The following is a 56,079-nucleotide window of genomic DNA, read 5'->3' on the forward strand; positions in this document are numbered from 1 at the left end:
GTCTGATCGTGGGGGGAGGCGGGGCCGTCGTCGGCCGGATGTGGAGTCACGGTGGGACCATTCTGCCGTCCCCCGCATCCGGACGCGCCCGGTGGGACCGGCCGCCATGCGGGTGTCACCCTCGTCGTGTTGGATGGCGACATGACTGACCTCAACAGCAAGCCCGAGTTCGACGCCCCGGAGGGCCCCGCCCCCACCGAGCTCGTCATCACCGACATCGTCGAGGGCGACGGCGCGGAGGCCCAGCCCGGATCGACCGTCAAGGTGCACTACGCGGGCGTCGAGTACGACTCCGGCGAGGAGTTCGACAGCTCCTGGAACCGCGGCGAGCCGATCGACTTCCCGCTCGCGGCGCTCGTCCGCGGCTGGCAAGAGGGCATCCCCGGCATGAAGGTCGGCGGCCGTCGCAAGCTCGTCGTGCCGCCGGAGCTCGCCTACGGGCCGGCCGGTGGCGGGCACTTCCTGTCCGGCAAGACCCTGATCTTCGTCATCGACCTCCTCGGCGTGCGCTGATGCCGACCGCGGTCCCCACCGTCGAGCTCAACGACGGCACCGCCTTCCCGCGCCTCGGGCTCGGGACGTACGGGCTGAACGGCGACGAGGGCGTGGCGGCGGTCCGTGCCGGCATCGACGCGGGCTACCGGCTCCTCGACACGGCGCTCAACTACGGCAACGAGGACGCCGTCGGCCGTGCCGTGCGCGAGTGCGGTCTCCCGCGTGAGGACCTCGTCGTCACCTCGAAGCTGCCCGGGCGACACCACGGGTACGACGAGGCCCACCGATCGATCGAGGAGACCCTCGGCAACCTCGGGCTGGACTCGGTCGACCTGTACCTCATCCACTGGCCGAACCCGTCCGTCGACAAGTTCGTCGACACCTGGAAGGCCTTCGTCGACCTCCGGGACAGCGGCGTCGTCCGCTCCATCGGCGTCTCGAACTTCACCGAGGAGCACCTGCAGCGCATCGTCGACGCGACCGGTGTGGCCCCCGCGGTCAACCAGGTCGAGCTGCACCCGTACTTCCCCCAGGGCGCCCTCCGCGCGGTGCACGAGCGCCTCGGGATCGTGACCGAGAGCTGGAGCCCGCTCGCCAAGCAGAGCGAGCTCCTGACCGAACGCGTCGTCACGGACGCCGCGGCGGCGCACGGGGTCACCCCGGGGCAGGTCGTGCTGCGGTGGCACGTGCAGCTCGGCGCCGTGCCGGTGCCGAAGTCGGGCGACCCTGGACGGCAGCGCGAGAACATCGACGTGTTCGCGTTCGAGCTCACCGACGACGAGATGACGGCGATCTCCGGGCTCGAGCGTGGCCGGCTCTGGGGCGGCGACCCCGACTCGCACGAGGAGATGTGAGCCCGCGACGGGGCCGGTCGGACCGGCCCCGTCGCACCTCCACGTCGACACCTCCCACCACGGCGCGCGCGGGGCTACACTTGTCACCCCCGTCCCGAAGGGTGTTGCGTGACCGAGGAGTCAGAAGTCGACCGCGAACGTCAGTACGTCGACGGCCTGTTCGCACGGCTCGACGAGTTGTCCGCGGACGCCGCCCGGCGGCTGGCCGAGACCCGTCGTGAGTCCGTCGGTGGGAACCACCAGAGCCGCAGCGAACGCGACGCCTTCGCCCGCCTCTACGAGGACACCCTCGCGACGCTCGAGCGCGTCGGGGACCGGCTCGTGTTCGGCCGCCTCGAGGTCGCGGACCCGGAGCAGGACGAGAGCGCCTTCCGCTACATCGGCCGCGTCGGGCTCCGGGACGCCGAGCACCGGCCGCTGCTGCTCGACTGGCGCGTCCCCGGCGCCAGCGCGTTCTACCAGGCGACGGCGGCCCACCCGATGGGCATGCGCGCGCGTCGGCACCTGACGCTGGCCGGTCGCGAGGTCGTCGGCGTCGAGGACGAGGTGTTCGACGCGACGCTCTACGACAGCGAGCGCACCCACCTGCAGGGTGAGGGCGCGCTGCTGGCCGCCGTGAGCGCGGACCGCACGGGCCGGATGACCGACATCGTCGCGACGATCCAGGGCGAGCAGGACCGCATCATCCGGTCCGCCATCGAGGGCGTGCTCGTCGTGCAGGGTGGCCCCGGCACCGGCAAGACCGCCGTCGCACTCCACCGGGCGGCCTACCTGCTGTACTCGCACCGCGAGCGTCTCCGCGGCTCCGGCGTGCTCGTCGTCGGTCCGTCGCCGGCCTTCCTGACGTACATCGAGCAGGTCCTCCCGTCGCTCGGCGAGACGGGCGTCGTCATGGCGTCCCTCGGGTCCCTGTACCCGGGCGTCGACACCGATCGGCACGACGGCGCGCGGGCCGCCGCGGTCAAGGGGTCGGCCGAGATGGCCGACCTGCTCCGCCGCGCGGTGCGGTCGCGGCAGATCGTGCCGACCGAGACCGTCACGGTCGACATCGAGGGCGAGCGTCTCGTGGTCCCGCCGTCGCTCATCGCCGCGGCGATGCGGAAGGCCCAGGAGCGGGGCAAGCCGCACAACGTCGCGCGGGTGACCTTCAACAAGGCGGCACTCGATGCCCTCACCGGTCTGCTCGCCGAGCAGCTGCGCGAGCGCGGGACCACGGTGGACGAGGCCGACGAGAAGGTCCTCCGCGAGGACGTCCGTTCGTCGTACGACGTGCGGGTGCTGCTGAACGGCGCGTGGATGCCGCTCCCGGCCGAGAAGTTCGTCGAGGACCTCTACGCGCGCCCGAACTGGCTCGCCTCGCTGACCCCGCACTGGTCCGCTGACCGGCGGGCGTTGCTCCGACGCTCGCGCGGTGCCGGGTTCACGGTCGAGGACGTCCCGCTGCTCGACGAGGCCGCGGAGCTCCTCGGCCCGTTCGACCCCTCGGGCGGCGGCGCCCGGCGGCAAGCGAAGGCGGCCCGACAGCGCGACGTCGAGAACGCCCGCATCGCCATCGAGAACATGGGCGTCGAGGGCATCGTGACGGCGGAGCAGGTCGCGGGGTCCTTCGCCGAGGGCGGTGACCCGCGCACCACCGCGGAGCGTGCAGCGGAGGACCGCGAGTGGACCTACGGCCACATCGTGGTGGACGAGGCCCAGGATCTCTCGCCGATGCAGTGGCGGGTGCTCGCACGGCGGAACCCGTTGCGGTCCTTCACGATCGTCGGGGACATGGCGCAGGGGTCCTCGCCCGCCGCCGCGCGGAGCTGGGACGACGTGCTCGGTGCCCTCGCCCGCCGTCGTCGAGGCCGGGCTCCCCGCGTGCCGCTCGACCACCGGATCGAGTACCTCACCGTCAACTACCGCACGCCGCGGCAGATCGTCGAAGCCGCCGGTCGGTTCGCTGAGGACGCCGGGCTCGCCGTCACCGCCACCCGTGCCGTCCGTGACGGTGATCCGGTCGAGCACGTCGCGGTGTCCCGCGCCGGCCTCGTCGACGCGGTCGTCGAGCAGGTCCGGGCCGAGCGGCGTCGGATCGGCACGGGCACCATGGGCGTCATCGCGCCCGACGACGCGATCGCGGTGATCCGCGAGCGGTTGGCGGCGACCACGGACGACCTCCGTTCACTCGAGGCGCCACGGCCCGGCGCGGTCACCGTCCTCACCGGTGCCGAGGCCAAGGGGCTCGAGTTCGACGGCGTGGTGCTCGTCGACCCGGACGGTGTCGGCGCCGACGCTGCCCGCGCGGCCGCCGCCGTGTACGTCGCCATGACGCGGCCGACCCGGCGGCTCGTCGTGCTCGACGTCATCGCGACCGACGAGGACGCCGGTGCGGCGGAGGCGGGGGACGTCGCGGCCTGATCTCGCCGGCGGTCAGTCCCGTTTCCGGTGCTCCACGAGGTCGAGCGCGTACTGCTGCCACCACTGTCCGGCGGCCGGTCCACCGTTGCACGTGCCGTCGCTCAGCCCGGGGGTCTTCACCCACAGCAGGGCGTCGAGTCGGGTGGAGCCGGCGGTGACGTGCGGGGTCTGCCCGAGCCCGGCGCCCGGCGGGTTGCACCAGGTGCCGAGCCACCCCCGGCCGTTGCGGGACACGTCGATGACGAAGTGCGGATCGCCCCCGATGCGGTCCGCGAGCCGGTCGGCGTACGCGCGCTCCTGGTCGACGCGGTAGAAGTTCGACACGTTGGTCGAGAAGCCCTGGGCCTCGTCGACGCCGGCCTCGCGGAGGCGCCGCGCCATGGTGTCCACGGGAACGCGGTCCTCGTTGCCGCCGTCGAGGTACACCGTGAGCCCGGCGTCGACGAGGGTGTGCACGGCCTGCCGGATCACCGGGATGCGGCTCGTCCCGATGCGGGGGCAGTTCGAGATCTGGGCGAGGGAGTCCGGTTCGACGAGCACGACGGCGTGCGATCCCCGCATGGCGTCGGCCACGTGCCGCACCCAGGGGCCGTAGGCGGCCGTGCTGAGGCCGCCCTTCGAGTACCCGCCGCAGTCGCGGTCCGGCACGGCGTAGAGCACGAACGTCGGGGTCGCCTGGTGCGTCTGCGCGCTCTCGAGCACCGCGCGGACCGTGCGCACGGTGTCGGCGGTCGACCCCGCGCCCGTGAGCCACGTGGCGATCGGCTGGTCCGCGATCACCGAGAGCGCGTTCGCCGTCGCGACGTCGCCGCGGGTGCGAGCGGCGGACTCGGACCGGGCGGGGTGGTTCACGCTCGTGGGCTGCACGGCGAGTCCGCCGGGGAAGGCCTCGGCCGCGGTCCTGCGGGTCGCGACGACGCGCGTCGGCGTGGGGGTGGCATCGGGGGTCGACATGGAGCCTCCGTTCCGGTCGGCGTGGGGCAGGACGACCGTCAACGCGAGCACGAGCAGCAGCGCCAGCCCCACGGCGACCGCGCCGAGGACCGCCCACTGGCGGCGCCCCGACCGGTGGTGGCCGGCCGGCGGGCGGGGGTCAGGCCGCTCCGTGGGCATGGCGGTCCTCCTCGTCCTCACGGGTCGGTCGGACCAGCCTCGCATCACCGGCCCCGCGGCGGCCACTCGCCGGTCCGCTGTGTGCGATCTGCCAGGCACGGCGCGGTCGGTGTCCAGCCAGGGCACAGGGGTGCGGCAGGCTGCTGCCCCAGACTGTGCGGATGTTCCGGAGACTGCTGCTGCTCGTCGTCACCGCCGGCTACGCCTGGGTGGTGTGGCGGATGACGCTGACACCTCAGCTGTTCTCCCGCTCCGGCAGCGATGCGGTCGCCCTCGTCCTCCGGCTGGCCCAGCAGCACGCGGCGACGGCGTGGGTCACCTACGACCGCGCGGAGTTCCTGGCGAACATCGCGATGTTCGTCCCGGTCGGTGCGATCGCGGCGATGTGGCTGCCCCGGCGGGCGTGGTTCCTCGCGGGCATGCTCGCCGTCGGACTGTCGGTGGGCATCGAGTGGACGCAGCACGTCGCCCTGCCGGGCCGCGTCGCCGATCCGCGCGACGTCCTCTCGAACGGGCTCGGGGGGTTCCTCGGCGCCACGCTCATCGGGTTGGCCCGGTCGGCGGTGCCCGAACGCCGCCGCCGGCGCCCGCGCATGGTCTGACGGCCGCGCGTCGCGCGACCGGTCGACCCCGGTCCTCCCGTCCGTCCCCTGGCCCGGCCGTCCGGGGGGCACCCCTTCTGGAGCTGGCACCGGCCGGCCGGGTCCGACACCCTGGGTGGTGGGCCGTGCAGGACGGCCCGACAGGAGGACCACCGCGTGCCCACCCACGACGTCCCGGGGGCGGTACGACTCGACGACCTCACGGACCGGGTCCCGGGGCAGACGCTCATGGCGGCCTGCCTCGCCGAGCAGGCGGCCGCGCCACCGCGGGGTCCTCTCGCACGCGTCGTCGGCGCGCGCGTGCTCACCGACGCGGCGCGGTCCTGGTACGTCGGCGTGGTGGGGGAGCGCGTGACCGCGCGGCTCCTCGAGGGGCTCGGACCGGAGCACGTCGTACTGCACTCCATCCCGGTGACGGACTCGGGCACGGACATCGACCACCTCGTCGTCGGACCCATGGGTGTCGTCACGGTGCACACGAAGCACCACCGCGACGCCCGCGTGTGGGTCGGCGGCGACACCGTGCTCGTCGCGGGTCAGCGCCGGCCGTACGTGCACGCGGCGCGGAGCGATCGGACGCGCGTGCTGCGTGCCCTGGCGGCGCTCACGCTCCCCGTCGCACCGGTGACGAGTCTCGTCGCGGTGGTGCACGCCGCCCGGGTGCAGGTCCGACGCGCGCCGGAGGACGTCCGCGTCGTCGACGCCCGTCACCTCGTCCGGACGCTCCGCCGGCTCCCGACGGTCCTCGGTCAGGACGCGGTGTGGGCGCTCGCCGGGGCCGTGACCTCCACCGAGACGTGGGGCGTGCGGCCCGAGGGTGAGCCCGCCGACGTCGTGGCACGGTTCGCAGCGCTCGGACGGGAGGTGCGGGTCGCCCGCGCTGCGCGTCTCGCGTGGGCGGGTGCCGCGTGTGCGGGCGTCGCGGCCGGCCTCGTCGCGGTCGTCGCGGCCGTCCCCGGCCTCGTCGGGGCACTGTTCAGCTGACTCCGGGGCACGGGTGGGGCTCGTCGGGGTCGTCCGGCGACGGGCCGGTGGGGTATCATCGTCAGGTTGCCGTCGAACGGCCGCGGACACAGAGCGCCCACACATCCGGTGTGGTGCACCGCGCAGCAACAGGAAGGGGATCACCCATGGCACTCGAATCGAACGTCAAGAAGGCGATCATCGAAGAGTACGCGACCCACCCGGGCGACACGGGATCCCCCGAGGTCCAGGTGGCCGTGCTCACGCAGCGCATCAAGGACCTCACCGAGCACCTCAAGGAGCACAAGCACGACCACCACTCGCGTCGTGGTCTGCTGCTCCTCGTCGGGCAGCGTCGTCGTCTCCTCGGCTACCTCGCCGACGTCGACATCAACCGCTACCGCTCGCTCATCGAGCGCCTCGGCCTGCGTCGCTAGTCACTGCTCTGTCGGTCACTGCGGTCGACGATCGAAGTGCCTCCGCCAGGCGGGGGATCCGGTCTTGACCGAACGCCCCGTCCCTCCCACCGGAGGGGCGGGGCGTTCTGCGTTCCCGTCGGGTGCGGTGGTCTCCCCGCGCGTTCGCACGGAGCGGGAATAGCGTGCACGGCACCGTCGTTCGGCTACCATGTACATGCAAACGCATCGAAAGAGGAGCGCATCGTGCAGTTCGGCATCTTCACCGTGGGTGACGTCACCACCGACCCGACGACCGGCAGGACGCCGACCGAGGCCGAGCGGATCCAGGCGGTCCTGACCATCGCGCAGAAGGCGGAGGAGGTCGGCCTCGACGTCTTCGCCACGGGCGAGCACCACAACCCGCCGTTCGTGCCGTCCTCGCCGACCACCATGCTCGGCTACCTCGCCGCGAAGACCGAGCGGCTGGTCCTCAGTACGAGCACGACACTCATCACGACGAACGACCCGGTGAAGATCGCCGAGGACTTCGCGATGCTCCAGCACGTGTCCGGCGGCCGCACCGACCTCATCCTCGGCCGCGGGAACACCGGGCCCGTCTACCCGTGGTTCGGGCAGGACATCCGACAGGGCGTCAACCTCGCCATCGAGCACTACGCACTCCTCCGCCGCCTCTGGACCGAGGACGTCGTCGACTGGCAGGGCCACTTCCGCACGCCGCTGCAGGGTTTCACCGCGACGCCGCGCCCACTCGACGGCGTCGCCCCGTTCGTCTGGCACGGATCGATCCGCACCCCCGAGATCGCCGAGCAGGCGGCCTACTACGGCGACGGGTTCTTCGCGAACCACATCTTCTGGCCCGCGAGCCACACCGCGAACATGGTCCGGCTCTACCGTGAGCGGTTCGAGCACCACGGACACGGGCCGGCCGCGAACGCGATCGTCGGGCTCGGCGGCCAGGTGTTCATGCGGAAGAACTCGCAGGACGCCGTCGCGGAGTTCCGCCCGTACTTCGACAACGCGCCGGTCTACGGCCACGGCCCGAGCCTCGAGGACTTCACGCGGCAGACGCCGCTCACGGTCGGCAGCCCGCAGGAGGTCATCGACCGGACGCTCGGCTTCCGCGAGTACGTCGGCGACTACCAGCGCCAGCTGTTCCTCATGGACCACGCGGGGCTGCCGCTCACGACCGTGCTCGAGCAGCTCGACATCCTCGGCGAGGAGGTCGTGCCCGTGCTCCGGAAGGAGTTCGAGGCCCGCCGTGCCCCGGGCGTCCCCGACGCCCCGACCCACGCCTCGCTCGTCGCGGCCGCGCAGTCGGCCGCCGTCGCCAGCGACGTCGCGGAGGTGCGCGCATGACCACCATCGCCGTCGTCTCCGCGGGGCTGTCCGAACCGTCGTCGTCGCGCCTCCTGGCCGACCGGCTGGCGGATGCCGCCGTGACCGCCCTCGGTGACCCTGACGGGGTGCCGGGAGGCGCGACGCGCGTCGTGCACGTCGACCTGCGCCCGCTCGCGCACGAGATCACCGACGCGATGCTGACGCGCTTCACACCGCCCGCGCTCGGCGCGGCGGTCGCCGAGGTCGTCGAGGCGGACGCCGTCGTGTTCGTCGCGCCGGTGTTCACCGCGGGCATGAGCGGGCTCGCGAAGTCGTTCCTCGACGTCCTCGAGACGGACGCACTCGTCGACATGCCCGTGCTGCTCGGTGCGACCGGTGGCTCCCCGCGGCACTCGCTCACGGTCGAGCACGGGTTCCGACCGGTCTTCAGCTATCTGCGCGCCGCCGTGGCGCCGACCGCGGTGTTCGCGGCCACCGAGGACTGGGGCGACGCCGAGGGCGTGGCGGCACTCGACGGTCGGATCCGCCGGGCGGGGGCCGACCTCGCCCACCTGGTCCGGACCTCCCGGCGTCGTGTCCCCGCGACGGAGCCCGACGTCGTCGACTTCGGGAGTCTGCTCGAGGGCCTCGGTCAGTAGGGGGCACGCGGAGGGAGAGAGCCGCTCAGTACCAGTGCGGGTTCTCGCTCATCTCGTGGTTCCAGGCGGCGCAGGGGCTGCCGTACGCGTCCTTGATGTACGCCAGGCCCCAGTTGATCTGGGTGTCCTGGTTCGTCCGCCAGTCCGCGCCCGCCGTGGCCATCTTCGACGCGGGCAGGGCCTGCGGGATGCCGTAGGCGCCGCTCGAGACGTTGAGGGCGTTCGCCCGCCAGCCCGACTCCTGCGTCCACAGTGACACGAGGCATGAGAACTGGTCGGAACCCCAGCCGTAGGCACCGATCGCGCCTCGCGCGTACGCCTGCGCGCCTGCGGGGTCCGCGCCGACGCCGGACGGATCCGGGTATGACGTCGTGGGCGCGGCCGCCGCGACGGCGGACGTGGCGCGTTGGGCGGCCGCGCGCTCCGCAGCGAGCTGCGCGGCCCGCTTCTGGGCCGCGACCTGGGCGGCCACGGCCTGGCCGATCGCGTACTGCCGCTCGACCTTCGCCGTCGTGTCCTTGAGGGTGGCGAGCTGCGCGTACAGCTCGTCGCTGTGCTGCTGCGTGCTCGACACCGCGGCGTTCGCCGCTGCCTCCGCGGCGTCCGCCGCCGTCGACTTGGTCTCCGCGGCGTCGGCGAGGCGCTGGCGCTCCGCCTCGGCCCGCTGCGCCTGGTCGTGGAGGGACGTGGCCGTGTTCGCCGCCACGCTCGCGTCGCTCATCACACCGGCCCACGTGTCCGACAACTGGTCGAGGGTGCCGAGTTGGTACAGGAGGTCCTGGGGCTTCTTGGAACCGACGATGCGGCTCGTGATCGTGTCGCTGTCGCCCGAGCGGTAGAGGTGCGCGGCGAGCTGCCCCGCCCGGTCCTTGGCGCGCGCCGCGGTCTCGGCGGCGGCCGCTGCCCTGGCGGTCAGGTCGTCGGCCGTCTGGGTCGCCGCCCGGAGGTCGGACTCGGCCGCGGCCGCCTGGGCCGACGCGGTGAGCGCGGCGGCGGACTTCTGCGCGGCCACCGACTGGAGGCCCTTGAGCGCGTCCTGCACCTTCGCGACCTCGGCCTGCGTGGCCGCCTGGTTGCCCTTCGCCGCCTGGACGTCCGCCCACGACGGGTAGGTCGTGGCCTGGGCCGGGAGGGCTCCGACGACCGGCGCGACGAACGCGCACACGGTCAGGGTGAGGCCCGTCACGAGCAGCCGACGGCGCGCACGTCCGGGCGCGGCGGCACGCGTGGGGGAGGAGTGACGCATGGGCCCAGGCTAACGACCCACCGCGTGTTCGCCGCGAGCCATGCCGGAGCGGCGGACCCGGATGCTAGGCTCGAGACCGTCGGTGACGTATCCGTCATCGATCTGGAACCAACCGGAGCAGGCCGGCACGAAGCTGGTCATCGGTGGTGACCTACGGGACCGTCCCCCACGCGGGGCGAGCGGCGCCGTGGATTTCTACTGCTGGCCAGGCATGCGTCCCGCTGTCGTGTGGGCGCACGTGCACACCGTGCCCTCGACCCCCGGCCCTGCTGCACACACACCATGCGGCGTCGACCACGACGCCGACACCACCACGCACGCTCGACGAGCGTGCGTGGCCGTCACGCACACGAGGAGGCACCCCTTTGGAGGGTCCCGAGATCAAGTTCGCCGAGGCAGTGATCGACAACGGTCGCTTCGGTACCCGTACCGTCCGGTTCGAGACCGGTCGTCTCGCGCAGCAGGCGCAGGGCGCCGTCGCCGCGTACCTGGACGACGAGACCATGCTGCTGAGCGCCACGAGCGCCGGCAAGCACCCGCGGGAGGGCTTCGACTTCTTCCCGCTCACCGTCGACGTCGAGGAGCGCTCCTACGCCGCCGGCAAGATCCCCGGCTCGTTCTTCCGCCGCGAGGGCCGACCGTCGACCGAGGCCATCCTGGTCTGCCGGCTCATCGACCGCCCGCTCCGTCCGTCGTTCGTCGACGGGCTCCGCAACGAGGTCCAGATCGTCATCACGGTCCTGAGCATCGCGCCGGACGAGTTCTACGACGCCCTCGCGATCAACGCGGCGTCGGCCTCCACGCAGATCTCCGGTCTGCCGTTCTCCGGCCCGATCGCCGGTGTGCGCCTCGCGCTCATCGACGGCCAGTGGGTCGCGTTCCCGAAGCACTCGCAGCTCGAGCAGGCCGTGTTCGACCTGACCGTCGCCGGCCGGGTCGTCACCGACGAGGCCGGCAACGAGGACGTCGCGATCATGATGGTCGAGGCGGAGGCCACCGAGAACAGCTGGGGCCTCATCCAGGGTGGCGCCGTCAAGCCGGACGAGTCCGTCGTGGCGCAGGGCCTCGAGGCCGCCAAGCCGTTCCTCAAGGTCCTCGTCGAGGCCCAGGCGAAGATGGCCGCGCAGTCCGCCAAGGAGATCCAGGACTACCCGGTGTTCCCGGCGTACTCCGACGAGGTCTACGCGGCGGTCGAGGGGCTCGCCCTCGACGAGCTCAAGGGCGTGTACCAGATCGCCGGCAAGCTCGAGCGCCAGGACGCCGACGATGCCCTCAAGGCGCGCGTCAAGGAGGCCGTCGCGGCCCAGGTCGAGGCCGGCACCCTGCCCGCCGAGGCCAACGGTCAGGTCTCCGCCGCCTACAAGTCGGTGACGAAGAAGGTCGTGCGCGGCCGGATCCTCACCGAGCAGGTCCGCATGGACGGCCGCGGCCTCGCCGACATCCGTCCGCTCGACGCCGAGGTCGCGGTCATCCCGCGCGTCCACGGTTCGGCGATCTTCCAGCGCGGCGAGACCCAGATCCTCGGGGTCACGACGCTGAACATGCTCAAGATGGAGCAGCAGATCGACTCCCTGAGCCCGGTCACGAAGAAGCGCTACCTGCACCACTACAACTTCCCGCCCTACTCGACCGGTGAGACCGGCCGCGTCGGTTCGCCGAAGCGTCGCGAGATCGGACACGGCTTCCTCGCCGAGCGGGCCCTCGTGCCGGTCCTGCCGAGCCGCGAGGAGTTCCCCTACGCCATCCGTCAGGTGTCCGAGGCCCTCGGGTCGAACGGCTCCACCTCGATGGGCTCCGTGTGCGCCTCGACCCTGTCGCTCCTCAACGCCGGTGTGCCGCTGCGCGCGCCGGTCGCGGGCATCGCGATGGGCCTCGTCTCCGACACCGTCGACGGTCAGACCCGCTACGCGGCCCTGACCGACATCCTCGGTGCCGAGGACGCCCTCGGCGACATGGACTTCAAGGTCGCCGGCACGAGCGAGTTCGTCACCGCGATCCAGCTCGACACGAAGCTCGACGGCATCCCGTCGTCGGTCCTCGACGCCGCCCTGAAGCAGGCCAAGGAGGCCCGTTCGGCGATCCTCGGTGTCCTCACCGAGGCGATCGACGCCCCCGACGAGATGGCCGACACCGCGCCGCGCGTCATCAGCGTCCAGATCCCGGTCGACAAGATCGGCGAGCTGATCGGCCCGAAGGGCAAGACGATCAACGGGATCCAGGACGAGACCGGCGCCGACATCTCGATCGAGGACGACGGCACGGTCTACATCGGTGCGGTCGACGGTCCCTCGGCCGAGGCCGCCCGCGCCCAGGTCAACGCGATCGCGAACCCGACCAACCCGGAGATCGGGGACCAGTTCCTCGGAACGGTCGTCAAGATCGCCACGTTCGGTGCGTTCGTCTCGCTCCTCCCGGGCCGAGACGGACTCCTCCACGTGTCCGAGGTCCGCAAGCTCGCCGGTGGCAAGCGCGTCGAGAACGTCGAGGACGTCCTCGGGGTCGGCCAGAAGGTCCTCGTCGAGGTCACGAAGGTCGACGACCGCGGCAAGCTGTCGCTCGCGCCCGTGATCGCCGAGGAGGCCGACACGGCGACCGAGTCCGCGGACGCCGAGGGCGCCGCGGTCTGACGCTCGCGCTCGACGGAACGGCCGTCGGTCCCCACGGGGGCCGGCGGCCGTTCCGCGTCTGCGGTCCGGCCGCCGTCCTCTGGCCGCCGTCCTCCGGCCGCCGTCCTCTGGCCGCCGTCCTCCGGCCGCCGTCCTCCGGCCGCCGTCCGGACACCGCGAGATCGCAGACGTTGCCGCTCCGCCCCGCGGCAGAGCGGCAACGACTGCGATCTCGGCGGGAGAGGCGCCGGGCGGCCGGGCGGCACGGCGGCCGGGCGGCACGGCGGCCGGGCGGCACGGCGGCCGGGCGGCACGGCGGCCGGGCGGCCGGGCGGCAGGTCAGGCGGCGGGCGCGTCGGTGCCGAGCACGCGGCTCGCCACGCGGCCCAGAGCCGCGCATGCCGCGATCGTGTCCCCGGCGTACGACCCCACCATCGCGCCGTCGCGCGCGAGCATGAGTTCGTCGGCGCCGTCGCCCGGGAGCGGGTGGCCGGCCTGCTGCAGGAGCTCGGCGAGCTGATCGGTGTACCAGTCGCGGTGGGCCGACACGACCTCACGGACGGGGTGCCGGGGGTCGTGGTACTCCGCCGCGGCGTTGAGGAACGCGCAGCCCCGGAAGTCGGGGTCGTTGGTGGTGTCCACGACGGTGTCAACCCAGGTACCCACCGCAGTCCGTGCGTCGGGTGCCTCGGCGATGATGGTGTCCATCGCCTGCTTGACCTGCTCGTGCCGGCTCCGCACGTAGGCGAGGATCAGGTTGTCCTTCGAGCCGTAGTGCTTGTAGAAGGTCGCCTTCGTCACGCTCGCCTCGGCGATGAGCCGGTCGACGCCGACGCCACGGATGCCCTCTTCGTAGAAGAGCCGGGCCGCCGTCTCGAGGATCCGGAGCTTCGCGCCGCCGGTCGGACGCGCGCTGCTGGTCCGGGGAGCTTCGCTCGACCCGGGTGTCGTCGGTCCCGGGAGACGCTGGACGGTCGGTTGGGGGGAATCGACCGTCACAGCGTGGCTCCTCGGGGCAACGTCGGCTGTCGCGACACCGCGGGGGGACGTGTGTCGCACCAGGACCCGGTTGTCCGGTAGCCGCCGGACCGGCATCGAGGGGGGCGGTGCCGTTCCGGTGCCGTCACTGTAGCACGAGGAGGACAGACAGACGAGTCCGTATGTCCGCATCGTGTGTACCCCGTTCCCGGGTCATCCGCGGGCTGTCCACAAGCGCAGGCCGTTCCTGAGTCACGTCCGTGGAGACTCAGTAGGCTCGACGCGATGAACCGCCCCGTGCCGTTGCCGCTCGAAGCGCCGGAGACCGCCTTCCCCACCGCAGGGGGCACCCTCGTCCGGCGTTCGGTCCTCGCCTCGGGCGTCCGTGTGCTCACCGAGGCCGTCCCGTCTGCGCGGTCGACGAGCATCGGGTACTGGGTGGGGGTCGGTTCGCGCGACGAGCAACCCGGCCAGTACGGCTCGACCCACTTCCTCGAGCACCTGCTCTTCAAGGGCACACGCGAACGCAGCGCGTTGGACATCGCCGTGGCGTTCGACTCGGTCGGCGGCGAGCACAACGCGGCGACCGCCAAGGAGTACACCTGCTACTACGCCCGCGTCCGGGATCTCGACGTCCCGATGGCCGTGGCCGTGATCGGCGACATGGTGACGAACTCGGTCCTCGACCCGGAGGCCTTCGACGTGGAGCGCGGGGTGATCCTCGAGGAGCTCGCGATGGCTGCCGACGACCCGGCCGACCTCGCGGGCGAGGCCTTCTTCGCCGCCGCCTTCGCCGGCCACGCGCTCGGGCGTCCGATCGGTGGCACGCCGGACAGCATCCGTGCGGTCGAGCGCGACGAGGTCTTGGACCACTACCGGCAGCACTACATGCCGAGCGGCATCGTGGTCACGGCCGCGGGCGCGGTCGACCACGACCAGCTCGTCGAACTCGTCGCGGCGGCCTTCGGGGACGTCCCGCCGGCCACCCCGAACCCCCGTCGCTCGGCCGAGGTCCCGGCGGACGGCGTCGAGCCCCGCCTGGAACTCATCCGTCGTCCCACCGAACAGGTCAGCCTCATCCGGGGTTCGCACGGGCTCGACCTCCGCGACGACCGCCGCCCGGTGCTCAGCGTGCTCAACGCGGTGCTCGGTGGCGGCATGTCCTCGCGCCTGTTCCAAGAGGTCCGCGAGCGCCGCGGTCTGGCGTACGCCGTGTCCTCGTTCGCCCCGGCGTACCTCGACAACGGCGCGTTCGGGGTCTACGCCGGTTGTGCGCCCGACAACGTCGGGGCGCTGCTCGGCATCGTCGACGACGAGTTCCGCAAGATGACGGACAGCGGGATCTCAGCCGACGAGCTCGCGCGTGCGAAGGGCCAGATCGAGGGCGCGCTGACGCTGTCGCTCGAGGACACGGACGCGCGTATGACGCGGCTCGGCCGCTCCGAGCTCGGGGTGGGGGAGTTCACGGACCTCGCGACGGCCCTCGAGCGCGTCGATCGCGTGAGCACCGACGACGTCCTCGACCTCGCGCGCGACCTGTTGACCCGCCCCGTGGTCACGAGCGTGGTCGGCGCCGTCGATCGCGCCGACCTCGAGGGCGCTCCCGGCGCGGACGACGTCTGACCGGTCCGGCATGTCGCACTACCTCTACCTCGTCCGGCACGGGGAACACCAGGACGCCGAGCACGGCCTGCGCGACGGCAAGCTCTCCGAGCGTGGCAAGCGGCAGGCGACGCTCATCGCGGACCGTCTCGGCGGGATCCCGTTCGACTCCGTCTGCCACTCGCCGCTCGAAGCGCCGGCCGAGACCGCCAGGATCATGCGTGAACGGCTCCCGGCGATCGTGCCCGAGGCCTCGACGCTCCTGTTCGACTGCGTGCCCTCGGGCCCGACGTCCGAGATGCCGCACGCCTACCGGAGCTTCTTCGGCGGCGTGACGGAAGAGGAGATCGCGGCCGGCCAGGCCCAGATGGGTGACGCCGTCGCCGAGTGGTTCACGCCCTCCATCGAGGACCGCCACGACCTCCTCATCACCCACAACGCGGTGATCGCCTGGTTCGTGCGCGAGGTGTTCCAGGCGCCGGACTGGCGCTGGATGGGGACGAGCGTCGCCCACACCGCGCTCACCATCGTCCGCGTCCGGTCGGCGAAGCCGCCGGAGCTGGTGACCCTGAACGACACGGCGCACCTGCCCGTCGAACTGCGGACGGGCCTCCCGGTCCCGCAACCGCTCTGACGGTCAGCCGACCCGCCGCCGGTACCAGGCGGTCGCGTTCGGGTTGTCGTTGTACGGCGCGATCCGCTCGTACCCGCGGCCGCGGTACATGGCGCCGGCGGCGACGAGACTGTCGTTCGTGTCGAGGACGACGCTCGTGGCGCCGAGGTCGACGGCAGCGCGCTCGAGCGCGTCCATGATCGCGGTCGCGACCCCCGCCCCTCGCGCGGCGGGCTCGACGAACACGTGTTTGACCTCGAACCGGACGTCCTCGTCGTCGTCGTCGATGCGCCGGAGGCCGCCGCAGCCGACGGCGTCCTCGCCGTCGTGTGCGACCACGAAGGTGCCGTGCGGCGGGACGAACTCGCGCGGGTCGGTCCGCTTGCGTCGGTACGACCCCTGCGCGACGGGGAACGTCGCGGCCCGCTCGTCGAGGTAGTGGTCGAGCAGGACGTCGACCTCGGGCAGATCGGCGGGGACGGCGCGCACGGAGACCACCTCCCGATCCTACGGGCGGACCGGGGGATGGTTGGATGGGCCCATGAGCATCCCCGTCGCCGTGGTCGGTGCATCCGGTCGCCTCGGTCGCCTCGTCGTCTCGGTCGTGGAGGCGCTCGACGGGTTCGACCTCGTCGCCTCGCTCGGGTCGGGGGACCACGTGGAGGACGCCGGTCCGGACGTCTTCGCCGGCGCTCGCGTCGTGGTCGACGTCACGGTGCCGGCGCGGAGCCCGGCGATCGTCGACGCCGCGCTCGCGAGCGGTGCCAACGTCCTCGTCGGCACCTCGGGGTGGTCCGCGGACCGGCTCGCGCACCTCCGCGCCGTGCTCGGGGACCGGCCGGAGCAGGGGGCGATGGTGGTCCCGAACTTCTCGATCGGCTCCGTGCTCGCGACGCACCTCGCGACGATCGCGGCGCCTTGGTTCGACGCGGTCGAGATCGTCGAGGCCCACCACGCGGCGAAGGTCGACTCGCCGTCGGGGACGGCCGTCCGGACCGCGGAACGCATCGCCGAGGCCCGACGCGACGTGGGGCCGGTCGCGGCGCCGCACGTGGACCAGCGCGCGCGGGGACAGCAGGTGGCGAGCGTGCCGGTGCACAGCCTCCGGCTACCGGGCGTCCGGGCCCAGCAGGACGTCGTGCTCAGCGGCGTCGGCGAGACCCTGACGATCCGGCACGACACGACGGACGACGTCGCCTACACGCCGGGTGTCCGCGCCGCGCTCCGTGCCGTGCCCTCCCTCCGGGGGCTGACGGTCGGGCTCGACAGCGTCCTCGGCATCGCCTGACGTGCGCTCGCGCTTCGCCGGCGTCGCGCTCATCGCCGCGCTCCTCGTCCTGTACCTCGTGCTCGTCGGTCAGCGCGCGGTGGCGTTCATCGCGACCGGGCTCGGCATCGGTGTCGGGATCGGGGTCGCGTTGCTCGTCGTGGCCGCGATCGGCGCCGTGCTCCTCGTGCTCGAGCTGCGGTTCGGCTTCCGCGTCACGCGGCTCGCCACCCGACTCGAGCGTGAGGGCGGCGCCCCCGACGACGTCGTCCCGCTCCGGCCGTCGGGCCGCCCGGACCGCGCGGCGGCCGACGCGCTGTTCGCGCGCTACCGCGACGCCGTCCAGGCGGCGCCCGAGGACTGGCGGGCGTGGTTCCGCCTCGGAGTCCTGTACGACGCCGCGGGCGACCGGCGACGCGCTCGCGACGCGATGCGCACGGCACTCCGGCTGTCGGCCGGTCACTGACCTGCCGGCCCGCGGCGTGCCGTCCGCGGCCCGCGGCCGGGTGTCAGCCGAGCAGCGCGTCGACCGCCTGCTCCACCGTCTCGTGCCGGAACGTGTAGCCGTCGGCCTGGAGCACCGCCGGGACGAGCAGCTGGCTCGCGAGCAGGAGTTCGTCCGCGGCGTCGCGGAGCGCCAGGCGCAGGACCGTCTCGGGCACCGTGAGCGCGTACGGTCGGTGCAGGTCCTGCGCGACGCGCCGGAGGACGTGGTCGGCGAGCGCCGGTGTGGGGCCGGCGAGGTTCACCGGCCCGGCGACCTCGGACGAGCAGAGGTGCACGATCGCGGCGACCTCGTCCTCGAGCGAGATCCAGGGCCAGTACTGGCCGCCGGTACCGAGCCGCGATCCGAGTCCGAGTCGGGTGAGGGGCAGCACGGGGGCGAGCGCGCCGCCGTCCGGCCCGAGCACGAGCCCGGTGCGGAGCAGGACCGTCCGGGTCGTGGAGGGCGCCTCGGAGGCCGCGGCCTCCCACGCGGTGCAGACCTCCGCGAGGAACCCCGCGCCGGGGTCGGCGGACTCGATGAGCCGGTCGGCGGGGCGGTCGCCGTAGTACCCGGACGCGGAGCCGCTGAGGAAGGCGTGGGGCGGCGTCGCCGCGCGCTGCATCGCGGTGACGAGGGTCCGGGTCGCGTCGAGGCGCGAGGACCGGACGGCGCGTCGTCGCGCGGCCGTCCACGGCAGCCGGGCGATGCTCGCGCCCGCCAGGTTCACCACGACGTCGGCACCGTCGACGACCGCGGGGTCGAGGTCGGCGACGCCGGGCTGCCACCGGAACTCGTACGGCGACGTCGGCTCGCGACGCACGAGCGTCGTCACGTGGTGCCCCGCGGCGCGCAGGGCGGCCACGAGCGGCGTGCCGATGAAGCCGGACGCGCCGGCCACGAGCACGGAGAGCGGGGCGTCCGCCATGGGTCCTCCTTCGACCGCCCCACCGTACCGACGACGACCGACGCACGACCGGGAGGGCCGACGCGCCCCCGCCGGATCGGGTCACGCCCGCCCGCCGGTCGCCCTGCCGCCGCTGGCTCGCCCTACCGCCGGTCGCCCTGCCGCCGCTGGCTCGCCCTACCGCCGGTCGCCCTGCCGCCGCTCGCGGAGGACGGTGGTCGCCCGTAGGCTCGGAGCCATGACCGACACCGCGTCGCCGACCTCCGTCAAGCAGCCCGACCCGTCCGTCGCCACCCCGTACGAGGACCTGCTCCGGAAGGTGCTGGACGAGGGCGTGCCGAAGGGCGATCGCACCGGCACCGGCACGCGGAGCCTGTTCGGCGCGCAGCTGCGGTTCGACCTCGCGCAGGGGTTCCCCCTGGTCACGACCAAGCGCGTCCACTTCAAGTCCGTCGCGTACGAGCTGCTGTGGTTCCTCCGCGGCGAGTCGAACGTGCGGTGGTTGCAGGAGCACGGTGTGCGGATCTGGAACGAGTGGGCCGACGCGGACGGCGAGCTCGGTCCCGTGTACGGCGTGCAGTGGCGCTCGTGGCCCACGCCTTCGGGCGACCACGTCGACCAGATCGCCGAGGTCATCGGGCAGATCCGGACGAACCCGGATTCGCGTCGGCTCATCGTGTCGGCGTGGAACGTCGCCGACATCCCGTCGATGGCCCTCGCGCCGTGCCACGCGTTCTTCCAGTTCCACGTCGTCGACGGCAAGCTCTCGTGCCAGCTGTACCAGCGGAGCGCGGACATGTTCCTCGGTGTCCCGTTCAACATCGCCAGCTACGCGCTCCTGACGCACATGGTGGCCGCGCAGGCCGGGCTCGAGGTCGGCGACTTCGTGTGGACCGGCGGCGACTGCCACATCTACGACAACCACGTCGAGCAGGTACGCGAGCAGCTCGCGCGGACCGCGTACGCGCCGCCGCAGCTCCGGATCGCCCCGCGCGACGGCATCGACGCCTACGAGTACGAGGACTTCGAGCTCGTCGACTACGCGCACCACCCGACGATCCGCGGCGCGGTCGCCGTCTGATGCCCCGGGGCGAGGTCGGTCTCATCTGGGCGCGCTCGCGCGACGGTGTGATCGGTGCCGACGGGGACATCCCCTGGCACCTCCCGGAGGACCAGGCCGAGTTCCGCCGGGTGACGAACGGGGCGACCGTGGTCATGGGACGGCGCACGTGGGACTCGCTCCCGCCGCGGTTCCGGCCACTGCCCGGGCGCCGCAACGTCGTGCTGACCCGCGACCGGTCGTGGTCGGCGGACGGCGCCGAGGTCGTCCACGACGTCGACACCGCCCTCACGGTGGCCGCGGACGGGCCCACGTGGGTGATCGGCGGCGCGCAGGTGTACGAGGCGGCGCTGTCCAGAGCGGACCGCGTCCTCGAGACCGTGATCGACCTCGACGTCGACGGGGACACCACGGCACCCGAGCTCGGACCCGATTGGCACACGGTCGCCGCCACGCCCTCGGCGACGGAGTGGCTGACGTCGCGGACGGGTCTGCGCTACCGCTTCGTCGAGTCGCGCCGTCGTGCCTGAGCCGGTCCGAGCCTCCCGACCGCTGGTCCCGGTGGATGAGCGCTGCCGGTACGCTGGTTCGCGTGTCCTCGCGTGAGAATCCCTTCGGTCAGGTCCTCGTCGCGCTCGTGACGCCGTTCACCGCCGACGGCGAGGTGGACTGGCCGGGCGTCGAACGGCACATCGACGACTGCATCACGGCGGGTGCCGACGGCATCGTCGTGACCGGCACCACGGGCGAGACCTCGACGCTCACGGACCCCGAGAAGCTCCGGCTCGTCGAGGTCGGCAAGTCGGTCGCGGCGGGCCGCGCGAAGATCATCACGGGTGGTGGCTCGAACGAGACCGCGCACGCGATGCAGCTGTACAAGCAGAGCGAGCGCGCCGGCGCGGACGGCGTCATGATCGTCACGCCCTACTACAACAAGCCGACCCAGGCCGGCGTCCTGACGCATTTCCGGATGATCGCGGACGCCACCGACCTGCCGGTGATCCTCTACGACATCCCGGGCCGGACCGGCGTCCCGATCATGTACGACACGATCGTCCGTGCCTCGAAGCACCCGAACATCGTCGCGGTGAAGGACGCCAAGGGCTCCTTCAGCGAGGTCAGCCGGGTGCTCAACAACACCGACCTCATGTACTTCTCGGGCGACGACGCCAACGTGCTGCCGCACCTGGCGATCGGGGCGACCGGTCTGATCGGGGTGACGGCGAACATCGCGGCGGCACCGTACCGCACGATCGTCGACGCGGTGAACCGGGGCGACCTCGCGGCGGCGACGGCCGAGCACCAGCGGCTCGAGCCCCTGGTCCGTGCCGTCATGACGCACGTGCCCGGCACCGTCGCGGCGAAGTACATCCTGCACGGCCTCGGCCGGATCGCGAGCCCGCGGGTGCGCCTGCCGCTCGTCGGCCCGGAGGAGTCCGAGGCCGCCGTCATCGAGGCCGAACTCGAGTTCGTGCGCGACATCCCCGGCGCCGACTTCTCCAACTTCCGCCCGGACCGCAACGCGGCGGCCGGCGGCGCGCTGCCCAAGGTGCCAGGCACCACCCGTTGACCACCCGCGGCGCACCCGGTGCGCCGCCCACACCCGTCAGGACCAGATGCCCACGAAGACCTCCGAGCCGCAGCCGCTCGAACCCGGCACCCTCCGCGTGATCCCCGTCGGGGGACTCGGCGAGATCGGCCGCAACATGACCGTGTACGAGTTCGACGGCAAGCTGCTCGTCGTCGACGCCGGCGTGCTGTTCCCCGAGGAGCACCAGCCCGGCGTGGACTTGATCCTGCCGGACTTCACCCCGATCCGCGATCGTCTCGACGACGTCCTCGGCGTGGTCCTGACGCACGGGCACGAGGACCACATCGGCGCCGTGCCGTACCTGCTCAAGCTCCGGCAGGACATCCCGCTCATCGGGTCCACCCTGACGCTCGCGCTCGTCGAGGCAAAGCTCAAGGAGCACCGGATCAAGCCGTACACGCTGACGGTGCGCGAGGACCAGGTCGAGCAGCTCGGCCCGTTCCACCTCGAGTTCGTGGCCGTGAACCACTCCATCCCGGACGCGCTCGCCGTCGCCATCACCACTCCGGCGGGCCGTGTGCTCCACACCGGGGACTTCAAGATGGACCAGCTCCCGCTCGACGACCGCATCACGGACCTGCGCGCGTTCGCCCGACTCGGCGAAGCCGGGGTCGATCTGTTCCTGCCGGACTCCACGAACGCGGACGTCCCGGGGTTCACCGCGCCCGAGCGTGACATCGGGCCGGTGCTCGAGAGCGTCATCGCCCGCGCACGCCGCCGCGTCGTCGTGGCGAGCTTCTCGAGCCACGTCCACCGCGTGCAGCAGGTGCTCGACGCCGCCGCGGCGAACAACCGCCGGGTGGCGTTCATGGGCCGGTCGATGGTCCGGAACATGACGATCGCGGCCGAGCTCGGGTACCTCCGGGTGCCGGACGACGTCCTCATCGACGCCAAGAAGGCCAAGGACCTGCCGGACGACCGCATCGTCTACATGTCGACGGGGTCCCAGGGCGAGCCGATGGCCGTGCTCGCGCGCATGGCGAACCTCGAGCACCAGATCGAGATCGGCGAGGGGGACACCGTCATCCTCGCGTCGAGCCTCATCCCCGGCAACGAGAACGCCGTCTACCGGGTGATCGACGGGCTGACGAAGCTCGGCGCCAAGGTCGTCCACAAGGGCAACGCGAAGGTGCACGTGTCGGGCCACGCCTCCGCGGGCGAGCTCCTGTACTGCTACAACATCCTGCGGCCGCGGAACGTCATGCCCGTGCACGGTGAGCACCGCCACCTGTACGCGAGCGCCGACCTGGCGATCCAGACGGGGGTCCCGCCGCGCAACGTGATCCTCGGCGAGGACGGCACCGTCGTCGACCTCAAGGACGGCGTGGTCCGCGTGGCCGGGCAACTCGACCTCGGCTACGTCTACGTGGACGGGTCGACCGTCGGCGAGATCACGGACGCGGACCTCAAGGACCGGCGTGTGCTGGCGGAAGAGGGCTTCATCTCGATCTTCTGCGCCGTCGACTTCACCACCGGCCACTGCATCGTCGGCCCGGAGATCCAGTCGCGCGGGTTCGCCGAGGACGACTCCGTGTTCGACGAGGTCCGGCCGCAGATCGTCCGGGCGCTCGCCGACACGGCGGCGAACGGCGCGGGTGACCAGCACGCGTTCACGCAGGCCGTCCGTCGCACGGTGGGGCGCTGGGTGAACACGAAGCACCGGCGGCGACCGATGATCGTGCCGGTGGTCATCGAGGCGTAGGCGCGGCGGCACGAGGCAGCGGCACGAGCCACAGCAGCACGAGGGCGGGGTCCGACGGACCCCGCCCTCGTCGTCGTCCGAATCCGTTGACAGACTTCGTTACTTTGGGATAGAAAGTCCGCACGGGCTCCCGCAGAGCAGCGGGAGCGGTTCGGCTATCTCAAAGGAGAGACCATGCACGACACCGACACGCGCGCCGCTGCTGAGGCGATCGGCCGGGGCATCAGCAGGCGCACCCTGTTCCGCTACGGCGGCGCCGGCGTCGCGAGCGTCGCCCTCGCGGAACTGCTGGCGGCCTGCTCCTCGGGGTCCTCCGCCTCGTCGAGCGGCACGACGACCGTCCGCATGTGGAGCTGGTACACGGGCCAGCGGGACGTGTTCCCCAAGGTGATCGCCGCGTTCGAGAAGAAGCACCCGAACATCAAGATCCAGAACCGGATCTTCGGGACGCCGGACCAGTACCTCCCGGCGCTCACCGCGGCCGTCTCGGGTGGTGACGTGCCCGAGATCTTCGCCCCGCACGTCCGCGCCATCACCTACGGCGAACAGGGGATCTCGGCGGACCTGCGCAAGGAGCTCGGGTCCGGCTTCTTCAAGGACTTCTTCTCGTCGAACAACCAGGAGTACACGAAGAACGGCAAGCAGTACGCACTCGGGTTCATGGCGCAGACGTTCGGCCTGTTCTACGACCCGGACATGCTGAGCGCCGCGGGTGTGGACGGGGAGCCGGAGACCTGGGACGACCTCATCGCCGCCGCCGCGAAGATCGACGCCACGGGCAAGTCCACCGTCGCGTTCAGCGCGAACCCGACGACGAGCGCGCTCGACTTCTTCCTCCCGCTCATCACCCAGGTGACCGACGACCCGACGTACTACCTCAAGCTCGACCAGCTCGAGAAGGGCTACGCGTACACGAACAAGCCCGTGCTCGAGGCGCTCCAGCTCAACGACCGGATCGTCAAGGCGGGCGTGTTCCAGAAGGGCACGACGGGCACGTCGGGCGACCAGGCGACCCAGCTGTTCTACACGGGGGGTGCGGCCATGCTGTTCGCCGGGTCCTGGATCCCGCAGTCACTCGCGCAGGACGCCCCCAAGGCGTTCCTCGACAAGTACAAGATCATGCGGACCCCGGCGATCAAGAGCGGGGCCCGACACTGGACCGCCGACCAGGCCGGAGCCGGTTGGGCGGTGTCCGCGACGAGCAAGGCCAAGGACGCCGCGATCGAGTTCCTCAAGTTCATGTACGAGCCGGCCCAGTACTCGCAGCTCATGAACGACTCGCTGAGCATGCCGTCGACCAAGAGCGCCGCGGACCGCGTGAGCGACCCGCACATCAAGCTCATGACGTCGTGGCTCCCCGACGGCTGCCCGCACATCCCGTTCGGCGCGGGATCGAGCGCGGCCGGTGACCCCCTCGGCAAGATCTTCGACCAGACCGCCTCGCCGGCCGAGGTCGCCAAGCAGATGCAGGCCGCCGTCCTCAACGCGAAGGGCTGACATGGCCGTCACCAATGTGCTCCGGCCGGAGCGGGCGGGACGGTCGGACGAGATGGGCCAGCGTGGGCGCGGTCCCCGCGGCACGGGTCGGGGCGGTGGCCCGGGCCGGAACCGCGGCCGGGGACGAGCGGGCGGCTCCGCTCGCCTCCGCCGCTGGGAGTGGGTCTCCGGGTACACCTTCGTCGCGCCGACCGTCCTGCTGTTCGCGGCGTTCGTCGGCTGGCCGATCCTCTACGCCGCCTACCTGTCGCTGACGCGGTGGAGCGGCTTCGGCATCCCGCAGTTCATCGGGCTCGACAACTACACCCGCATGGCGAACGACCCGGTCGCCCGCCACGCGTTCGTCGTGACCGTGCTCTACGCGGTCGTGACCACGGTCCTCCAGACCGCGATCCCGCTCGTGATCGCGGTGCTCGTCGCGAACGTGTGGAAGGGCCTCAGCGTCGTGGTCCGGACGATCCTGTTCGTCCCCGGCCTGGTGTCGTTCGTCGTCTCGGGTGCGCTGTGGAAGCTCATCTACGACCCGAACATCGGCACGCTCAACCGGACGCTCCGGGGGCTCGGGCTCGGCAGTCTCGCGGCGAACTGGCTCTCGACCCCGTCGCTCGTGCTGCCGGCGATCATCGCGGTGTCACTCTGGATGGCGATCGGCATGAACATGCTCATCTTCTTCGCAGGCATCCAGGGCATCGACCCCTCGCTCTACGAGGCCGCCGAGGTCGACGGCGCCTCCCGGTTCCAGCAGTTCCGGTTCGTGACGATCCCGGGCCTCCGGATCGTGACGGCGATCGTGATCAGCCTGAACCTGATGAACGGCTTCAAGGTGTTCGACATCATCTTCGTCATGACCGGCGGTGGTCCGAGCCACCAGTCCGAGGTGTTCGGCACCTACCTGTACAGCCTCGCGTTCGGGTCCACCGGTGGGTCCGTGCCGCAACTCGGCTACGGCAGTGCCTTCAGCGTCGTCGTCATGCTCCTGTGCGGCGTCGCCGTGCTCGTCCAGATCGTGCTCGCGAGGAGGGCCGCCCGATGACCGCCATCAAGCAACCGGTGTCCCGGACCGACGTCCGCCGCCTCGACCAGGCGCCGCGGCACCGACGGGTCCCGTACGCCCGGTCGATCGCGGCGATCATCCTCGTGGCGATCTGCGCGGTGACGGTGTTCCCGCTGCTGTGGCTGCTGGCGACGTCGCTCCGCCCGGAGAACACCGTGTTCAACGGGCCGTTCTTCCCGACGATGCTCACCACGCGGGCCTACGGCACGGCGTGGACGTCGACGGACTTCGGGCTGCACTTCCTCAACAGCCTCTGGATCACCACGGCGACGGTCGCGGGCGTGCTCGTGTTCGCGTCGATGACCGGGTACGCCTTCGCCAAGCTCCGGTTCCCGTTCAAGAACGTCCTCTACGTCGCGCTCCTGTCGACCCTGATGATGCCGTCGACGGCGCTCATCATCCCGCTCTACCTGCAGCTCAAGAACATCGGGCTGCTCAACAGCCAGTTCGGCCTGCTCGTGCTCTACATCAGCAGTTCGGCACCGTTCGCCATGTTCCTCATGCGGGCCTTCTTCGAGACCCTGCCCGACGAACTCGTCCAGGCCGCGCGGATCGACGGTGCCGGCGAGTTCACGGTGTTCTGGCGGGTGATCCTGCCGTTGGCCCGACCCGGGGTAGCGACGGTCGTCATCTTCCAGTTCCTGTCGACGTGGAACGAGTTCCTCATCGCGAACACGGTGCTGCAGAACACGCGGGCACTGCCGCTCCAGCCGGTCCTGTTCAGCCTCATCGGGCAGTACCAGACCGACTGGCCGTCCCTCGCGGCCGGCCTGACGCTGTCGATCGTGCCGGTCGTGCTCGTGTACGTCTGGATGCAGCGACAGTTCGTCGCGGGCATGACCCTCGGGGCGGTGAAGAGCTGATGGTCGACCTCGGTACCACGATCGATCCCGACCTCGATGGGGCCCCGGGCGGCTGGATGCGGCCCCTCGGGAGGACCGGGCTCACCGTCTCCGCGGTCACCCTCGGCGCCGCACCCCTCGGCAGCATGCCGGAGAACTTCGGCCATGCCGTCGAGGAGGACGACGCGGTCGCCCTCGTCGACCAGGTCCTCCACAGCCCGATCCGGACGATCGACACCGCGAACGGGTACTCGGGCGGCGCGAGCGAACGGCGCATCGGCCTCGGCATCGCGCGCGCCGGCGGCCTGCCGGACGACGTGCTCGTCGTCACGAAGGTGGACGCCCGGGACGGCGACTACTCGGGCGCCCGCGTCCGCGCGTCCGTCCGCGAGAGCCAGGAGCGGCTCGGCATCGACCGGCTGCCGCTCGTGCACCTCCACGACCCCGAGTTCCACGACCTCGACGCGATGACGGCACCGGGTGGCGCGGTCGACACGCTCGTCGCCCTCCGGGACGAGGGCGTCGTCGAGCACATCGGCCTCGCGGGCGGGGACGTCCACGTCATGCGGCGGTACCTCGACCTCGGGGTGTTCGAGGTCCTCCTCGTGCACAACCGCCTGACGCTCGTCGACCGCGGCGCCGAGTCGCTCGTGGCCCGGGCGGCCGAGACCGACGTCGCGGTCGTCAACGCGGCGGTGTTCGGCGGGGGGATCCTCGCCGCACCGCGGAGTGGCCGGACCGACTACGGCTACCGCCCCGCGCCTCCGGCCACTCGCGCCGCCATCACCGCGATGGCCGACGTCTGCGACCGGTACGGGACCGACCTCGCGACGGCGGCGCTCGCCGCGTCCGTGCGGGAGCCGGCGGTCGCGAGCACGATCGTCGGGTTCAGTCGACCCGAGCGGATCGCGACGACCGTCGACGCCGCGACCACGGACCTCCCGGACGACCTGTGGGTGGAACTCGCCGCCCTCCGGCCGGCTCCGGAGCACTGGCTCGACGCCCGCTGAGGCGCCGAGCACCACGACATGGGCCCGCACCGACGCGGGCCCGGGAAGCAGGAGACCATGCCCCTCGTCCGCGTCGACATGCACGCGGCCCTCGCACCACGTCGCGAGGCCATCAGCGCCGCCATCCACAAGGGACTCGTCGACGGGCTCGCGATGCCCGAGGACGACCTGTTCCAGGTCTTCCGGCTCCACGAGCCCGGGGAGCTCGTGTACTCACGGACGTTCCCGAACGCGGACCGCAACGACATCCTCTTCGTGCAGATCCTGCTCGCCCGCATCTACGGTCCCGAGGACAAGCAGCGCATGTACGGGTGCGTGGTCGACGAGCTGGTGGGTGCCGGGGTGAAGCGCGACGAGGTCCTCATCGCCGTGACCGAGAACGAGGGCAGCGACTGGTGCGCCCCGGACAAGGAGGCCTGACGTGGCGTTCACCAGGAGCGATCTGCCCGACGACTTCGTCATCGGCACCGCCACGGCCGCGTACCAGGTCGAGGGGTCGGTCGACGTCGACGGCCGCGGACCGAGCATCTGGGACGACTTCGCCCGCGTCCCCGGCGCGATCACCGACGGCTCGACGGGCGACCCGGCCGACGACCACCTCCGCCGGTACCGCGAGGACGTCGCGATCATGGCGGACCTCGGCGTCGACGCGTACCGGTTCTCGGTCGCGTGGCCGCGCGTCCAGGCGGACGGCACCGGGCCGGCGAACCAGGCGGGGCTCGACCACTACCGCCGCCTCGCGGAGTCACTGCTCGAGCGGGGCATCACCCCGTGGGCGACGCTGTACCACTGGGACCTCCCGAGCGCGCTCGAGGCGCGGGGCGGCTGGCTCGAGCGGGACACGGCGGACCGGTTCGCGGAGTACGCGGGCCTCGTCGTCGCGGGCCTCGGTGACCTCGTCGACCACTGGATCACCCTGAACGAGCCGTGGTGCTCGGCGTTCCTCGGGTACGCGTCGGGTGTGCACGCGCCGGGCAAGCAGCTCGGGACCCGTGCCGCGCACGCGGCCCACCACCTGATGCTCGGGCACGGGCGTGCCGTCCCGGCCATCCGTGCTGCCGCCCGGCCGACCGCGCAGGTCGGGGTCACGCTCAACCTCTACTCGGTGCGGTCGGCGACCGACTCGGCCGACGACCGCGACGCCGCCCGACGCATCGACGGCCTCCAGAACCGGCTGTTCCTCGAGCCGCTGCTCCTCGGCCACTACCCGGAGGACGTCGTCCGTGACCTCGGGGAGCAGGACTGGTTCGCGGCGAACCCCGAGTCCGACGCCGCCGAGATCGCGGCGGACGTCGACTTCGTGGGCGTCAACTACTACAGCCGGCACACCGTGCGGGCCGGTGGCGGGACCGGCGCGGCGACCAACGCCGGTGGCGCCGTCGGCGCGGTGAGCGCGAACCCGGGCAGCGAGTTCGTCGAGACCGTCGACACCGGTGCACCGCGCACGCAGATGGGGTGGGAGATCCACCCGGACGGCCTCGTCGACGTCCTGCGCATGGTCCACACGCTCCGGCCCGAGCTGCCGATCGCGGTCACCGAGAACGGCGCGGCCTACGAGGACGTGGTCGACGAGACGGGTGCCATCGAGGACGAGGAGCGCCGTGCGTACGTCGAGGCGCACCTCGCGGCGTGCGCCGACGCGGTCCGCGAGGGGATCCCGCTCCGCGGGTACTTCTGCTGGAGCCTCCTCGACAACTGGGAGTGGGCGTTCGGGTACACGCGCCGCTTCGGCATCGTGCACGTCGACTACGCCACCCAGCAGCGGACCGTCAAGCGGAGCGGCCGCTGGCTGGCCGGCGTGCTCGGCGGCCCCCTCGCGACCACCACCGAGCAGTCAGGAGCCCAGGCATGACCACCACCGACACGGACCGCACCGACCCGGCCGCCGCTGAGCCACCGCTGCGCACCTCGGCGGTCGCGACCAAGCGCCTCCCGACCGTCGCACCGACCCGGTACGCGCTCGTCGGCAACGGGTGGCGCACCGAGGTCTACCTCCGGGTGGCGCAGCTGTTGCCCGACCGGTTCCGGGTGACCGGCGTGGTGACTCGTCGAGCCGAGGCCGGGGCGGAACTCGAGCGCCGGTGGGGCGTCCCGACCTGGCGGACGCTCGACGACCTCCTGGCCGCGGAGCGTCCCGAGTTCGTCGTGCCGAGCGTCCCGTGGCCGGTGACGCCCGGGCTCGTCCGCGAGCTCGTCGGACGCGGGGTCCCCGTGCTCACCGAGACGCCGCCGGCGCCGGACCTCGACGGCATGCGGTCGCTCTGGGCCGACGTCGGCGCGGCGGACCTCGTCCAGGTCGCCGAGCAGTACCTGCTCATGCCGCTCCACGCCGCTCGGCTGGCAGCGGTGCGGGACGGGGTAGTCGGTGTCCCGACCTCCGTGCACGTCAGCTCGACGCACCTGTACCACGCGGTGTCGATGATCCGCGGGTTCCTCGACGTCGCCCCGGGGCCGGTGACCGTGCGGTCCGTGACCTCGACCGCGCCCCTGGTCGACCCGATCACGCCGGACGGCTGGACGCACGACACGGAGCCGAAGCCGGCCCGGACGATCCTGTCGACGCTCGACCTCGGGGACGGCCGCACGGGGCTCTACGACTTCACGGACAACCAGTGGTGGAACCCGGTGCGTCCGGACCACCTGGCGGTCCGCGGGTCGACGGGCGAGCTCCACGACGAGACCCTCGTGCGCATGCTCGACGCCACGACCCCGGTGACGTCGCGGTTCGAGCGGGCGCAGACCGGCCACGGCATGGACTACGAGGGGCTCGACACGACGCACATCAGCCTCGACGGGCGCCCGGTGTGGCGGAACCTGTACGAGGGCGGACGCCTCATGGACGACGACCTCGCCGTCGCCGAGCTGCTGACGCGCACCGGCGCATGGACCCGCGACGAGGCCCCGGGCCCCTACCCGCTCGCCGAGGGCCTGCACGACCACCACGTCGGGCTCGCCATCGAGGAGGCCGCTGGCACCGGCACAGCGGTGACGATCTCGAACGAGCCCTGGGTGACGTCGCGTGCGTGACGTCGCCGGCCCTCCCGGCCGATCCGCGCCGTCGTTCGTCGCGACCGCGCTCTTCGATGGCGTCACGCTCGACGGCTGGCACGCCGTCCCGCGCACGCCCGTGGCCGCACGGCCGGGAGGCCCGGCACCGGACCCCGCGTCACCCGCGGTCCGCGACGCCCTCGCCACGAGTGGTGCGTGGTCCGTGGTCGACGGCGCCGTCGTGGGTGGCCAGGAGCGCCGCGGACTCGGCGGCTACCTGGTCAGCGACGAGGTGTTCGGTGACGTCGACCTGACGGTGCTGGTGCGACCGGACTGGCCCGCGGACACCGGGATCATGCTCCGAGCCTCGGCGCTCGGGTCGCAGGGGTACCAGGTGCTCGTCGACCACCGGCCGTCCGGCTCCATCGGCGGGTTCTACGGCAACGGGATCGGCGGGTTCCACGCCGTCGGGTTCGCCGTCGACGCCGTCCGCGACGCCGGCGGGCGAGCGGTCGGTCTGACCGAGGACGACCCGGTGACGAGCCGCGAGCCGGTGACGCCGGAGAAGCGGGCCCTGCTGACGTACGCCGCCAGCGCCGAGGCGTTCCTCGCCGCGTGGCGATGGGACGACTGGAACGAGCTCCGGATCCGGTGCGTGGGGGAGTGGCCGGTGCTGACGACCTGGGTCAACGGGCTCCTCGTCGCCGAGTGCGACACCGGGGCGCTCCCACCGGACCGGTTCGACCGCGCCGCCGTCCGCGCCCTGCTCGGTCGCGCCGGGCACATCGCGCTCGAGGTGCACGACAACGACCCCGCGCTCGGGGACGAGCGGTGGGGGCCGGGCGCGGTCGTGCGGTGGCGGGACCTGCGGGTCGTGCGGCTCGACTGACCGACGCCGCCGGGTCCGCCGGAGTCGTGGAGTCGCGGGGTCCGCCGGGGCCGCCGGGTCCGCCAGGGCCGCCGCGTCAGCCGCGACCGGCGCGGGTCCGCGTCAGCCGGGCGTGGAGCACGGCGGCGGCAGCGCCGAGCGCGGCGGCGTCCCGGCCGACGGCGCTCATCGCCACGTGCACGGGATGCGTGCCCCGCATCACCGCGTGCGCGTGGAGCTCCCGCTGCACCGCCCGCAGGTAGCGCTCGCCGGCGGTGGCGAACCCCGGGCCCGCGAGGTAGACCTCGTCGAGGTCGAGCAGGTTGACGAGGTTCAGGATCGCCCGCGCCAGGTACTCGGCGGACTCCTCGACGAGGGCGAGCGCGCCGGTGTCGCCCTGGACGGCCGCGGCCGCGACGCGTGCGAAGGTCGCGCGGACGTCGGCCGTCACCGCCCGGGCGTCGTCGCCGTCCGTGGTGGTGTCGATGCCGAGCCGCGCGACGAGGGCCGCGTCGGTGCGGGCTCGTGCGACGACGGCGGCGGGCGCGGCGAGGACCTCGAGGCAGCCGCGGGACCCACACCAGCAGGGCGGCCCGTCCCACCGCAGGGACATGTGCCCGATCTCCCCGGCGTTCGACGACGCGCCCCGGTGGACGTCGCCTCCGACGAGCAGCCCGCACCCGATGCCCGTCGCCATGTAGACGGTGGCGAAGTCGCGCGTGGACGGCACGCGGCCCGACCAGAACTCGCCGAGGGCGGCGCAGTTCGCGTCGTTGTCGACCGTGACCGGCAGGTCGGTCGCCGCGGTGAGCGCGTGCCCGAGCGCGAAGTCGTCCCACTCGCTCCACGAGTCGGTGGACCGGAGCACCCGACCGGGCAGGTCGAGCCGTCCCTCGCCGGCGACGCCGATCCCGATCACGGTGTCGCGGTCGATCCCGTGGTCGGCGAGCATGACGGCGACGTCCCGGGCGACGCGGGCCACGACGGCCTCGGGTGACTCGGTCCCGGTCCCCGCGACGCTCCGTGCGTCGATCGGGCGACCGCTGAGGTCGACGAGGACGTACACGTCCTGCGCGGTGTCCAGGGCGACCCCGACCGCGTAGCCGGCGGTGCTGTTCAGCTCGAGCAGGACGGCGCGTTTGCCGCCGGTCGACTCCGCGTACCCGACCTCGGACACGAGGCCGTCGTCGAGCAGGGTCCGGACGATCTTCGAGATCGTCGCGTTCGTCAGTCCGGACCGCTCCGCGAGCTCCGTGCGGCTGATGGTGCCACTCGAGCGGATGAGGTCCACGATCGCGCTCCGGGTCTCGGCGACCGAGGCGCCCTTGAGGCGACGGATCGGTGCGTCGGGGCGGACCGTGACCATCGTGTCGTCCTCCTCGTCACTCCTGGCCCCACGGTACCGGGTGCGGGGGCGCGGCCCGTCACGGCGGGCCTCCCGCCGGACGTCCCCGGCTCGGGTTAGGGTTCCGGTCATGGCCGGGAGCACCAAGTCGTCGTCGCGCGCATCCTCGGGGTCCCGCGCGTCCTCGAGGTCGCGGGCGTCCTCGCCCGCGCGCGGGTCCGGCGGCACGGGGGCCCGCGGCAGCACCTCCCGGACCCAGGCGACCACCCGGAAGCTCCCGCAACCGGTCGAGGTCGTCGGGCCGAACCCCCTCGTGACCGCCTGGACGGGTGCAGCGCACGGTGTCGGCGCGGTGTTCCGGCTGCTCGGCAAGGAGTCGCTCGAGCACGACGAACGACGCGACGGCTTCCCGTTCCTGCTGTTCCTGCTCGCGATCGCCGGTGCCGTGGTCGAGTGGCTCAACCCCGCCAACCCGGTCGCGGTGGCCCTGGACGCCTACACGTTCGGTGGTCTGTTCGGTCGGCTCGCGGTCGCGTTGCCGGTCATCATGATCGTGTTCGCCGGGTGGTTGTTCCGGCATCCCGCGTCCGTGCACGACAACACCCGCATCGGCATCGGCCTGGGGTTGCTCGTCATCGGCATCTCCTCCGTCTGTCACATCTACGGCGGTCAGCCCCCGGCGTCCGACGGCATGCCCGTGCTCGCACAGGCGGGCGGGATCATCGGCTGGGTGGTGATCGGCTGGATCGTCGCGGCCGCGACCGCGTGGATCGCCACCCCCGTGGCCGTGGCGCTCATCGCGCTCTCGCTGTTCATCATCACGAAGACGCCGCCGAACCACGTGGGTCGACGCGTGCACGAGCTCTACGCGTACCTGTTCGGCACGCCGGGGCCGGCTCCGATCGACGCGGACGCACCCGCGCCCGTGGCACCGCGCCGTGGCCGGAACACCTCGTCGTCGTCGTCGTTCGACCCGTTCGAGGACCTCGACGGCGACGGCGACGGCAGCGGCGACGGCTCGGGCGAGGGCGAGCCTGGGGCGCTCCCGTGGTGGCGGCGCAACAAGACCGGGCGCGAGGAGGATCCCGCCTACGACACCCCCGTGCTCCCGCATGCCGAGACGTCCGGCGCCGCGGCCGCCACCGGCCGCGGCGCCGCGGCTGCGCCGGTCGCCCCGGGTCCGGTCGGGGTCGCGGGAGCGGTGGGCTCGGGCGCCGCGGCGGGCCTCGTCGACCTGACGCCGGCCGAACCCGTGTCGGTCAACCTCAACGACTCGCTCGAACAGGACGTCGCCGCGGACCTCGACCGCGCCGAGGAGGCCCTCCGTGCGTTCGACGCGCAGGCGCCGGGCCGCGTGCGCCACGACGAGGCCCAGGCCGCGACCGAGGTCATCCGTCCCGCCGTGGCCGAGCCCGTCACGGACGTGCTGCCCCTCGACGAAGACGAGCAGGACGGCCTGCCCGACACGACCGCCGACGACGCTCCGGCCGCGCCCTACCGCCTGCCCGCCGCCTCGACGCTGAGCCCGGGCACCCCCGCGACGGCGCACAGCACCGCGAACGACGAGATGGTCGCGGCGATCACCGGCGTCCTCACCGAGTTCAAGGTCGACGCCAAGGTCACCGGGTTCTCGCGCGGCCCGACGGTCACCCGGTACGAGATCGAGCTCGGCCCGGGGGTCAAGGTCGAGCGCGTCACGGCGTTGAGCAAGAACCTGTCGTACGCGGTCGCCTCGAACGAGGTCCGCATCCTCTCGCCCATCCCCGGCAAGAGCGCGATCGGCGTCGAGATCCCGAACTCGGACCGCGAGATCGTCTCGCTCGGCGACGTGCTGCGGTCGAACGCGGCCACGAAGTCGAAGCACCCGATGACCATCGGCGTCGGCAAGGACGTCGAGGGCGGCTTCGTCGTGGCGAACCTCGCGAAGATGCCGCACCTCCTGGTCGCCGGCTCCACGGGGTCCGGCAAGTCGAGCTTCGTCAACTCGATGATCACGTCGCTCCTCATGCGCGCGAAGCCGAGCGAGGTCCGCATGGTCCTCGTCGACCCGAAGCGCGTCGAGCTCTCGATCTACGCCGGTGTCCCGCACCTCATCACCCCCATCATCACGAACCCGAAGAAGGCGGCCGAGGCGCTGCAGTGGGTCGTGAAGGAGATGGACATGCGGTACGACGACCTCGCGTCGTTCGGGTTCCGGCACGTCGACGACTTCAACCGTGCCGTGGCGAACGACGAGATCGTCCTGCCCGCCGGCAGCGAGCGGAAGCTCAAGCCCTACCCGTACCTCCTCGTCGTGGTGGACGAGCTCGCGGACCTCATGCTCGTCGCCCCGCGCGACGTCGAGGACTCGATCGTCCGCATCACGCAGCTCGCCCGGGCGGCCGGGATCCACCTCGTCCTCGCGACGCAGCGTCCCTCGGTGGACGTCGTCACGGGGCTCATCAAGGCGAACGTGCCGTCGCGGCTCGCGTTCGCGGTGACGAGCGTGACGGACTCCCGGGTCATCCTCGACCAGCCGGGAGCCGACAAGCTCATCGGCCAGGGCGACGGACTGTTCCTGCCGATGGGGTCGTCGAAGGCCGTCCGCGTGCAGGGCGCCTGGGTGCAGGAGAGCGAGATCGCCGAGGTCGTCGCGCACGTCACCCGCCAGGCCCGCCCGGAGTACCGCCAGGACGTCCAGGCGGTCGTCGAGCGCAAGGAGATCGACGCCGACATCGGTGACGACCTCGAGCTCCTCCTCGCGGCCGTGGAGCAGGTCGTCTCGACGCAGTTCGGGTCGACCTCGATGCTCCAGCGGAAGCTCCGCGTGGGCTTCGCCAAGGCGGGGCGGCTCATGGACCTCATGGAGTCACGCGAGATCGTCGGGCCGAGCGAGGGCTCGAAGGCCCGCGACGTCCTCATCACGGTCGAGCAGCTTCCCGAGACCCTCGCGCGACTCCGGGGTGAGGAGCCCCCCGCGCCGGCCGCCCCGGTCACCCCGACGCGCGACGGCGCGGAGGGCGACGCCGGGTACCGCGGGTCCGACGACCCGGTCGCCGACATGACCCGTGGGTACGATGAGGTCGAGAGCGATCCGGACGAGGACGCCTGGAGCCTGACCGGCAGGGAGTGATCACCATGAGCGCCTCCGGTGAGTCCACCGCGACGCAGAAGCGGTTCCCGTGGCGGGGGCGGGTGATCCGATCGGGATCGGGGCCGGCGTCGACCGCGAACGTCGCCAACGTCATCACCGTCATCCGGATCCTGATGGCGCCGGTGTTCTTCGTCTTCCTGCTGCTCGACGCGGGGCAGGACGGCCCCCTCCGGATCTGGGCAGCCGTGCTGTTCGTCGTCGCGATCGTCACCGACAGCGCCGACGGCATCATCGCCCGCCGGCAGAACCTCGTCACCGACTTCGGCAAGCTCGTCGACCCGATCGCCGACAAGGTGCTCATCGGCGGCGCCCTCGTCTCGCTCTCGGTGCTCGGGGAACTGCCCTGGTACGTCACCGTCCTCATCATGGTGCGCGAGATCGGCATCACGGTCTTCCGCTTCGCGGTGCTGAGCGACCGGGTCATCCCCGCGAGCCGCGGTGGCAAGGTCAAGACGGTCCTGCAGGCCGTCGCGATCACCCTGGCCCTCATCCCCTTCTGGAACGTCTTCGGCGGTTGGGTGCACGTCGTCGACGCCGTCCTCATGGTGTTGGCGTTCCTCGCGACGATCCTGAGCGGTCTCGACTACCTGTGGCAGGCCTGGCGGCACGGCCGGGAGGCGCGGTGACGGTCACCGACGCACCCGACGCTGTCGTGCCTCCCGGCTCGCTGGCGGTCGCGATCGTGCGCGCACTCGCGGCGCGCGGCGAGACGCTCGCCGTCGCGGAGTCGCTCACCGGCGGTCTCGTCGTGGCGGAGCTCGTCGCCGTCCCGGGTGCGAGCGCGGTCGTGCGCGGGGGTGTGGTCGCCTACGCGACGCCGTTGAAGCACCAGTTGCTCGGCGTCGACGCGGCGCTGCTGGCGACTCGGGGGGCGGTCGATCCGGAGGTCGCGCGGCAGATGGCGACCGGGGTGCGTGCGGCGACGGCGGTCGACGGCCTCGCGGCGACCTGGGGCATCAGCACGACGGGCGTCGCCGGACCGGAACCGCAGGACGGCAAGCCGGTCGGCACGGTGTTCGTCGGGATCGCGCGGGCCGGTGTCGCGGAGGCGTCCGAACTCCGGCTGGATGGTGACCGTGCGGCAATCCGCGCGGGGGCCGTCTCCGAACTCCTCACACGCTTGCACCAGGCGGTCACGGCGAGCACGTCCGGGGAATAGGGCGCGTTTCCATCCGGTTACAAGTGGTGCATTCACAAGCACCACCCAGAGCCCCCTGGTTAGCATGCACGAACCGGCGGCGATAGTGTTGCTGTCCCGTTCTCGGTCACCGGGATCGAGCGGGATCGGGATGACAGGAAGGAGGAGTTCTCATGGTTCTCGTTCGTCAGGAAATCGGCGATGTCCTGCGGGACTTCCGCTTGCAGAAGGGCCGGACCCTCCGTCAGGTCGCCAGCAAGGCCAGTGTCGCGCTCGGATACCTGAGCGAGGTGGAGCGCGGTCAGAAGGAAGCCAGCTCCGAGATCCTCGCTTCGGTCGCCGACGCGCTCGACACGCCCATCTCGGTCATCATGCGCGAAGTCGGTGACCGCCTCGCGGTCGTCGAGGGGATCACCTCCCCGGTTCCGGACATGCTGCCGGACGACCTCGTCGCCGAGTTCGACAACGACCTCGCGGTGCGCTGAGCGCAGTCCGCGTCGGAACGCCCCGGTCCTGCTGGACCGGGGCGTTCCGCATTCCGGGGCGCGGCGATCAGGGCCAGCGGCGGTGGCCGCCTCGACGAGCGCGTCCGGCCCCGCCTCGTGTCCGGGGTCCTGGCTACCATGGGACCGTGCGCGTGAGTGAGTTCTGGCAGGCGGTCGAGGACGAGTTCGGTCCGGCCTACGGTCAGGTGGTCACGCGCGACGTCGTCCTCGGGGCGGTGGGCGGACGGTCGGCGGCCGACGCGCTCGCGGCGGGGGTGCCGGCCCGCGACGTCTGGGAGGCCCTGTGCGACGCGCAGGACGTGCCCGTCGGACGGCGGCACGGCAAGGGCCTCCGCGCTCCGCGCGACTGACGCCCACTCGAACACGTCTTCGGCGTGTTGCTCGAACGGGTGTTCGACCCGGGTGCTAGCGTCCTGCACAGATGCTCGTGGCGACGTACCATCCACAGCGGTCTGCTCTCGGCGTGGTGATGTCGGTGGCCGGTCGTAGGTTCGGTCCATCGGATGAGCATCCGAGCCTTGTCGGTGAACCGAGGACCCTGCCCCACCGGTCCTCGCGAAGGCGACAGCCTACAGGCGCCGTACACGAGCAGAAGGAGCGCATCATGCCCTCACCCGCAGACCGCGAGAAGGCCCTCGAGACCGCACTCGCCCAGATCGACCGACAGTTCGGCAAGGGCACGGTGATGCGCCTCGGGAGTGACGAACGCGCCCCCGTCGCCACCATCCCCACCGGATCCGTGGCGCTCGACGTCGCTCTCGGCATCGGCGGCCTCCCGCGTGGTCGCATCATCGAGATCTACGGTCCGGAGTCCTCCGGCAAGACGACCCTGACGCTGCACGCCATCGCGAACGCGCAGCGCAACGGCGGCATCGCGGCCTTCATCGACGCGGAGCACGCCCTCGACCCCGAGTACGCGAAGAAGCTCGGCGTCGACATCGACGCGCTCCTCGTCTCCCAGCCCGACACGGGTGAGCAGGCGCTCGAGATCGCGGACATGCTCGTCCGTTCGGGCTCGATCGACCTGGTCGTGGTCGACTCCGTGGCCGCGCTCGTGCCCCGCGCCGAGATCGAGGGCGAGATGGGCGACTCGCACGTCGGCCTCCAGGCCCGCCTCATGTCGCAGGCACTCCGGAAGCTGGCCGGTGGGCTCAACCAGACGCAGACCACGATGATCTTCATCAACCAGCTGCGCGAGAAGATCGGCGTGTTCTTCGGCAGCCCGGAGACCACCGCTGGCGGTAAGGCGCTCAAGTTCTACGCCTCGGTCCGGCTGGACATCCGCCGCATCGAGACCCTGAAGGACGGCACCGAGGCCGTGGGCAACCGCACCCGGGTCAAGGTCGTCAAGAACAAGATGGCGCCGCCCTTCAAGCAGGCCGAGTTCGACATCCTCTACGGCGTGGGGATCTCGCGGGAGGGCTCGTTGCTCGACTTCGGTGTGGAGCACGGCATCGTCAAGAAGTCGGGCGCCTGGTACACGTACGAGGGCGACCAGCTCGGCCAGGGCAAGGAGAACTCGCGCAACTTCCTCATCCAGAACGGCGACATCGCCGCCGAGATCGAGCGCAAGATCCTCGCGAAGCTCGGTGTCGGTGCTGCCGCTGCCACCGCTGACGCCCCGGCGCCGGTCGAGTCCCTCGAGAAGAAACTCGCCGCCAAGAAGGGCGCGTGAGCTCCCGGGACAGCTCCATGCCTGACGACGGCCTCGCACCGGTCACCGACATCTTCGGTGCGCGGTCGTCGGCACGGGCGACGTCGTCCCGGCGCGGACCGGCGGAAGGCGGAGCACCGTCTGCCGAGCCCGACGCACGCGGCGCGAGCATGGGCGGCCCGGACGGGGATGACGCGATCCCGGTCGGTCTCGTCCGCGACGAGACCGACGTCGACCGCCCGGACGCCTCCGACGCGTGGCTCCCTCCGGTGACGGGTTCCACCGTCGGGTCCGTCGAGACCGTCGGGCCCGCCGCCCCGGTGCGCCGACTGCGGGCTGCCGACCGGGACGATGACGCCGAGCACGAGACGGTCGAGTCGCCACCCACGCACGACGAGTTGCTCGCCGAGGCAGAGCGGATCAGCATCCGGGCGCTCAGCCGCCGTGGCACGAGCACGTCCGAGCTGCGGACCGCCCTCCTCGGCCGCGAACTCCCCGAGGACATCGTCGAGCACGAGATCGCTCGACTCACCCGGGTCGGTCTCCTCGACGACGTGCGGCTCGCTGCCGACCTCGTCGACCGTCTGCACGACCGCAAGGGCCTGGGGCGACAAGGCGTGGTGGCGGAGCTCCGGCGGCGGGGCGTCGACCAGGCGGCGATCGACGCGGCCCTGGCGGACCAGGACGACGACGCGGCGGAGTCCGAGCGTGCGATCGAGTTGGCCCGCAAGCGCGCCGGACAGATGCGGGGGCTCGACCACGAGACCGCGGAGCGCCGGCTCTCGGGGTTCCTCATGCGCAAGGGCTACGGCGGATCGGTCGTGCGGACCGCCGTTCGGATCGCACTCGACGGCGGCGGCCGACGGGGTGGCGTGCGCTTCGAGTAGGCGGGCCGGGCCTGCCGGTCTGGGCGACGGTGACGCCGCCGTACACTGACAGCACCATGGCGACCACCACCGCAGCGCGCCCCCGCACCTACGAGGTCCGGACCTACGGGTGCCAGATGAACGTGCACGACTCGGAGCGTCTCAGCGGGTCACTCGAGGCGGCCGGGTACGTGCCGGCTGTGGACGAGCAGGCCGACGTCGTCGTGATCAACACCTGCGCGGTCCGCGAGAACGCGGACAACCGCCTGTACGGCAACCTCGGCCACCTGGCCGGGGTCAAGCGTGAGCACGAGGGGCTGCAGATCGCCGTCGGCGGGTGCCTGGCGCAGAAGGACAAGAACGTCATCCTCGAGAAGGCCCCGTGGGTCGACGTCGTGTTCGGCACGCACAACATGGGCTCGCTGCCCGCGATGCTCGAGCGCGCACGCCACAACGGCGAGGCGCAGGTCGAGATCCTCGAGGCGCTCGAGGTGTTCCCATCGACGCTGCCCACCAAGCGGGACTCCACGCACAGCGGGTGGGTGTCGATCTCCGTCGGCTGCAACAACACGTGCACGTTCTGCATCGTCCCGTCGCTCCGGGGCAAGGAGAAGGACCGCCGACCGGGCGACGTCCTGGCCGAGATCCAGGCGCTCGTGGACGACGGCGCGATCGAGGTCACGTTGCTCGGCCAGAACGTCAACTCGTACGGCGTCGAGTTCGGCGACCGCCAGGCGTTCAGCAATCTCCTCCGCGCTGCCGGTTCGATCGAGGGGCTCGAGCGGGTCCGGTTCACCAGCCCGCACCCCGCCGCGTTCACCGACGACGTCATCGACGCCATGGCCGAGACGCCGAACGTGATGCCGCAGCTCCACATGCCGCTGCAGTCCGGCTCGGACCGCATCCTCCGGGCGATGCGGCGGAGCTACCGCAGCGACCGCTTCCTCGGGATCCTCGACCGGGTCCGTGCCCGCATCCCGCACGCGGCGATCTCGACCGACATCATCGTCGGTTTCCCCGGCGAGACCGAGGCCGACTTCCAGGACACGCTCCGGGTCGTCGAGCGTGCACGGTTCGCGTCGGCGTTCACGTTCCAGTACTCCATCCGCCCGGGGACGCCCGCGGCGACGATGGAGCAACAGGTGCCGAAGGAGGTCGTGCAGGACCGCTACGACCGACTCGTGGCGCTGCAGGACCGGATCGTCGCCGAGGAGAACGCACGGCAGGTCGGCCGAACGGTCGAGGTCCTCGTCGCGACGGGCGAGGGGCGGAAGGACGACGCGACGCACCGACTGAGCGGGCGGGCCGAGGACGCCCGTCTCGTGCACTTCGGTGTACCCGCCGGCTCGGAGGTCCCGCGCCCGGGCGACGTCGTGACGCTCGAGATCACGCGCGGCGCGCCCCGGTACCTCATCGCCGACACGAACGCGCCGCTGCGCGTCCGCCGCACCCGCGCGGGCGACGCGTGGGACCGCGCGCAGGCCGCCTCGTGTGGCGTGCCGGTCCCGGCCGACGCCGGTGCGGCGGACGCTGCGGTCGGGCCCCGGCCGGTGTCGCTCGGGCTGCCGACGCTGCGGGTCGGCGCGCCTTCCGGCCGCTGACGGTGCTCGAGACGCCTGCATCGTCGGGGGCATCGGCATCGGCATCGGCGTCGGCGTCGGCGTCTTCGGAGGCGCGGGCCAGCGATCCTGGCGTGGAGGGCCCGGACGTCATCGCGATCGTGGGTGCCACGGGCACCGGCAAGTCGGACCTGGCGCTCGGCATCGCCGAAGCACTCCGCCGAGACGGTCTCCCCGCCGAGATCGTGAACGCCGACGCGATGCAGCTGTACCGCGGGATGGACATCGGGACGGCCAAGGTCCCGATCGCCGCCCGACGCGGTGTGCCGCATCGACTGCTCGACGTGCTCGACGTGACCGACGAGGCGAGCGTCGCGGCGTACCAGCGTGACGCCCGGGCGGCGATCGACGCCGTGGTCGGAGCGGGCGCGCCGGTCGTGCTCGTCGGCGGGAGCGGCCTGTACGTGTCGAGCGTGCTCCACGACCTGTCCTTCCCCGCCACCGATCCGGAACTCCGCGCGGCGCTCGAGCGCGAGGCGGACGAGTACGGGGCGGCCGCACTGCTCGAACGACTGCGTGCCCTCGACCCCGCGGCGGCGGCAGCGGTCGACCCGCGGAACACCCGGCGTCTGGTCCGCGCCGTCGAGGTCGCGACGAACCGGGATCCGGTGCGCCCGCGCCTCCCGTCCGCACCGCGGCCGTGGCGACCGATGCGGGTGCTGCACCTGCAACGGCGGCGTGAGGTCCTCGTGCCGATGCTGCACGAGCGCGCCGCGAGGATGTTCGACGACGGCCTCGTCGACGAGGTCGCGGGCCTCGTCGACGTCGGCCTGGAGGCCGGACGGACGGCCCGCGCGGCGATCGGCTACGCGCAGGCTCTCGACGTGCTGCACGGCCGCTCGGACCTCGAGGGCGCCGTGACGTCGACCGCGGTCGCGACGCGGCAGTACGCCCGCCGACAGGTTTCCTGGTTCCGGCGGCTGCGCGAGGCGGAGTCGCTCGACGTGACCGGAGCGGGCCACGACGACCTCGAGCGGGTGGCCGTCGCCGTGGCTGCCGACCGCGGCCGCGGGGACGCGTCCGAGGCCCTCGCTAGGATCGGGGCGTGACCGAACTCCACTTCACCAAGGGCCACGGCACGGGCAACGACTTCGTGCTGTTCGCCGACCCGGACGCGACAGTGGACCTGACCCCGGAGCGCATCCGTGCCATCGCCGATCGTCGCTTCGGCGTGGGCGCCGACGGCGTGATCCGCGCGGTCAGGACGGCCGCGCTGCCGGACGGCCGATCGATCGCCGCCGTCGCTCCCGAGGCCGAGTGGTTCATGGACTACCACAACGCCGACGGCAGTGTCGCCGAGATGTGCGGCAACGGCGTGCGGGTGTTCGCGCGCTACCTGACCGACGCCGGACTGGTCGACCTCGCGCCGGGCGAGACCCTGGCGATCGGGACGCGGAAGGGCGTGGTCGACCTGCAGCGGTCGACCAACGGGTTCTCGGCCGACCTCGGACGATGGGGGCTCGGGATCGCCGGTCTCGACGGCGACGAGGTCCTCGTCCGCGTTCGCAACCTCGACGGCGCGCGCCCGGGCCTCCCGATCGACGTCGGCAACCCGCACGTCGTCGTCGCCGTGGCGACGGACGACGAACTCGCGGGGCTCGACCTGACCTACGTGCCGGTCCTCGAGCCGACACCGCCCGCGGGCGCGAACGTCGAGTTCGTCCTGCCCGGCGATCCGCTCGTGCGCGACGGCGTCGGCCACATCACGATGCGCGTCCACGAGCGCGGCAGTGGCGAGACCCTGTCGTGCGGCACGGGGGCCGTCGCGGCGGCCCTGGCGGTCCGCCACTGGGCCGGTCCGCAGGCGCCGGACACCTGGCGGGTCCGCGTGCCCGGCGGCGTCCTGACGGTCCGGATGGCCGCTGCGGAGGACGGCGAGCACGTCGCGCTGAGCGGTCCCGCCGACCTGGTGTTCGAGGGCGACCTCACCGTCTGACGGCCGGTGCCGTGACGCACCCGCCGCGATCAGCGTGTCCGGTGCACACGGATGACGCGGTACCCGCGGTCGGTCGTCGCGCGCGTGACCACGAGGTCGGTGTCGAGCGTCTCGGCCAGCCACCGCTGCAGCGAGTCGCCGCCCAGGTTCTTGGCCACCACGAGCCAGGCGTCCCCACCCGGTTCCAGGCGCGGGAGCCACGTGAGCAGGATCGAGTGGAGCTCGTCCTTGCCCACCCGGATCGGGGGGTTCGACCAGATGGTGGCGAACCGGAGGTCCTTCGGCACCGCCTCCGGCAGACGCACCGTGACGTTCCGGGCACCGGCCGTCGCCGCGTTCGCCCGAGCTAGGTCGAGCACACGCTCGTTGACGTCGACGCCCCAGACCTCGGCCTCGGGCGCCTGCAGCGCCATGGCGATGCTGAGCGGACCCCACCCGCAGCCGACGTCGAGGAGCGCCCCGGTCGCGGGCGGTGGCGGCACGCTCTGCAGCAACACCCGCGTGCCCGCGTCGAGCCGGTCCGGGCTGAAGACGCCCGCGGCGGTGGCGAGGTTGAGCGTCCTCCCGGCCAGGGTGACCGTGATTCGCCGCGGTCGGGCGTCGCTCTCCGGCTGGGCCGAGAAGTAGTGCTCGTTCGCCATGGATGAACCGTACCGGCATCTCCGTGTGTCGCCGGGTGCTCGGAGGTAGCCTGTGGACGATGACGGAGCAGGACGACATGGTCGAGGGTGTCCTCGAGGAGCAGCAGCACGACGGTGTGGTCGAGCGGGTGTTGCGGAACGCCGAGAGCAGGACGACCCCGGCGGTGTTCGCGCCGGCGCAGGCGATCCAGGCCACCGACGCCGAGGTCGTGGGGTGGCAGGGCGACGGCGAACAGTACGACCGTGAGGACCGCGCCGCGCTGCGTCGCGTGTCCGGTCTGTCCACCGAGCTCGAGGACGTCACCGAGGTCGAGTACCGGCAGCTGCGGCTCGAGCGCGTCGTCCTCATCGGCGTGTACGCGCAGGGTGACGCCCAGGACGCCGAGAACTCGATCCGTGAGCTCGCTGCCCTCGCGGAGACGGCGGGCGCGGTCGTGCTCGACGGTCTGCTCCAGCGCCGCCCGCACCCGGACCCGAGCACGTACCTCGGCCGCGGCAAGGCCGAGGAACTCGCGATGGTCGTCAAGGCGACGGGCGCGGACACCGTCATCGCCGACACGGAACTCGCGCCGAGCCAACGCCGTGCGCTCGAGGACGTCGTCAAGGTGAAGGTCATCGACCGCACCGCCGTCATCCTCGACATCTTCAGCCAGCACGCCAAGAGCCGCGAGGGCAAGGCACAGGTCGAACTCGCGCAGCTCGAGTACCTGCTCCCGCGCCTCCGTGGTTGGGGTGAGTCGATGTCCCGTCAGGCGGGTGGCCAGGTCGGCAGCGCGGGCGCCGGCATGGGGTCCCGTGGTCCCGGTGAGACCAAGATCGAGCTCGATCGGCGTCGCATCCACACCCGGATGGCCCGGCTGCGTCGACAGATCGCGGGGTTCGCCCCGGCGCGCGAGGCGAAGCGCGCCGAGCGGCACCGCAACGAGGTGCCGAGCGTCGCCATCGCGGGGTACACGAACGCCGGCAAGTCGAGCCTGCTCAACCGCCTGACCTCCGCGGGCGTCCTCGTGCAGAACCAGCTCTTCGCCACCCTGGACGCGACCGTCCGTCGGACCGAGACCGGGGGTGGCCGCCCGTTCACGTTCGTCGACACCGTCGGGTTCGTCCGGAACCTGCCCCACCAGCTCGTCGAGGCCTTCCGGTCCACGCTCGAGGAGGTCGGTGAGGCCGACGTCGTGCTGCACGTGGTCGACGGCTCCCACCCCGACCCGGGCGCGCAGCTGAGCACCGTCCGCGACGTCATCGCCGACGTGGGTGCTCGGGACGTGCCCGAGGTGGTCGCGTTCAACAAGGCCGATCTCGTCGACGCCGACCAGCGGCTCGTCCTCCGCGGCCTCGTACCGGACGCCGTCTTCGTGTCCGCGCGGACCGGCGAGGGGATCCCCGAGCTGCTCGCCGCGATCGAGGCGCGTCTGCCGGAGCCCGACGTCGAGCTGACGATCGTGGTCCCGTACGACCGAGGCGACCTGGTGTCCCGGCTGCACGACGAGGGTGCGGTGGAGCGGACCGAGTACGTGGTCGACGGCACCCGCCTGGACGTCCGCGTCTTCGCGCGCCAGGTCAGCGAGCTCGCGCCGTTCGTGGTCGCGCCGGTCCACTCCGCCTGAGCGGAGCGTCGCGGCCGGGAGGCCCCGAACGGGGCCCGGCGCACCACCGTGCCGTTCCGCGTCCAGCGGACGGACCCGGGTGTGCGCGACGTCACACGGAGCGCAGGACCGCCACGACGCGTCCGAGCACCGTGGCCGCGTCGCCGAGGATCGGCTCGAACGCGGTGTTCCGCGGGAGCAGCCAGGTGTGGCCGTCGCGCTGGCGGAACACCTTGACCGTCGCCTCCTCGTCGAGCATCGCGGCGACGATCTCGCCGTTCTCGGCGGTCTGCTGGCTCCGCACGACGACCCAGTCGCCGTCGCAGATCGCGGCGTCGACCATGGAGTCCCCGACCACGCGGAGCATGAACAGGTCACCGGTCCCGACCAGCTGACGGGGGAGCGGGACGATCTCGTCGACGTGCTGTTCGGCCGTGATCGGGATACCGGCGGCGATCCGGCCGACGAGGGGAACGAGCGTCGTCGCGTCGATGTCCGGTCCGTCCTCCGGTCGGGGCTCGTCCACGAGGACCTCGAGCGCGCGCGGTCGGTTCGGATCGCGGCGGATCCAGCCGCCGAGCTCGAGCTGACCGAGCTGGTGCGTGACGCTCGACAGTGAGGAGAGGCCGACCGCGTCACCGATCTCGCGCATGCTCGGCGGGTACCCGCGGTTCGCGATCGAGGAGCGGATGGCGTCGAGGATCGCCTGCTGCTTCGGGGTCAGGGGCTTCTGGGTGCGCATCTCGCGTGGTGCGTCGTCTGCCATGTGCGTCGTGCTCCCCGGTCCGGCCAGTGGTCGTCGCCCCGTCCGACGGGAATGTCGGTGGTTCCCGTCAGGCTGGCTCCAGTCGATCGAAACTGTACCCGCCAGGACCAGGCGCGCCAAACACCTGTTCGAGCGTGTCGTCGATCCGACACCCCGTTCAGCATCAGTAGGACTTGCGCGCGCTTCGGATCGAACCTATGTTCGGTACAGGTCTTCGGACCACCGAGGCGACCCATGTACGAGGAAGGCGTCAGCATGAGCACCATCAGCAGCACATCCGCCGGTACGGTCCGTCCCCGGCTCCGGATCACTCGGCGGGGCCGGGTCGTCCTCACCACCGTCAGTGCACTCCCCGTGTTGCTCGTGGTCGCCCTCGCCGCCCTCAACGGTGGGCAGGCCGCAGCGGGGGACCACGCGGCGCACGTGCACTTCACGACGGTGACGATCCAGCCGGGCGAGTCCCTGTGGCAACTCGCGCAGGACGAAGCCCCGAACGTCGACCCGCGCGAGTTCGTGCAGGACGTCGTCGACCTCAACAACCTCCCGAGCGCCGCCGTCCAGGCGGGCGAGAAGCTCGCCATCCCGACGCAGTACACGACGGGCTCCTGATCGGCCTCCCGGACGGGGTGACGCCGTCGTCATCCCGTCCGGCTGGTCGGTCCGCGTTGACTGCCGCCGCCCTACGATGGTCCGGTGGCGATCACCCTGGACGACCTCCCCATCCGTGACGACCTCCGTGGTCAGACCCCGTACGGGGCGCCGCAGAAGCACGTCCGCGTCCAGCTGAACGTCAACGAGAACACGCATCCCGTGCCGCCCGAGGTCGCCGAGGACATCCTCGCCTCGATCGGCGCGGCGCTCGCCACGGTGAACCGCTACCCGGACCGCGAGTTCACCGCGCTGCGCTCGTCGCTCGCCTCGTACCTCGGGCACGGCCTCGCGCCGGAACACGTCTGGGCGGCGAACGGTTCGAACGAGGTCATCCAGCAGCTCTTGCAGGCGTTCGGCGGTCCCGGGCGGTCCGTCCTCGGGTTCCCGCCCACCTACTCGATGCACTCCATCATCGCCTCGGGTACCGGTACCCGGTGGATCCCCGCGCAGCGGGACGCCGAGTTCGGCATCAGCCCGGCGACGGCGGTCGCGGCGGTGCGCGAGCATCGCCCCGACATCGTGTTCTTCTGCGGTCCGAACAACCCGACGGGCACGCCGCTGTCGCTCGACACCGTGGCCGAGGCCTACGACGCGACGGACGGCATCGTCATGGTGGACGAGGCCTACGCGGAGTTCATGCCGAAGGACCAGCCCTCGGCCCTGACCCTGCTGCCCGGGCGGGAGCGGCTCGTCGTGTCGCGGACGATGAGCAAGGCGTTCGCCTTCGCGGGCGCGCGCGTCGGCTACCTGGCGGCCGATCCCGCGGTGGTCGACGCGCTCCGCCTCGTCCGGCTGCCGTACCACCTGTCGGCCCTGACGCAGGCCGCCGCGGTCGCCGCGCTGCGGCACGCGCCGGAGATGCTCCGGATGGTCGACGACATCGTGGTCCAGCGCGACCGGATGGTCCGCGAGCTCGGGGACATGGGCTTCCGCCCCTACGAGACCTGGTCCAACTTCGTGCTCTTCGGCGGCGTGGCGGAACCCCGCCGCGTGTTCGAGGAACTCCTCGAGCGTGACGTCATCGTCCGCGACCTCGGGATCCCCGAGCACCTTCGGGTCAGTGCCGGGACGGCCGACGAGACCTCGGCGTTCCTCACGGCGATGCGCGAGATCGACCCCGTTAGGGTTGGAGCATGACCGGCTCGCGCACCGCTTCGATCACCCGCGCGACGAGCGAGTCGAGCGTCACGTTGTCGCTCGACCTCGACGGCACCGGTCGTTCCTCGGTCTCGACATCGGTCCCGTTCTACGACCACATGCTCACCGCGTTCGCGAAACACTCGCTCATCGACCTCCAGGTCGAGGCATCGGGTGACACCGACATCGACGCGCACCACACCGTGGAGGACACCGGCATCGTCCTCGGGCAGGCGCTGCGGCAGGCGCTCGGCGACCGCGCCGGGATCGGGCGGTACGGCGACGCGCTCGTGCCCCTGGACGAGGCGCTCGCCCAGGCCGTGGTCGACGTCTCGGGTCGTCCCTACCTCGTCCACACGGGGGAGCCCGAGGGCTTCGCGTTGCACCGCATCGGCGGCCACTTCACCGGCTCGCTCGTCCGGCACGTGTTCGAGGCCGTGACGATGCACGCCGGTCTCACCGTGCACGTCCGGGTCCTCGCGGGCCGTGACCCGCACCACATCGCCGAGGCCGAGTTCAAGGCGTTCGCGCGGGCACTGCGTGCGGCGGTCCAGCCGGACCCGCGGGTGGAGGGCATCCCGTCCACGAAGGGTTCGCTGTGAGCGCTCGTCCGGACGTCGTCGTGCTCGACTACGGGTCGGGCAACATCCACTCGGCCGCCAAGGCGCTCGAGCGGGCGGGGGCGGACGTCACGGTCACGGCGGACCGCCAGGCTGCGCTCGCGGCCGACGGGCTCGTCGTCCCTGGGGTCGGCGCGTTCCGGGCGGTGATGGACCAGCTCGACACCGTGCGGGGCGGCGACCTCGTCGACCGACGGCTCGCCGGGGGCAAGCCGGTGCTCGGCGTGTGCGTCGGCATGCAGGTGATGTTCGAGCGGGGCGTCGAGCGCGGGTCCGATGTGCCGGGACTCGGGCAGTGGCCGGGGACGATCCACCAGTTGCGCGCGGAGGTCCTGCCGCACATGGGGTGGAACACCGTGCAGCCGCCCGCCGACTCCGTGCTCTTCGACGGTCTGAGCGGCGAGCGGTTCTACTTCGTCCACTCCTACGGCGCGACGTCCCTCGACATCGACGCACAGCCGCCGTTCCCCGCCCCGAAGGTGACGTGGGCCGAGCACGGCGAGCGCTTCGTCGCGGCGGTCGAGAACGGTGCGCTCGCAGCGACCCAGTTCCACCCGGAGAAGTCGGGCGAGCCGGGCATCGCGCTGCTCCGGAACTGGCTCCGGACCCTCTGACCCTCCGAACCCGGGAACACCATGAGCGATTCCTCCACCACACCGGCCCTCGTCCTGCTGCCCGCGGTCGACATCGTCGACGGCACGGCCGTCCGGCTGACCCGGGGCGAAGCCGGCAGCGAGACCGGGTACGGTGACCCCGTCGACGCCGCCGCCGCGTGGCGCGAGCAGGGCGCCGAGTGGATCCACCTCGTCGACCTCGACGCGGCGTTCGGTCGTGGCGACAACCGCGATGTGATCGGGCGCGTCATCGCCGCGGTCGACGGCGTGTCGGTCGAGCTGTCCGGAGGCATCCGTGACGACGCCTCGCTCGAGGCGGCGCTCGCGACGGGAGCGGCCCGGGTCAACCTCGGCACAGCGGCGCTCGAGCACCCGGACTGGGCCGCTCGCGTGATCGGCGAGCACGGGGAGCGCATCGCCGTGGGCCTCGACGTCCGCGGGACGACCCTCGCCTCCCGTGGGTGGACCGAGGACGCGGGCGACCTGTTCACCGTCCTCGCCCGGCTCGAGGACGCCGGGTGTGCGCGCTACGTCGTGACGGACGTGACGAAGGACGGCACGCTGCAGGGGCCGAACGTCGACCTCCTGCGGCAGGTCCTCGAGCGCACCGAACGACCTGTGGTCGCCTCGGGCGGTGTCTCGGCGCTCGAGGACCTCCGATCGCTCCGCGAACTCGTGCCCCTGGGGCTCGAGGGCGCGATCATCGGCAAGGCGCTGTACTCCGGTGCGTTCACCCTGCCCGCGGCGCTCGAGGTCGCGGGGGAGTAGGGCGTGGCCGCCGACCATCACGACCACGCCGGTCACCACCACGGTGGCGACGGCACATCCGCGTCCTCCGGCATGGCGGCCGACAGCGCGGGTCTCCCGTGGGCGGGCCGCACGTTCCAGGCGCACGACACGACGTTCGCGGGCGACGACGGCACGGCCGACCCGGCGCTGTCCGCAGCGCTCGAGGGCGTCCGGGCGGGGACGGGCTCGCACGTCACGGTGCTCGACGCGCTCCGCGGCGCCCGGTTGCTCGTGCCGCTCGTGGCCCACGCCGGTGACGTCGGGGTGGGACCGGACGGCCGCCCGGTGGACAAGACGCAGGAGCTCTCGATCGTCACGGTGGCGGGGCCGGACGGGCGCCGCGTGATGCCGGCGTTCACCTCGGTCGACGCCATGCGGTCGTGGGACCCGCGAGCTCGACCCGTCCCGGTCGAGTCCCGCCGCGTCGCGCTCGCGGCGGCGAGTGAGGGCACGGAGCTCATCGTGCTCGACCCGACCGCGCCGACGGAGTTCGTCGTGCGCCGTCCGGCCGTGTGGGCGCTGGGACAGGACGTCCCCTGGGTTCCCAGCTACGCGGACCCGCTCGTCGGCGAGGCCTTCGTCGCGTCGTTCGCCGACGAGCCCGACGTCGTCCGGGTGGAATTGGCCCCTGGCGACGCCGGCGGCCGCTTCGCGGGCCCCGAACTCATCGTCGGTCTCGTGCTCGTACCCGGTCTGGATGCGGAGGCGGTGCGCGGACTCGTGTCGCGCCTCCAGGCCCGCTGGTCGGCGGACCGGTTCATCACCGAGCACGTCGACAGCCTCGGCGTCGCGCTCCGGGCGGCCTGAGCGGAGCGCTGGGGCGTCGGGCGGAGCGCTGGGCCGTCCGGCGGAGCGCTGGGCCGTCTGGCGGAGCGCTGGGTCGTCCGGCCGGAGCGCGCGGGGCCGCGTGAGCGGACCGTGGCGCGCTGGTCGACCGGCCCGCGGCGCCCTAGTTGACCGGCCCGGTGTACTTCTCGCCCGGTCCCTGCCCCGGTGCATCGGGGATGCTCGACGCCTCGCGGAAGGCGAGCTGCACGCTCCGGAGGCCGTCGCGGAGTGGACGGGCGTGGTGGTCGCCGATCTCCGGGGCGGCAGCGGTGACCAGCCCGGCCAGGGCCGTGATCAGCTTCCGCGCCTCGTCGAGGTCCGTCTGCGAGTCCGGGTCGTCCGCGAGCCCGACCTTGACGGCGGCCGCGCTGAGCAGGTGGATGCTGACGGTGTTGATGAGTTCGACCGCGGGGACCTCCGCGATGTCCCGGGCGGCACCGCCCTCCTCGGGTGACTCGTCCGTCACGATGGGCTGGGCCTCGTCCGGGCTGTTGGTCACGGTGCTCCTCTGCTAGACTCTGAGCGGCAGTTGCTGTCCGCGTGCTCACGCACCGGCAGCAGCGCGAACAAGAGGAGTCTCTCCCACCCGCGACCGCGCACCACAGGTTACCGGGTCACAACCGCTCCGCCGACGGTGGCGTCCTGTCCGACAGGGCGTCCCGACGGTCGTCCGGCCCCACGGGTCGGGGTCGGGCGGGTACCACGGGTCGATCCGTGCGTACGAACTCCTCGCATCGCGTGCCCCGTCCCGGCCGAACCGCCGGACGGAGACCACTTCACGAAGGAGTTCCGCATCAGCGATCCCCGTACCAACGACCGAATCCGTGTCACCGAGGTCCGACTCGTCGGCCCTGGTGGTGAGCAGGTCGGCGTTGTCCCCATCGCCGTCGCCCTCCGCCTCGCGCAAGAGGCAGAGCTGGATCTGGTCGAGGTTGCTCCGAACTCGAAGCCGCCCGTGGCCAAGATCATGGACTACGGCAAGTTCAAGTACGAAGCCGCGCAGAAGGCCAAGGAGGCCCGGCGCAACCAGGCGAACACGATCCTCAAAGAGGTCCGGTTCCGTCTGAAGATCGACGCACACGACTACGAGACCAAGCGCAAGCGCGCCGAGGGCTTCCTCGCGGCTGGTGACAAGGTGAAGGCCATGATCCTCTTCCGCGGCCGTGAGCAGTCGCGTCCGGAGCAGGGCGTGCGTCTCCTCCAGCGCTTCGCCGAGGACATCGCGGAGTACGGCGTCGTCGAGTCGCGACCGACCCAGGACGGCCGCAACATGACGATGGTGATCTCGCCGCTCAAGAACAAGTCGGACGCCAAGGCCGAGTCGAACGCCAAGAAGGCCGCCGTCCGCGCCGCCAACCGCGCGCAGTCGAACCCCGAGGGCGCGAAGGCAGCCGCCGAGGCCGAGGCGCCGAGCGCCGCCGAGTAACACCGCTCCGAGCACCACCCGGGCCGTCCGGCCCCGTCGCAGCGCTGCGGCACCACGACCCCCACACCCCGTACGGAAAGGCACCCACATGCCCAAGCAGAAGACCCACTCCGGGTCCAAGAAGCGCTTCAAGATCACCGGCTCCGGCAAGATCATGAAGCAGCAGGCTGGTATGCGTCACAACCTCGAGGTCAAGGCCGCCAAGCGCAAGGCCCGCCTCAACGAGGACCAGGTCCTCGCGAAGGCCGACGTCAAGGCCGTCAAGAAGCTCCTCGGCCACTGATCGGCCCTCGCCGACCATCGCCGACCCGGAACGTTAGGAAACCACCATGGCAAGAGTGAAGAGGGCGGTCAATGCCGCCAAGAAGCGTCGCGTCGTTCTCGAGCGCGCCGAGGGCTACCGCGGTCAGCGGTCGCGCCTGTACCGCAAGGCGAAGGAGCAGGTCACCCACTCCCTCGTCTACGCGTACCGCGACCGCCGCGCCAAGAAGGGCGAGTTCCGTCGCCTCTGGATCCAGCGCATCAACGCCGCGTCGCGCGCGAACGGGCTGACCTACAACCGCCTCATCCAGGGCCTCGGGCTCGCGGGTGTCGAGGTCGACCGCCGCATCCTCGCCGACCTCGCGGTCAACAACCCGGAGACCTTCGCGGCGCTCGTCGAGACCGCCAAGAACGCGCTCCCGGCGGACACGTCCGCGCCGAAGGCCGCTGCCTGAGCCATCGCGCACCCGAGCGGGCCCGACCACGTCACGTGGTCGGGCCGCTCGCTGTTCCGGGGGCGGTCGGGAGGTCCGGTGCGGGCCCGACCCGCGCCTCCCGGCCCGCGGCGCACGCGGCTCGGACGGGCGTGACGGCCGTCCCTGCCACACTGGGCGGGTGACCGAACTGCTCGACAACCCCCGCTCCTCCCGCGTCCGGACGGTCGCACAGCTGTTCCGCAAGGAGGTCCGCGCCGAGACGCGGCGGTTCCTGCTCGAGGGGCCCCAGGCCGTGTCCGAGGCCCTGCGCTTCCGGCCCGAGCTGCTCCACGACCTGTTCGCGACCCCCACGGCTCTCGAGCGCCATCCGGAGCTCGGCGAGGCCGCGGCGGCCGCCGACCTCCCGATCGTGTTCGTGACGGAGCAGGTCCTCGAGGCGATGGCCGACACCGTCACGCCGCAGGGTGTGGTCGCCGTGTGCGAGCAGTTCCCGACGTCGGTCAAGGACGTCTTCCGGCCGGGCGCCGGCGAGGACGCGGGTCTGCCCGGTCTCGTGGCGATCCTCGAACAGGTGCGCGATCCGGGCAACGCGGGCACGATCATCCGTGCCGCGGACGCCGCGGGCGCGCAGGCCGTCGTGATGACCGGTCGGAGCGTCGACCCCTACAACCCCAAGGTGGTGCGGTCGACGACGGGGTCGCTGTTCCACGTCCCCGTGTCCGTCGGTGTCGAGCTGGCCTCGGCGGTGGACCGAGCACGCGCCGCGGGCTACACCGTGCTCGCGGCGGACGTGTCGGGCGATGAACTCCCGGTGGTGCGGAGCGACGGCATGCTCGACGGTCCGACCGCCTGGGTGTTCGGCAACGAGGCCCGCGGACTCACCGCCGCGGACCTGGCCCTCGTCGACCGCGCGGTTCGGGTGCCCATCTACGGCCAGGCGGAGTCGATGAACCTCGCGACGGCGGCGTCGGTCTGTCTGTACGAGAGCGCGTTCGCGCACCGGTCCTGACCGCTGGTGGTCCTCCACCGTCCGGCAGCCCATGCCGCTGTCCACGGTCCGGACGGTGTACCGGGAGGCCCGACGCCTGCCCGGTAGGCTTGCGTACCGTGTCAGAACCACTCGAGATCAGCGAGCCGGCGGTCGCCGCTGCCGTGGAGTCGGCACTCGTCGCCGTCCGCGCCGCGACGACGGTCGCGGAGCTCAAGCACGCCCGCGCCGAACACACCGGCGAGCAGTCGGTGCTCGCGCGGCTCAACGCGTCCATGCGGACGGTGCCGAAGGAGCAGAAGGCCGAGGCCGGCAAGCTCGTCGGCCAGGCGCGGGCCCGGGTGAACCAGGCGATCGCCGAGCAAGAGGCCGTCCTCGCCGTGGCCGAGGAGCGCGCCCGCCTCGAGTCGGAGCGGGTCGACGTCACGGCGTTGCCGGTGCGCCACCAGCCCGGCGCGCGACACCCGCTGTCGTTGCTGCAGGAGACGATCGCGGACATTTTCGTCGGCATGGGGTGGGAGGTCGCCGAGGGCCCCGAGCTCGAGCATGAGTGGTTCAACTTCGACGCCCTCAACTTCGACCAGGACCACCCCGCTCGCGCGATGCAGGACACGCTGTTCGTCGAGCCGGTCGAGCGGCACCTGCTCATGCGCACGCACACGTCGCCCGTCCAGGTCCGATCGCTCCTGGGGCGCGGTGTGCCGCTGTACGTCATCGCGCCCGGACGCGTGTACCGGTCGGACGAACTCGACGCGACGCACACGCCCGTCTTCACCCAGGTCGAGGGCATCGCTGTCGACCGGGGACTGACCATGGCGCACCTGCGCGGCACGCTCGAGCACTTCGCGCGGCAGATGTTCGGCGCCGACGCCCAGATCCGGCTCCGGCCCAACTACTTCCCGTTCACCGAGCCCTCCGCCGAGATGGACGTCTGGCAGCCGAACGCCAAGGGCGGCGCGCGCTGGGTCGAGTGGGGTGGGTGCGGCATGGTCAACCCGAACGTGCTCCGCTCGGCCGGCATCGACCCGTCCGAGTACCAGGGCTTCGCGTTCGGCATGGGGATCGAGCGGACGCTGCAGTTCCGCAACGACCTCAACGACATGCGTGACATGGTCGAGGGCGACATCCGCTTCTCGCAGCAGTTCGGAACGGTGGTCTGATGCGCGTCCCACTCCGATGGCTCGGTGAGTCCGTCGACCTCCCCGAGGACGCGACCCTCGAGCACGTCCACGCCGCCCTCGTGTCGGTCGGGTTCGAAGAAGAGGCCGAGCACGCGTTCGACCTGACGGGGCCGATCGTCGTCGGCCGAGTCCTCGAACGCGTGCCGGAGCCGCAGAAGAACGGCAAGACGATCAACTGGTGCCAGGTCGACGTGGGCGAACCGGAACCGCGGGGCATCGTCTGCGGCGCGCACAACTTCGACGTCGGTGACCTCGTGGTCGTCACGCTGCCTGGTGCCGTGCTGCCCGGTCCGTTCCCGATCGCCGCACGGAAGACGTACGGACACGTGTCCGACGGCATGATCGCCTCCGCCCGCGAGCTCGGCCTCGGCGAGGACCACGACGGCATCCTCCGCTTCGCGGACCTCGGCATGGAGCCCGAGGTCGGCGCGGACGCCATCGCGCTCCTCGGGCTCGACGACGCCGCGGTCGAGATCAACGTCACCCCCGACCGCGGGTATGCGTTCAGCATCCGCGGCGTGGCGCGCGAGTACGCTCACGCCACGGGGGCGACCTTCCACGACCCCGCCGAGCGTCCGGCTCCGCGGTCGGGTGACGGCTTCGCGGTCACCATCGCGGACGACGCACCGATCCGCGGCAACGTGGGCGCGCGGACCTTCGTGACGCGCGTGGTCCGCGGCATCGACCCGACCCGCCCGACGCCCGCCTGGATGATCGCGCGGCTCCGACTCGTCGGCGTCCGGAGCATCTCGCTGCCGGTGGACATCACCAACTACGTGATGTTCGAACTCGGCCAGCCCCTGCACGGCTACGACCTCGG

The 56,079-nt window shown here is 72.1% G+C and carries 57 protein-coding genes (1 of these 57 only partly in view); 48 read left to right on the forward strand and 9 right to left on the reverse strand.

Annotated elements, in window-relative coordinates; all coding sequences use genetic code 11:
* The first annotated feature begins 141 nt into the window (after positions 1-141).
* The 3 genes from DEI82_RS13590 (at position 142) to DEI82_RS13600 (ending at position 3,749) form a co-directional block, all read left to right on the forward strand.
* The gene (locus tag DEI82_RS13590; RefSeq protein WP_111014023.1) at positions 142-513 is read left to right on the forward strand and encodes an FKBP-type peptidyl-prolyl cis-trans isomerase; all 372 of its coding nucleotides are present in this window, start codon (positions 142-144) and stop codon (positions 511-513) included.
* Positions 513-1,349: an aldo/keto reductase gene (locus tag DEI82_RS13595; protein ID WP_111014022.1), complete on the forward strand. Its 837-nt coding sequence runs from the start codon at positions 513-515 to the stop codon at positions 1,347-1,349. The genes DEI82_RS13590 and DEI82_RS13595 overlap by 1 nt, the downstream gene beginning before the upstream one ends.
* A gap of 108 nt (positions 1,350-1,457) precedes the next feature.
* Positions 1,458-3,749 (forward strand): ATP-binding domain-containing protein, encoded by a 2,292-nt coding sequence (locus DEI82_RS13600; RefSeq protein ID WP_111037289.1) that lies wholly within the window; start codon positions 1,458-1,460, stop codon positions 3,747-3,749.
* A 12-nt stretch (positions 3,750-3,761) separates the two neighbouring features.
* Here the strand turns inward: DEI82_RS13600 and DEI82_RS13605 are convergent, their stop codons facing one another.
* Positions 3,762-4,862: a glycoside hydrolase family 6 protein gene (locus tag DEI82_RS13605; RefSeq protein ID WP_181435216.1), complete on the reverse strand. Its 1,101-nt coding sequence runs from the start codon at positions 4,860-4,862 to the stop codon at positions 3,762-3,764.
* Between the two features lie 161 nt (positions 4,863-5,023).
* On the opposite strand from DEI82_RS13605, the gene DEI82_RS13610 reads away from it, so the two are divergent.
* From DEI82_RS13610 to DEI82_RS13630, 5 genes are all read left to right on the forward strand, one after another.
* Positions 5,024-5,464 (forward strand): VanZ family protein, encoded by a 441-nt coding sequence (locus DEI82_RS13610; protein ID WP_111037291.1) that lies wholly within the window; start codon positions 5,024-5,026, stop codon positions 5,462-5,464.
* A 156-nt stretch (positions 5,465-5,620) separates the two neighbouring features.
* The gene (locus DEI82_RS13615) at positions 5,621-6,448 is read left to right on the forward strand and encodes a nuclease-related domain-containing protein (RefSeq protein WP_111037292.1); all 828 of its coding nucleotides are present in this window, start codon (positions 5,621-5,623) and stop codon (positions 6,446-6,448) included.
* Positions 6,449-6,594: 146 nt separating this feature from the next.
* Complete coding sequence (rpsO, locus tag DEI82_RS13620) at positions 6,595-6,864, forward strand: 30S ribosomal protein S15 (RefSeq protein WP_111011093.1); 270 nt, start codon at positions 6,595-6,597, stop codon at positions 6,862-6,864.
* A 225-nt stretch (positions 6,865-7,089) separates the two neighbouring features.
* Complete coding sequence (locus DEI82_RS13625) at positions 7,090-8,202, forward strand: LLM class flavin-dependent oxidoreductase (protein WP_111011094.1); 1,113 nt, start codon at positions 7,090-7,092, stop codon at positions 8,200-8,202.
* Complete coding sequence (locus tag DEI82_RS13630) at positions 8,199-8,822, forward strand: CE1759 family FMN reductase (RefSeq protein WP_111037293.1); 624 nt, start codon at positions 8,199-8,201, stop codon at positions 8,820-8,822. The genes DEI82_RS13625 and DEI82_RS13630 overlap by 4 nt, the downstream gene beginning before the upstream one ends.
* A 25-nt stretch (positions 8,823-8,847) precedes the next feature.
* Here the strand turns inward: DEI82_RS13630 and DEI82_RS13635 are convergent, their stop codons facing one another.
* On the reverse strand, positions 8,848-10,068 hold the full coding sequence (locus DEI82_RS13635; RefSeq protein WP_258370222.1) for a hypothetical protein: 1,221 nt from the start codon (positions 10,066-10,068) through the stop codon (positions 8,848-8,850).
* 365 nt (positions 10,069-10,433) lie between these two features.
* Here DEI82_RS13635 and DEI82_RS13640 point away from each other — a divergent pair, with 365 nt between their 5' ends.
* Positions 10,434-12,695, forward strand: a complete 2,262-nt coding sequence (locus tag DEI82_RS13640) for a polyribonucleotide nucleotidyltransferase (RefSeq protein ID WP_111037294.1) — start codon at positions 10,434-10,436, stop codon at positions 12,693-12,695.
* Between the two features lie 318 nt (positions 12,696-13,013).
* Here DEI82_RS13640 and DEI82_RS13650 read toward each other — a convergent pair whose 3' ends face one another.
* The gene (locus DEI82_RS13650) at positions 13,014-13,673 is read right to left on the reverse strand and encodes a TetR/AcrR family transcriptional regulator (RefSeq protein WP_258368716.1); all 660 of its coding nucleotides are present in this window, start codon (positions 13,671-13,673) and stop codon (positions 13,014-13,016) included.
* Positions 13,674-13,937: 264 nt separating this feature from the next.
* Between DEI82_RS13650 and DEI82_RS13655 the strand changes: the two genes are divergently transcribed.
* Positions 13,938-15,275: a pitrilysin family protein gene (locus DEI82_RS13655; RefSeq protein ID WP_111037295.1), complete on the forward strand. Its 1,338-nt coding sequence runs from the start codon at positions 13,938-13,940 to the stop codon at positions 15,273-15,275.
* Between the two features lie 10 nt (positions 15,276-15,285).
* The gene (locus DEI82_RS13660; protein WP_111011099.1) at positions 15,286-15,888 is read left to right on the forward strand and encodes a histidine phosphatase family protein; all 603 of its coding nucleotides are present in this window, start codon (positions 15,286-15,288) and stop codon (positions 15,886-15,888) included.
* Positions 15,889-15,891: 3 nt separating this feature from the next.
* Here DEI82_RS13660 and DEI82_RS13665 read toward each other — a convergent pair whose 3' ends face one another.
* A complete protein-coding gene (locus DEI82_RS13665; protein WP_111037296.1) occupies positions 15,892-16,365 on the reverse strand; it encodes a GNAT family N-acetyltransferase in 474 nt (157 codons plus the stop codon).
* A gap of 43 nt (positions 16,366-16,408) precedes the next feature.
* Here DEI82_RS13665 and dapB point away from each other — a divergent pair, with 43 nt between their 5' ends.
* Positions 16,409-17,155 (forward strand): 4-hydroxy-tetrahydrodipicolinate reductase, encoded by a 747-nt coding sequence (gene dapB, locus DEI82_RS13670; RefSeq protein ID WP_111011101.1) that lies wholly within the window; start codon positions 16,409-16,411, stop codon positions 17,153-17,155.
* A 1-nt stretch (position 17,156) separates the two neighbouring features.
* Positions 17,157-17,600 carry a hypothetical protein gene (locus tag DEI82_RS13675; RefSeq protein ID WP_111011102.1) on the forward strand — a complete coding sequence of 148 codons (444 nt, stop codon included), beginning with the start codon at positions 17,157-17,159 and terminating at the stop codon, positions 17,598-17,600.
* Between the two features lie 43 nt (positions 17,601-17,643).
* Here the strand turns inward: DEI82_RS13675 and DEI82_RS13680 are convergent, their stop codons facing one another.
* A complete protein-coding gene (locus DEI82_RS13680; protein ID WP_111011103.1) occupies positions 17,644-18,546 on the reverse strand; it encodes a TIGR01777 family oxidoreductase in 903 nt (300 codons plus the stop codon).
* Positions 18,547-18,763: 217 nt separating this feature from the next.
* On the opposite strand from DEI82_RS13680, the gene DEI82_RS13685 reads away from it, so the two are divergent.
* The 12 genes from DEI82_RS13685 to DEI82_RS13740 all read left to right on the forward strand — a co-directional run bounded on the left by DEI82_RS13685 (position 18,764) and on the right by DEI82_RS13740 (position 31,158).
* Positions 18,764-19,606, forward strand: a complete 843-nt coding sequence (locus DEI82_RS13685; RefSeq protein WP_111037297.1) for a thymidylate synthase — start codon at positions 18,764-18,766, stop codon at positions 19,604-19,606.
* Positions 19,606-20,115 (forward strand): dihydrofolate reductase, encoded by a 510-nt coding sequence (locus DEI82_RS13690; RefSeq protein ID WP_111011105.1) that lies wholly within the window; start codon positions 19,606-19,608, stop codon positions 20,113-20,115. The genes DEI82_RS13685 and DEI82_RS13690 overlap by 1 nt, the downstream gene beginning before the upstream one ends.
* A gap of 35 nt (positions 20,116-20,150) precedes the next feature.
* Positions 20,151-21,155: a 4-hydroxy-tetrahydrodipicolinate synthase gene (gene dapA, locus DEI82_RS13695; protein ID WP_375334634.1), complete on the forward strand. Its 1,005-nt coding sequence runs from the start codon at positions 20,151-20,153 to the stop codon at positions 21,153-21,155.
* A gap of 46 nt (positions 21,156-21,201) precedes the next feature.
* A complete protein-coding gene (locus DEI82_RS13700; protein WP_111037298.1) occupies positions 21,202-22,878 on the forward strand; it encodes a ribonuclease J in 1,677 nt (558 codons plus the stop codon).
* Positions 22,879-23,052: 174 nt separating this feature from the next.
* Positions 23,053-24,375 carry an ABC transporter substrate-binding protein gene (locus DEI82_RS13705; protein ID WP_111026891.1) on the forward strand — a complete coding sequence of 441 codons (1,323 nt, stop codon included), beginning with the start codon at positions 23,053-23,055 and terminating at the stop codon, positions 24,373-24,375.
* Position 24,376: 1 nt separating this feature from the next.
* Positions 24,377-25,408, forward strand: a complete 1,032-nt coding sequence (locus DEI82_RS13710; RefSeq protein ID WP_111037299.1) for a carbohydrate ABC transporter permease — start codon at positions 24,377-24,379, stop codon at positions 25,406-25,408.
* On the forward strand, positions 25,405-26,292 hold the full coding sequence (locus DEI82_RS13715) for a carbohydrate ABC transporter permease (protein ID WP_111037300.1): 888 nt from the start codon (positions 25,405-25,407) through the stop codon (positions 26,290-26,292). The genes DEI82_RS13710 and DEI82_RS13715 overlap by 4 nt, the downstream gene beginning before the upstream one ends.
* Positions 26,292-27,281, forward strand: a complete 990-nt coding sequence (locus tag DEI82_RS13720; RefSeq protein ID WP_181435217.1) for an aldo/keto reductase — start codon at positions 26,292-26,294, stop codon at positions 27,279-27,281. The genes DEI82_RS13715 and DEI82_RS13720 overlap by 1 nt, the downstream gene beginning before the upstream one ends.
* A 57-nt stretch (positions 27,282-27,338) precedes the next feature.
* Positions 27,339-27,701 carry a tautomerase family protein gene (locus tag DEI82_RS13725; protein WP_111011143.1) on the forward strand — a complete coding sequence of 121 codons (363 nt, stop codon included), beginning with the start codon at positions 27,339-27,341 and terminating at the stop codon, positions 27,699-27,701.
* Position 27,702: 1 nt separating this feature from the next.
* Positions 27,703-29,133 carry a GH1 family beta-glucosidase gene (locus DEI82_RS13730; protein ID WP_111011111.1) on the forward strand — a complete coding sequence of 477 codons (1,431 nt, stop codon included), beginning with the start codon at positions 27,703-27,705 and terminating at the stop codon, positions 29,131-29,133.
* Positions 29,130-30,308, forward strand: coding sequence for a Gfo/Idh/MocA family protein (locus DEI82_RS13735; RefSeq protein WP_111037301.1), 1,179 nt, complete (start codon positions 29,130-29,132; stop codon positions 30,306-30,308). Before DEI82_RS13730 ends, DEI82_RS13735 begins: the two co-directional genes overlap by 4 nt.
* Positions 30,301-31,158, forward strand: coding sequence for a DUF1080 domain-containing protein (locus DEI82_RS13740; RefSeq protein WP_111011113.1), 858 nt, complete (start codon positions 30,301-30,303; stop codon positions 31,156-31,158). The genes DEI82_RS13735 and DEI82_RS13740 overlap by 8 nt, the downstream gene beginning before the upstream one ends.
* A 76-nt stretch (positions 31,159-31,234) precedes the next feature.
* Here DEI82_RS13740 and DEI82_RS13745 read toward each other — a convergent pair whose 3' ends face one another.
* Positions 31,235-32,503: an ROK family transcriptional regulator gene (locus DEI82_RS13745; protein ID WP_111011114.1), complete on the reverse strand. Its 1,269-nt coding sequence runs from the start codon at positions 32,501-32,503 to the stop codon at positions 31,235-31,237.
* A gap of 109 nt (positions 32,504-32,612) precedes the next feature.
* Here DEI82_RS13745 and DEI82_RS13750 point away from each other — a divergent pair, with 109 nt between their 5' ends.
* From DEI82_RS13750 to dapF, 10 genes are all read left to right on the forward strand, one after another.
* On the forward strand, positions 32,613-35,594 hold the full coding sequence (locus tag DEI82_RS13750; RefSeq protein ID WP_111037302.1) for a DNA translocase FtsK: 2,982 nt from the start codon (positions 32,613-32,615) through the stop codon (positions 35,592-35,594).
* A 5-nt stretch (positions 35,595-35,599) separates the two neighbouring features.
* Positions 35,600-36,241: a CDP-diacylglycerol--glycerol-3-phosphate 3-phosphatidyltransferase gene (gene pgsA, locus DEI82_RS13755; protein WP_111011144.1), complete on the forward strand. Its 642-nt coding sequence runs from the start codon at positions 35,600-35,602 to the stop codon at positions 36,239-36,241.
* On the forward strand, positions 36,238-36,774 hold the full coding sequence (locus tag DEI82_RS13760; RefSeq protein ID WP_258372069.1) for a CinA family protein: 537 nt from the start codon (positions 36,238-36,240) through the stop codon (positions 36,772-36,774). The genes pgsA and DEI82_RS13760 overlap by 4 nt, the downstream gene beginning before the upstream one ends.
* Before the next feature lie 152 nt (positions 36,775-36,926).
* A complete protein-coding gene (locus tag DEI82_RS13765) occupies positions 36,927-37,238 on the forward strand; it encodes a helix-turn-helix domain-containing protein (RefSeq protein WP_111011116.1) in 312 nt (103 codons plus the stop codon).
* 146 nt (positions 37,239-37,384) lie between these two features.
* Positions 37,385-37,609, forward strand: coding sequence for a DUF3046 domain-containing protein (locus DEI82_RS13770; RefSeq protein WP_111011117.1), 225 nt, complete (start codon positions 37,385-37,387; stop codon positions 37,607-37,609).
* Between the two features lie 254 nt (positions 37,610-37,863).
* A complete protein-coding gene (recA, locus tag DEI82_RS13775; RefSeq protein ID WP_111014006.1) occupies positions 37,864-38,934 on the forward strand; it encodes a recombinase RecA in 1,071 nt (356 codons plus the stop codon).
* 17 nt (positions 38,935-38,951) lie between these two features.
* Positions 38,952-39,800, forward strand: a complete 849-nt coding sequence (locus DEI82_RS13780; protein WP_111014005.1) for a regulatory protein RecX — start codon at positions 38,952-38,954, stop codon at positions 39,798-39,800.
* Between the two features lie 56 nt (positions 39,801-39,856).
* Positions 39,857-41,380, forward strand: coding sequence for a tRNA (N6-isopentenyl adenosine(37)-C2)-methylthiotransferase MiaB (gene miaB / locus DEI82_RS13785; RefSeq protein ID WP_111037303.1), 1,524 nt, complete (start codon positions 39,857-39,859; stop codon positions 41,378-41,380).
* A 92-nt stretch (positions 41,381-41,472) separates the two neighbouring features.
* Complete coding sequence (miaA, locus tag DEI82_RS13790; protein WP_111037304.1) at positions 41,473-42,447, forward strand: tRNA (adenosine(37)-N6)-dimethylallyltransferase MiaA; 975 nt, start codon at positions 41,473-41,475, stop codon at positions 42,445-42,447.
* A complete protein-coding gene (gene dapF, locus DEI82_RS13795; protein WP_111037305.1) occupies positions 42,444-43,334 on the forward strand; it encodes a diaminopimelate epimerase in 891 nt (296 codons plus the stop codon). Before miaA ends, dapF begins: the two co-directional genes overlap by 4 nt.
* Positions 43,335-43,363: 29 nt before the next feature.
* Here dapF and DEI82_RS13800 read toward each other — a convergent pair whose 3' ends face one another.
* Positions 43,364-43,975 (reverse strand): class I SAM-dependent methyltransferase, encoded by a 612-nt coding sequence (locus DEI82_RS13800; protein WP_111037306.1) that lies wholly within the window; start codon positions 43,973-43,975, stop codon positions 43,364-43,366.
* A 59-nt stretch (positions 43,976-44,034) separates the two neighbouring features.
* Here DEI82_RS13800 and hflX point away from each other — a divergent pair, with 59 nt between their 5' ends.
* Complete coding sequence (gene hflX, locus DEI82_RS13805) at positions 44,035-45,582, forward strand: GTPase HflX (RefSeq protein ID WP_181435218.1); 1,548 nt, start codon at positions 44,035-44,037, stop codon at positions 45,580-45,582.
* 91 nt (positions 45,583-45,673) lie between these two features.
* Here hflX and lexA read toward each other — a convergent pair whose 3' ends face one another.
* Positions 45,674-46,327, reverse strand: a complete 654-nt coding sequence (lexA, locus tag DEI82_RS13810; RefSeq protein ID WP_111011124.1) for a transcriptional repressor LexA — start codon at positions 46,325-46,327, stop codon at positions 45,674-45,676.
* Between the two features lie 255 nt (positions 46,328-46,582).
* On the opposite strand from lexA, the gene DEI82_RS13815 reads away from it, so the two are divergent.
* The 6 genes from DEI82_RS13815 to DEI82_RS13840 all read left to right on the forward strand — a co-directional run bounded on the left by DEI82_RS13815 (position 46,583) and on the right by DEI82_RS13840 (position 50,945).
* Entirely contained in the window at positions 46,583-46,936 is a 354-nt protein-coding gene (locus DEI82_RS13815; RefSeq protein WP_258370220.1) for a LysM peptidoglycan-binding domain-containing protein, read from the forward strand.
* Positions 46,937-47,020: 84 nt separating this feature from the next.
* A complete protein-coding gene (locus tag DEI82_RS13820; protein WP_111014000.1) occupies positions 47,021-48,115 on the forward strand; it encodes a histidinol-phosphate transaminase in 1,095 nt (364 codons plus the stop codon).
* Positions 48,112-48,717, forward strand: coding sequence for an imidazoleglycerol-phosphate dehydratase HisB (hisB, locus tag DEI82_RS13825; RefSeq protein WP_111037307.1), 606 nt, complete (start codon positions 48,112-48,114; stop codon positions 48,715-48,717). Before DEI82_RS13820 ends, hisB begins: the two co-directional genes overlap by 4 nt.
* Complete coding sequence (gene hisH / locus DEI82_RS13830) at positions 48,714-49,349, forward strand: imidazole glycerol phosphate synthase subunit HisH (RefSeq protein ID WP_111011128.1); 636 nt, start codon at positions 48,714-48,716, stop codon at positions 49,347-49,349. Before hisB ends, hisH begins: the two co-directional genes overlap by 4 nt.
* A gap of 21 nt (positions 49,350-49,370) precedes the next feature.
* Positions 49,371-50,117, forward strand: coding sequence for a bifunctional 1-(5-phosphoribosyl)-5-((5-phosphoribosylamino)methylideneamino)imidazole-4-carboxamide isomerase/phosphoribosylanthranilate isomerase PriA (gene priA, locus DEI82_RS13835; protein WP_111013998.1), 747 nt, complete (start codon positions 49,371-49,373; stop codon positions 50,115-50,117).
* Between the two features lie 72 nt (positions 50,118-50,189).
* Positions 50,190-50,945 (forward strand): SseB family protein, encoded by a 756-nt coding sequence (locus DEI82_RS13840; protein ID WP_111037312.1) that lies wholly within the window; start codon positions 50,190-50,192, stop codon positions 50,943-50,945.
* 142 nt (positions 50,946-51,087) lie between these two features.
* Here DEI82_RS13840 and DEI82_RS13845 read toward each other — a convergent pair whose 3' ends face one another.
* Positions 51,088-51,432 (reverse strand): DUF1844 domain-containing protein, encoded by a 345-nt coding sequence (locus tag DEI82_RS13845; protein ID WP_111037313.1) that lies wholly within the window; start codon positions 51,430-51,432, stop codon positions 51,088-51,090.
* Positions 51,433-51,759: 327 nt separating this feature from the next.
* On the opposite strand from DEI82_RS13845, the gene infC reads away from it, so the two are divergent.
* The 6 genes from infC to pheT all read left to right on the forward strand — a co-directional run.
* A complete protein-coding gene (gene infC / locus DEI82_RS13850) occupies positions 51,760-52,392 on the forward strand; it encodes a translation initiation factor IF-3 (protein ID WP_111011149.1) in 633 nt (210 codons plus the stop codon).
* An 88-nt stretch (positions 52,393-52,480) separates the two neighbouring features.
* A complete protein-coding gene (rpmI, locus tag DEI82_RS13855; RefSeq protein ID WP_111011130.1) occupies positions 52,481-52,675 on the forward strand; it encodes a 50S ribosomal protein L35 in 195 nt (64 codons plus the stop codon).
* Between the two features lie 46 nt (positions 52,676-52,721).
* Positions 52,722-53,108, forward strand: a complete 387-nt coding sequence (gene rplT, locus DEI82_RS13860; protein WP_111011131.1) for a 50S ribosomal protein L20 — start codon at positions 52,722-52,724, stop codon at positions 53,106-53,108.
* A gap of 169 nt (positions 53,109-53,277) precedes the next feature.
* Positions 53,278-54,099: an RNA methyltransferase gene (locus DEI82_RS13865; protein ID WP_111037314.1), complete on the forward strand. Its 822-nt coding sequence runs from the start codon at positions 53,278-53,280 to the stop codon at positions 54,097-54,099.
* Between the two features lie 98 nt (positions 54,100-54,197).
* The gene (gene pheS, locus DEI82_RS13870) at positions 54,198-55,238 is read left to right on the forward strand and encodes a phenylalanine--tRNA ligase subunit alpha (RefSeq protein ID WP_111011132.1); all 1,041 of its coding nucleotides are present in this window, start codon (positions 54,198-54,200) and stop codon (positions 55,236-55,238) included.
* Positions 55,238-56,079, forward strand: the start of a protein-coding gene (pheT, locus tag DEI82_RS13875; protein WP_111011133.1) for a phenylalanine--tRNA ligase subunit beta. It continues 1,651 nt past the right edge of the window; the window shows 842 of its 2,493 coding nt (coding positions 1-842); it begins with the start codon at positions 55,238-55,240; the stop codon falls past the right edge of the window. The genes pheS and pheT overlap by 1 nt, the downstream gene beginning before the upstream one ends.

It is taken from the genome of Curtobacterium sp. MCBD17_019, from assembly GCF_003234555.1.
Lineage (GTDB): Bacteria > Actinomycetota > Actinomycetes > Actinomycetales > Microbacteriaceae > Curtobacterium.

Bases quoted from the DNA above. Each gene is read 5' to 3' on its own strand.
- DEI82_RS13590 (WP_111014023.1), top strand. From the start codon at position 142: ATGACTGACCTCAACAGCAAGCCCGAGTTCGACGCCCCGGAGGGCCCC.
- DEI82_RS13595 (WP_111014022.1), top strand. From the start codon at position 513: ATGCCGACCGCGGTCCCCACCGTCGAGCTCAACGACGGCACCGCCTTC.
- DEI82_RS13605 (WP_181435216.1), bottom strand. From the start codon at position 4,862: ATGCCCACGGAGCGGCCTGACCCCCGCCCGCCGGCCGGCCACCACCGG.
- DEI82_RS13610 (WP_111037291.1), top strand. From the start codon at position 5,024: ATGTTCCGGAGACTGCTGCTGCTCGTCGTCACCGCCGGCTACGCCTGG.
- rpsO (WP_111011093.1), top strand. From the start codon at position 6,595: ATGGCACTCGAATCGAACGTCAAGAAGGCGATCATCGAAGAGTACGCG.
- DEI82_RS13630 (WP_111037293.1), top strand. From the start codon at position 8,199: ATGACCACCATCGCCGTCGTCTCCGCGGGGCTGTCCGAACCGTCGTCG.
- DEI82_RS13635 (WP_258370222.1), bottom strand. From the start codon at position 10,068: ATGCGTCACTCCTCCCCCACGCGTGCCGCCGCGCCCGGACGTGCGCGC.
- DEI82_RS13655 (WP_111037295.1), top strand. From the start codon at position 13,938: ATGAACCGCCCCGTGCCGTTGCCGCTCGAAGCGCCGGAGACCGCCTTC.
- DEI82_RS13660 (WP_111011099.1), top strand. From the start codon at position 15,286: ATGTCGCACTACCTCTACCTCGTCCGGCACGGGGAACACCAGGACGCC.
- dapB (WP_111011101.1), top strand. From the start codon at position 16,409: ATGAGCATCCCCGTCGCCGTGGTCGGTGCATCCGGTCGCCTCGGTCGC.
- DEI82_RS13680 (WP_111011103.1), bottom strand. From the start codon at position 18,546: ATGGCGGACGCCCCGCTCTCCGTGCTCGTGGCCGGCGCGTCCGGCTTC.
- DEI82_RS13685 (WP_111037297.1), top strand. From the start codon at position 18,764: ATGACCGACACCGCGTCGCCGACCTCCGTCAAGCAGCCCGACCCGTCC.
- DEI82_RS13690 (WP_111011105.1), top strand. From the start codon at position 19,606: ATGCCCCGGGGCGAGGTCGGTCTCATCTGGGCGCGCTCGCGCGACGGT.
- dapA (WP_375334634.1), top strand. From the start codon at position 20,151: ATGAGCGCTGCCGGTACGCTGGTTCGCGTGTCCTCGCGTGAGAATCCC.
- DEI82_RS13700 (WP_111037298.1), top strand. From the start codon at position 21,202: ATGCCCACGAAGACCTCCGAGCCGCAGCCGCTCGAACCCGGCACCCTC.
- DEI82_RS13705 (WP_111026891.1), top strand. From the start codon at position 23,053: ATGCACGACACCGACACGCGCGCCGCTGCTGAGGCGATCGGCCGGGGC.
- DEI82_RS13710 (WP_111037299.1), top strand. From the start codon at position 24,377: ATGGCCGTCACCAATGTGCTCCGGCCGGAGCGGGCGGGACGGTCGGAC.
- DEI82_RS13715 (WP_111037300.1), top strand. From the start codon at position 25,405: ATGACCGCCATCAAGCAACCGGTGTCCCGGACCGACGTCCGCCGCCTC.
- DEI82_RS13720 (WP_181435217.1), top strand. From the start codon at position 26,292: ATGGTCGACCTCGGTACCACGATCGATCCCGACCTCGATGGGGCCCCG.
- DEI82_RS13725 (WP_111011143.1), top strand. From the start codon at position 27,339: ATGCCCCTCGTCCGCGTCGACATGCACGCGGCCCTCGCACCACGTCGC.
- DEI82_RS13735 (WP_111037301.1), top strand. From the start codon at position 29,130: ATGACCACCACCGACACGGACCGCACCGACCCGGCCGCCGCTGAGCCA.
- DEI82_RS13745 (WP_111011114.1), bottom strand. From the start codon at position 32,503: ATGGTCACGGTCCGCCCCGACGCACCGATCCGTCGCCTCAAGGGCGCC.
- DEI82_RS13750 (WP_111037302.1), top strand. From the start codon at position 32,613: ATGGCCGGGAGCACCAAGTCGTCGTCGCGCGCATCCTCGGGGTCCCGC.
- pgsA (WP_111011144.1), top strand. From the start codon at position 35,600: ATGAGCGCCTCCGGTGAGTCCACCGCGACGCAGAAGCGGTTCCCGTGG.
- DEI82_RS13765 (WP_111011116.1), top strand. From the start codon at position 36,927: ATGGTTCTCGTTCGTCAGGAAATCGGCGATGTCCTGCGGGACTTCCGC.
- recA (WP_111014006.1), top strand. From the start codon at position 37,864: ATGCCCTCACCCGCAGACCGCGAGAAGGCCCTCGAGACCGCACTCGCC.
- DEI82_RS13780 (WP_111014005.1), top strand. From the start codon at position 38,952: ATGCCTGACGACGGCCTCGCACCGGTCACCGACATCTTCGGTGCGCGG.
- miaB (WP_111037303.1), top strand. From the start codon at position 39,857: ATGGCGACCACCACCGCAGCGCGCCCCCGCACCTACGAGGTCCGGACC.
- DEI82_RS13800 (WP_111037306.1), bottom strand. From the start codon at position 43,975: ATGGCGAACGAGCACTACTTCTCGGCCCAGCCGGAGAGCGACGCCCGA.
- hflX (WP_181435218.1), top strand. From the start codon at position 44,035: ATGACGGAGCAGGACGACATGGTCGAGGGTGTCCTCGAGGAGCAGCAG.
- lexA (WP_111011124.1), bottom strand. From the start codon at position 46,327: ATGGCAGACGACGCACCACGCGAGATGCGCACCCAGAAGCCCCTGACC.
- DEI82_RS13815 (WP_258370220.1), top strand. From the start codon at position 46,583: ATGAGCACCATCAGCAGCACATCCGCCGGTACGGTCCGTCCCCGGCTC.
- hisB (WP_111037307.1), top strand. From the start codon at position 48,112: ATGACCGGCTCGCGCACCGCTTCGATCACCCGCGCGACGAGCGAGTCG.
- priA (WP_111013998.1), top strand. From the start codon at position 49,371: ATGAGCGATTCCTCCACCACACCGGCCCTCGTCCTGCTGCCCGCGGTC.
- DEI82_RS13840 (WP_111037312.1), top strand. From the start codon at position 50,190: ATGGCGGCCGACAGCGCGGGTCTCCCGTGGGCGGGCCGCACGTTCCAG.
- rpmI (WP_111011130.1), top strand. From the start codon at position 52,481: ATGCCCAAGCAGAAGACCCACTCCGGGTCCAAGAAGCGCTTCAAGATC.
- rplT (WP_111011131.1), top strand. From the start codon at position 52,722: ATGGCAAGAGTGAAGAGGGCGGTCAATGCCGCCAAGAAGCGTCGCGTC.